We start from the raw sequence: 56,146 nt of genomic DNA on the forward strand, positions 1-56,146 counted from the left end.
CCCCCGCCATGGCCCTCGCCACCCGCAAGGACGCCCGCCGCGAAGACCGTGACCAGGCCAACCGGCGCGACAGCTTCATCGTTCACCGCTTCGAGTCGATCCTCTCCTGGGCCGAAAGCCTCAACCTCAACCGCATGGTCGATGACGATGATCAGGATAATGCCGCCAAGGCCGCCGAAGACCAGGATCACCTGACGCTGAGCCAGAATCTCAAGCGCGCCGCCACCCGGCTGCGCCTCTCGCTCGACCTCTCGCCGCAGGATGCCGAACACGAGCGTCTGGCGGGCACCTTCACCTACCCGGAATGGAACCGCCGCACCGGCGATTACATGCCCGCCCACACCCGCGTGCTGGAAGCAGAGGCAAAGCCGCAGGCCAGCTACGCGCCGGACCCGAAGCTGGTGGCCCGCGTCAAGCGCCAGTTCGCCCCGCTGCACCCGCGCCGGGTGATCCTGCCCCGCCAGATCGACGGTGACGAGCTGGATCTCGACGCGCTGGTGACCTCGCGCACCGACATCGCCTGCGGCCACGAGGGCAGCGACCGCGTGTGGCAGGCCAACCGGCCCATGGCCCGCGATCTCTCGGTGGCGGTGCTGATGGATTGCTCCCGCTCCACCGAGGCCGCCATCGGCGACACCTCGGTGATCGAGGTGGCGCGCCAGGCGGTTGCGGCGCTGGCCGCAGGGATCGACACGGCGGGCGACAGGCTGGGGATCTGGGGCTTCTCCTCGCTGCGGCGCGACCGGGTGTTCCTGCATCGCGCCAAGGGCTTCTCCGAGCCGATGGGGCAGGGGGTGACCGCCCGCATCGGCGGGCTCACCCCGGGGCATTACACCCGCCTCGGTGCTGCCATCCGCCACGTCTCGGCCCAGCTCGCGGAGGAGGGCGCAACCCGCCGCCTGCTGCTGGTTCTGACCGACGGCAAGCCCAACGACCTCGACCACTACGAGGGCCAGCACGGCATCGAAGACAGCCGCATGGCCGTGCGCGAGGCCCGCGCGGCGTGGCAGGCGGTGCACGGCGTCATCGTGGACGAAGACGGGCAGGACTGGTTCGCCCGCATCTTCGGGCGCGGCGGCTTCACCCTGCTGCCCCAGCCCTCGCGCCTGCCGCGCGCCCTGCCCGAAATCTACCAGACCCTGACCATGGAGCGCTGACATGAAACGCCTTCTCGCCCTCGCCCTCGCCACCCTTCCCGCCCCGCTCGCGGCAGCCCCGTTCGAGCGTCCGATCCCGCAGCCACAGACCGAGACGGCGGAGTTCTGGTTCCTCATCGGCTCCGTCGCGCTGGTTCTGTCGCTGGTGGCGGTGCAATGGCTGGTGAGTCGGCGATGAGCCTCCCGCGCCGCCCGCCCTGGAAGCTGCTGGCCGCGCTCTATCCCTTCGCGGCCGGGGCCATGGGCGTCAACCTGTTCTTCGCCGCGCTCATCGGCTCCTGGCTGGGCCTGCCGGTGCTGACGCCGTGGCAGGCCGCCGCGGGCGGGCTGGTGATCGGGCTGCCCGCGACCTATGCCTTCGCCTGCCACATCACGCGACTGATGCAAAAGGCGGAGGGCGAATGACCGGTTGGGCAGAATACGCCCTGGCGCTGGTGGTGTTCATCGCCAGCCACTTCCTGCCGCGCCTCGGCGGGCTGCGCGAGCGGCTGATCGCGGCCCTCGGGCGGCGGGCCTATTTCAGCCTCTACGGCCTGCTCTCAACCGCGCTTCTGGTCTGGCTCGTCTCGGCTGCGGTCCGCGCGCCCTACGTGGAGCTCTGGCCACAGCTGCCATGGGCGCGCTGGGTGCCCAACATCGCGATGCCACTGGCCGTCTGTCTCGTCACCTGCGGCATCGGTCTGCGCCAGCCCTACACCCTCGGCGGGCGGCGCGGCGTGGCTCTGGACCCGGCGCAGCCCGGGTTCGCCGCCATCTCCCGCCACCCGCTGTTTCTCGCCCTCGCGCTCTGGGCCGGGGCGCATCTCTTTCCCAATGGCGACCTCGCCATGGTGCTTCTCTTCGGCAGTTTCACACTGATGGCGCTCCTGGCCATCCCCGCCTTCGACGCCCGCGCCCGCCGTGCACTTGGCGCGGACGCAACACCGTTCTTCGGCAGTACCGCCCTCATGTCCCTGCGCCCCCTGGCACGCGCGGGCTGGCGGCGGCGGAATGGACGGGCCCTTGCCCTCCGTCTCGCCGCGGGGCTCGCGCTGTGGCTCGCCCTGCTGCATCTGCACGCCGCCGTCATCGGAGCCTCGCCCTTTCCGCTGTAACCTGCGCAGCCTTGACGAAGATCAAGGCCAGCATGCGGCGCTTCGCCTAGGGTCGCCCGTGAACAGGGTAAATGTTTACCGAATCTTCACCTTCTGGCTGAACGGTCTCAGGAAACTTCGCCTGTGGCGGGTCACGCCGGGGGCGAGAACCGAGCCAGGTGGTCCATGACGACCGAGCACAGCAGACGGAACTTTCTGCGCGGGCGGCTCTCACAGCCGGAGCCGCCAAGGATGCGACCGCCGGGTGCGCAGCCGAGTTTTGCAAACCTCTGCACCCACTGCGGCGACTGCGCCCGCGCCTGCCCGGAAGCCATCATCATCCGTCACCCCTCGGGCGAACCCGTCGTCGATTTCGCGCGCGGGGCCTGCACCTTCTGCAACGCCTGCGCCGAAGCCTGCGAGGCCGGGGCGCTCAAGCCCGCCGCGCCATCGGATTGGCCGTGGCGCGCCACCATCGACACAAGCTGCTTTTCGCTGAACGGCGTGTTCTGCCGCAGTTGCGAGGACGCCTGCGAGCCGCGTGCCATCCGGTTCCGCCTGATGACGGCAGGCCGTTCTGCGCCCGTCCTTGACCAGGATCAATGCACCGGCTGCGGTGAATGCGCATCAACTTGCCCTGCGGGTGCGATCGCCTTCGAGGTGCCGAGGCCCGCAACGGAGGAGAAAACCGCATGAACATCTGTGGCTGCCTTGTGCACGTCGCGCGCGACGTGGTGCCGGAGGCCCGCGCGGCGATGGAGGCTACGCCGGGCGTCGAGGTGCATGCCCAGTCCGAGGATGGCCGCCTCGTGGTGGTGATCGAGGATACCGAAGTGGCCTACGCCTCCGACACCATCATGGGCCTGCACCAGATCCCGGGCGTGATCTCGCTCACGCTCAATTACCACCACTTCGAAGACACCTCGCCGCGAGCGCCCCTCGCCGCCACCCAGCCGGAGACCTGACGCATGACCATCTCGGAATCCCGCCGCACCTTCCTCAAGGCGACCGCCGCCGCCAGCACCGCTGCCGCCGCCGGGCTGACCCTGCCGAACGAGGGCATCGCCCAGACCCCGGGCAGCGCCGATATCCGCTGGGACAAGGCGCCCTGCCGCTTCTGCGGCACCGGCTGCTCCGTGCTGGTGGGCACCAAGGAGGGCCGCGTGGTCGCCACCCAGGGCGACCCGGAGGCGCCGGTCAATCGGGGGCTGAACTGCATCAAGGGCTACTTCCTCTCCAAGATCATGTATGGCGCCGACCGGCTGACCACACCGCTGCTGCGCAAATCCAACGGCGTCTACGACAAGAACGGCGAGTTCGAGCCGGTCAGCTGGGACGAGGCCTTCGACGTGATGGCGCAGAAGTGGAAGGAGGCGCTCGCCGCCAAGGGCCCCACCTCCGTGGGCATGTTCGGCTCCGGTCAGTGGACGGTCTGGGAAGGCTACGCCGCCGCCAAGCTGATGAAGGCGGGCTTCCGCTCCAACAACATCGACCCCAACGCGCGGCACTGCATGGCCTCTGCCGTGGTGGGCTTCATGCGCGCCTTCGGAATCGACGAGCCGATGGGCTGCTACGACGACCTCGAACACGCCGACACCTTCGTGCTCTGGGGCTCCAACATGGCCGAGATGCACCCGATCCTCTGGTCGCGCCTCACCGACACGAGGCTGACCAAGCCCGGCGCCGAGGTGCATGTGCTCTCGACCTTCGAGCACCGCTCCTTCGAGCTGGCCGACAACGGCATGGTCTTCGCGCCCCAGACGGACCTCGCGATCCTGAACTACATCGCCAATTACATCATCCAGAACGATGCGGTGAACTGGGAGTTTCTGGAAAAGCACGTCAACATCACCAAAACGGCCACAGACATCGGCTATGGCCTGCGTGACACCGACCCGCGCCAGGAAGCTGCCGAGAATCCCAACTCGGGCAAGCTGGAGCCGATCGACTTTGAGGCCTACGCCAAGGCCGTCGAGCCCTACACGGCCGAATACGTGTCCGAGCTGTCCGGCGTGCCGCTGCACCAGCTGGAGAAGCTGGCCCAGCAATATGCCGACCCGAACCGCAAGGTTATGAGCCTCTGGACCATGGGCTTCAACCAGCACACGCGCGGGAGCTGGGCCAATGGCTCTGTCTACAACATCCACCTGCTGACCGGGAAGATCTCGGAGCCGGGCAACTCGCCCTTCTCGCTCACCGGCCAGCCTTCGGCCTGCGGCACGGCGCGCGAGGTGGGCACCTTCGCCCACCGCCTGCCGGCCGACATGGTGGTGGCCAACGACGCGCACCGCGAGATCTGCGAAACCACGTGGAACATCCCCGCAGGCACCATCCCGCCCAAGCCGGGCCTGCACGCGGTGGCGCAGAACCGGGCGCTGAAGGACGGCACGCTCAATGCCTATTGGGTGCAGTGCAACAACAACATGCAGGCCGCCGCCAACATGAACGAAGAGGGGTTCCCGGGCTACCGCAACCCCGAGAACTTCATCACCGTCTCCGACCCTTACCCGACCGTCACCGCCATGAGCGCCGATCTGATCCTGCCCACCGCCATGTGGGTCGAGAAGGAGGGCGCCTATGGCAACGCCGAGCGTCGCACGCAGTTCTGGCGCCAGCAGGTGAGGGCCCCGGGCGAGGCCCAGTCGGACCTCTGGCAGCTGATGGAGTTCGCCAAGCGCTTCACCGTCGAGGAGGCCTGGGGTGAGGAGCTGGTGGCCACCATGCCAGAGCTGGCCGGAAAGACGCTCTACGAAGTGCTCTACGAGAACGGCAATGTAAACAAATACCCGCTGGAAGAGACGGCGGAGGGCTTCGACAACGTCGAATCCGAGCACTTCGGCTTCTACGTGCAGAAGGGGCTGTTCGAGGAATACGCCAGCTTCGGGCGCGGCCACGGGCACGACCTTGCCGACTTTGACGTCTATCACCAGGCCCGCGGGCTGCGCTGGCCGGTGGTCGACGGGCAGGAAACGCTCTACCGCTTCCGCGAGGGCTACGACTCCTATGTGCCCGAGGGCGAGGAAGTCAGCTTCTACGGCCATAAGGACGGCAAGGCGAAGATCATCTTCGCCCCCTATGAGCCTGCCGCCGAGGTGCCGGACGAGGAATACGATCTCTGGCTCTCCACCGGCCGTGTGCTGGAGCATTGGCACTCCGGCTCGATGACCCGCCGCGTGCCCGAGCTGCACCGCGCCTTCCCCAATGCGGTGGTCTTCATGCACCCCGAGGATGCCGAGGCGCGGGGCCTCCGGCGCGGGCAGGAGATCGAGATTTCCACCCGGCGCGGCAAGATGCTGAGCCGGGTCGAAACCCGCGGGCGCAACAAGCCGCCCCGGGGCCTCGTCTTCGTGCCGTGGTTCGACGAGGGGCAGCTCATCAACAAGTTGACGCTCGACGCCACCTGTCCGCTCTCCAAGGAGACCGACTTCAAGAAATGCGCCTGCAAGGTCGAACGCGCCTGACGCAGCGCCGGGGCGCGCGCGGCTGGCCCGTGCGCGCTTCGCCAACCCCGTGAAAGCCCGGTATGTCTGCCGCCAAACCCTCCATGTCCCCCCAGCGCCGACGGTTTCTGACCGATACCGCGCGCATGGCGGCGGGCTGCGTGCTGGCGGGCAGCGGGCTGGCCTGGCTGGCGCGCGATGCCCGCGCTCTGCCCGCCGAGGCGCTGCGCCCGCCCGGTGCCCTTCCGGAAAAGGCGTTTCTCGCCGCCTGCATCCGCTGCGGCCTCTGCGTGCGCGACTGCCCCTATGACACGCTCTCGCTGGCCGAGCTGGGCGAGGACGGCGCCGCCACCGGCACGCCCTTCTTCACCGCCCGTGATGTGCCCTGCGAAATGTGCGATGACATCCCCTGCGTCGCCGCCTGCCCCACCGGCGCGCTCGACAAGGGCCTGACCGACATCGACGACGCCCGCATGGGCACCGCCGTTCTGGTCGATCAGGAAAACTGCCTCAACTTCCTCGGGTTGCGCTGCGACGTCTGCTACCGGGTCTGCCCGGTGATCGACGAGGCGATCACGCTGGAGGTGTCACATAACGACCGCTCTGGCCACCACGCCATTTTCGCCCCCACCGTCCATGCCGATCACTGCACCGGCTGCGGCGTGTGTGAAAAGAGCTGCGTGCTGCCGGAGGCGGCCATAAAGGTGCTGCCCACGCGGCTGGCGCGCGGCACCCCCGCCGAGCACTACCGCAAGGGCTGGGAGGAGATGGAAGAGAAAGGCGCGCCGCTGGTCGATGGTGTCATCGACCTGCCTGATCGTCTGCCCGGCCCCGGCACCGACAATCTCGCCGCCCCCGGTGGCTTCGAACCGGCATTCAAGCTGCCCGAAGGAGCCAGCCAATGAAGGCCAAGACAGCCCTGCCCGTCGGTCAGGAGGCCATCCGCGAGAAAGGCTGGTGGAAGGCCTACCGCTTTCTCATCCTGCGCCGCGCGAGCCAGGCGGTTTTCCTCTCGCTGTTCCTGCTCGGGCCGTGGTTCGGCCTTTGGTTGGTCGAGGGCACGCTGGCAGGCTCCCGCACCCTCGGCGTGCTGCCGCTGACCGATCCGCTGGTTCTGCTCCAAGGCCTCGTCGCGGGGCACTGGCCCGAGCTGACCGCGCTCACCGGCGCGCTGATCGTGCTGGTCGCCTATGCCCTCCTCGGCGGGCGCAGCTATTGCTCCTGGGTCTGCCCGATCAACCCGGTCACCGATGCCGCCCACTGGTTGCACGACAGGCTCGACCTGCCCAAGGGCTGGCAGCCCAAGCGCCACACCCGGCTCTGGCTGCTGGGCGCGGTGCTGGCCACCTCGGCGCTCACAGGCACCATCGCCTGGGAGCTGGTCAACCCGATCACCATGCTGCATCGCGGCCTCGTATTCGGGCTGGGCTTCGCCTGGGCCTTGGTGGCGCTGGTGTTCCTCTTCGATCTCTTCGTGTCGCGCCGGGGCTGGTGCGGCCACCTCTGCCCGGTCGGGGCGTTCTACGGCCTCGTCGGCCACAAGAGCCTGCTCAGGGTCACCGCCTCGAAACGCGCCGCCTGCGACGGCTGCATGGATTGCTTCGCCGTCTGCCCGGAAAACCACGTGATCTCGCCCGCCCTGCGCGGCAAGGGCGCGGAAACCCCGCTGATCCTTTCGCCCGATTGCACCAATTGCGGGCGCTGCATCGACGTGTGCTCCGTCGATGTCTTCGCCTTCACCCACCGCTTCGACCCCCGCATCGAAGCCACCCCAGAACCAAGCCCGGACGCGCCTGACGAAATGGCCGCCTGAACCGCCACGAGGGAGATTGACCATGAAACTGAAAGCCATCGCGGCGATTGCCGCACTCGCTTCGACCCTGATGGTGTCTGGCATCGTCGTTGCCCAGTCCACCGGCGGGGTGAAATCCCTGCGCGGCTCGGAGGTGGATACCGAGCTTCCGGCGCCCGAACTCTACCAGCAGCAGGAGGGCCGCGAGGTGCGCAACTATCGCCAGCAGCCGCCGGTGATCCCCCATTCGATGGATCAATACCAGATCGACCTGCGCACCAACCAGTGCCTCAGCTGTCATGACTGGACCACCGCGGGCGATCGCGGCGCACCCACGCTGTCGATGACCCACTACCTCGATCGCGATGGCACCCAGCTCGATACCGTGGCGGGCACCCGCTGGTTCTGCAACCAGTGCCACGTGCCGCAGGCCAACGCCCCTGCACTCGTCGACAACACCTTCGACGCCAGCGCGTCACAGTGAGCGGGAAGGGAAGGCAAGACATGTCCGACAAAGAGAACACCCCGCGCCCCGGCCTGCTGCGTCGCCTCTGGCGCGCCTTCTGGAGCCCCTCCGGCGTGCTCAGCACAGGCTTCCTGCTGATCGCGGGCTTCATCTGCGGCATCCTCTTCTGGGGCGGCTTCCACTGGTCGCTGGAGCTGACCAACACCGAAGAGTTCTGCACCTCCTGCCACACGATGGAGACCAACCTCGGCGAGTATCGCGAGACGGTGCATTACAACAACCATTCCGGCGTACGGGCGATCTGCTCCGATTGCCACGTGCCGCACGAGTGGCAATACAAGATGAAGGCCAAGATCATGGCCGTGAAGGACGTGTACCACGAGGTGCTGGGCACGATCTCGACACCGGAAAAATACGAGGAGCGGCGGCTGGAGATGGCGGCGGCGGTCTGGAAGAAGATGAAGGCCTCCGACAGTCGCGAGTGCCGCAACTGCCACGCCTTCGAATACATGGATTTCACCATCCAGGAGACCCGCGCCGCCGACAACCACCAGCGCGCCATCGACGAGGGGATGACCTGCATCGACTGCCACCAGGGCATCGCGCATGACCTGCCCCCGGGATACCTCGAAGAATACGAGCACGTTGTCGAAGAGCTTGCCGGAGAGGTCCGCTATCGCGGCGAGGAAGACCTGGCCGGCATCCGAAGCTACCTCGGCACCGCCGCAGACTGACCGCTGGCAAGGAGACCCAAGATGCTCAACATTCTCGACCTTCTCGGCACCATCGGCGGCAGCATCCTCGGCCTGCCCGGCATCCTCGGCACGGGCCTCGGCATGATGACCCGCAACTGGTTCGTCGCGGCCGGGCTGGGCGGGCTCATCGGCCTGCTCTCACCGATGGTTCTCGGCGGCTCGCATTCCACCCATGTGCCGATCACCCTGACAGAATACGCGGTGTCGATCAGCGTGGGGATCATCGCCGGGCTGCTGGGCTGTGCGATCCGCCACAAGGGCGCCACCGTCTGAGCTCAGGCCGCGAGGGCGGCCCTGACCCAGGCCTGAAGCGCGCCGGGCTCTGCCGCGAGCCGGGTTTCCAGCCTGCCCGCGAAGGCCAGGAAGCTTTCGAGGTTGCGGGCATTCACCGCCGTCAGCGCCGGTATGCCCTGCTCCATCGCCTGGGCAAGCACGGGGCAAAAGCCACGGCCCGAGGCCTCCTGCGCCCCGAACTTGTTCAGGATCAGCACATCGGCGCCCGCCGCGAGCCGCGCGGCCACCGCCCCTGCCGCCTCTTCCAGCGAGGCCGTATCCAGCCTGCACCCGCGCGCACCGCCGCCCAGCCGTTGCGATATCTCGATGCCGGGGCCTTCTGGCAGCACCGCAAGCTCCATGTCGCAGGGGTGCGCCCCCTGCGAGGGCGCGCGCGATTGGACGACGCCCGCCACGACGCGCCCCTCGGCCTGAAGCTGCGTGGCCAGCCCCGCGAGCAGCCTGTCAGCCTCGCCGCGAACCTCCGAAAGGATGTAGCCCAACCTCATGCCAACCTCCCCAGGCTGAAGTGGACCGCCTCAGGCACACTCCACCTCCCTGACACCGGCATAGGCCGCCAGAGAGGCCACGTCGTCAACCGTCACCTCCCGCCGCTGCACCCGCACCCCCTGCTCTCGCAACCGCCGGAACGCGCGAGACAGGCTCTCGGGCGAGAGCCCGACCTGCCCGGCAATCAGCGCCTTGTCATAGGGCAACTGCACCTTGCAGGCCCCCCGGCGGCCCTCGGGCACTAGCGACAGGATGAACTGCGCCGCCCGCTGCGCGCCCGTGCACATCTTCAGCGCCTCCACCTGGCCGACCAGCCTCTGCACCTGGTGCAGCGTGTTCGCCATCAGCGCGCCACGGGCCTCCGGGCAGCCATCCATCAACTCGAAGAGTGCGGCGGCGGGGATCTTCAGCAGCGTGCAGTCCGTCACCGCCTCGGCATGGGCAAGGTAGCGCGGGGCCCGCAGGGCCGCCGTGTTCCCGATGCTGCGGGCCGGGCCCAGAACATCGATGATCGCCTCGCCCCCGCCCGCCATCACCCGGTAGAGCTTCACCCACCCCGACAGGACGATGAACAGATCATCCGCCTTGCGGTGTGGGGTGAAGATCGTGGCGCCGCGCGCGTAATGCCGGGTGCTGCCACTGGCAACGGCCTTCTCCGCCATCGGGCGCGGGCAGTTTCTGAGCAGCAGGCTCCGCAGAGCGACGTGGTTCTGTTCGTGTTTCATGGGTCTGTCTGTCTTCCGATAAAGGCTGTTCACGGTCGCCGGGGCGCGCGGGTGTCCCGCACGAGGCGAAAGCCGAGGTGATCGGGCGGCAGGCCAACGGCACAGCCGCCCACGCTGGCGTCGCGCACGAAGTCGATCACCGCCGCGCGATGCCGCCCGCCGGCGATGCGCACGCCGCAATAGGGTTCGGAGGCCTCCACGCTGCCATCGGCGGCAAGGCGGCCCGTGGCCATGCAGCCGTCTGTCCACTCCCAGACGTTGCCGCCAAGGTCGGCCAGCCCAAGGCTGTTCTCGCCAAAGCCGCCCTGAGGCCGCAGGGCCGGGCTGGAGCTGCCGCGCAGCAGCACGCCCCGCTCATACTGCGAGAGCATCCGCGTGCCCGGGTCCAGCTCGCCCTCGTCAGGTGCCGCATCGCCCTGCCGCTCGGCAGCGGCGCGCTGCCACTCTGCCTCGCTGGGCAGCCGCCAGGTCTCGCCGGTCTGGCGCGTGAGCCACGCGGCATAGGCGGTGGCGTCGGCCCAGTTCACCATCGTCTGGGCATAGCGCCCCGTGCCGGTGCCCACGTCTTCGCAGGCCCCATCGGCCACGCAGGCGAGATACTCGGCGCGGGACACCTGAAATTTCATGATCTCGAACCCCGGCACCTCCACCTGCCGCACGCCCGGCGTGCTGGCCTTGCCCGCGCGGCTGAAGTTGCCGAGCGGACGAAAGGCGATCTGCCCGGGGGCGATACGCACCGTTTCGGGCCGCGTCACGCCGTCGCGCTCTGGGCCCGGCACCGTGATGGCCAGCCCTCCAAGCGCAGCCGCCATGACGACACCCGCAAGGATGAAGCTCTTTCGCATGCTCGTTTTCCTCGAAACCAAAACGGGTGGCCGGAGCGTTCCGGCCACCCAGCGCCTTCCCCGCAGGGTGGCCGCCTTATGGCAGCGCGGTCTTGCCTTCGTAGGCGGCGTTGTATTCGACCGGGGCCTGCACCTGCTCCATCAGGTCGTTGTTCCAGTCGCCCTCCACCACCACGTGGGCCGTGGCGCCGAGGTTCACCGCCTCGATGAGGTTGTGGTTCACGTAGGCATAGACGCCGGGCTGGAGAAACTCGTACAGCGCCGCCCCCGCCGAACCGCCGCGGATGAACCAGGTTTCCAGGTCACGCTCCGGCGGGTTGTTGAACTTGCCGGTCTCCCAGACGAGGTCACCATGCCCGCCAATCAGGTGCGGGCGGCTGTCGCGGTTGGCCTGGCTGTGCACGAACAGCACCTTCTCGCCCTGCGCCGCACGCAGCGCATTGTCGCCCGTCAGCGCGCCGACCTTGCCGTTGAACACCACGTGGCTGGGGATCAGCCCGTTCATCACCTCCAGCGTGTCCGGGTAGCTCTCGCCGACATCCTCGAAGCGCTTGTAATCGCCGTTCTCGTCCTTCGGGATGTAGAAGTCGTTCTCGCCGATGTAGTACACGCGGTCATAGCTCACCGGCTTGCCATTGTGGTCGCTCAGCCCGTCGCGCGGCAGCACCATGATCGCACCCGACATGCCACTCACCACGTGCCAGGGGATCATAGGGCCACCCGGGGCGCAGTGATAAACAAAGGTGCCCGGGCGCGTGGCCTTCCAGCGCAGCACGGTTTTCTCGCCGGGGTTCACCAGCGTCAGCGAGCCGCCGCCCAGGGCGCCGGTGGAGGAGTGGAAGTCGATGTTGTGCTGCATCAGGTTCTCGGGGGAGTTGTAAAGCGTCAGCTCCACGTAATCGCCCTCGTGCACCACCATCAGCGGGCCGGGGATCGAGCCGTTGAAGGTCATCGCCTGAAGGTAGGCGCCGCTGTCGACCTCCACCTCCTTCTCGACGATCTGCATCTCGAACTCCACGATGCGCGGCTCACCGGGCGCCACCTGCTCGTGCTCATGCACGAAGGGCGGGCGAACCAGCTTGCGCTTGATGCGCGTGAGGCTCGAAAGATCGGCCGGCGCGGCCATCGAGGTGTTCATGATCTCCTCGGCCTTGGAGGCGCGGGTGAGCATCGGCACCGCGGCCAGTCCCGCGGCAGCCATCATGGCGGCTCTTCTCGTCAGCATGTCGGTTCTCCTTCTGCGACGGATTGCTGTTGCCCTTGAGTCTAGAAGAACCGGCGCAGCCAAACGTTGCTGGAGCGCAAACTTCGGCGCGCCTAAGGCAGCCCACCGACTTCGGGGGCGTCTCGCGGGCGCAAGCTCTCTGGGTTGAAGCAGAACATCCCGCGACGGCCCCACCTGCCAGAAGTCGCACGCTGATTGGACCGAAGCTGTGGGCGCCGGTCGCGGTCAGTCGGAAGGGGGGCTTTGGTAGCGGAGGAGGGACTTGCCCCCCGACCCAGTGCATCGCGCAGCGATGTGCGTCGGTCGGGCTCGGAGTGGCGCCTGCCGGTTGCGGACAGTCGGAAGGGGGGCTTTGGTAGCGGAGGAGGGACTTGCCCCCCCGACCCAGTGCATCGCGCAGCGATGTGCGTCGGTCGGGCTCGGAGTGGTGCGTGCCGGTTGCGGCCAGTCGGAAGGGGGGCTTTGGTAGCGGAGGAGGGACTTGAACCCCCGACACGCGGATTATGATTCCGCTGCTCTAACCACCTGAGCTACTCCGCCAAAAGCGAGGGCCGATGTAGAGGCCGGGCGGCGAGGCGTCAAGGGGGAAAACCCGCAGATATTGTCTCCTCTCGCGCAACAATGGCGCGCGGGCGGCGTCATCCCGCGCCACCCGATGGTCACGGCTCCGTCAACCGCCATTTTCCCGGCGGTCCAAGGCGGCTATCCTGCGCTGGAAACCTCGGGAGACAAAGCACTTGCACGCCGCCCCAAGCCTGACGAAAGACATCGTGCTGGTCGGTGGCGGCCACACCCATGCGCTGGTGCTGCGCCGTTTCGGCATGGCGCCGCTGCCGGGCGCGCGGCTGACGCTCATCAATCCCGGCACCACCGCGCCCTACTCGGGCATGCTGCCGGGCCACATCGCCGGGCACTACCCGATCGAGGCGCTCCAGATCGACCTGCACCGCCTCGCCCGCTTCGCCAACGCCCGGCTGATCGACGGGCGCGCCACCGCGATCGACCGCGAGGCCCGCGAAATCGTGGTGGACACCGCCGCAGGGCCGCGCCGCATCGGCTACGACATCGCCGCACTCGACGTGGGCGTCACCTCCGACATGCCCACGCTGCCCGGCTTCTCCGAGCATGCCTGCCCCGCCAAGCCGCTCGATGCCTTCGCCGCCCGCTGGGAGGCCTTCCTGGCTGCACCGGGCGACGCCCGCGTGGTGGTGATCGGTGCAGGCGTCGCGGGGGTCGAGCTGGCCATGGCCGCCCGCCACCGGCTCGCCAGCGCGGGCCACAGCCCCGCCGTCACCCTCGTCGACGCGGGCGCAGCGCTCTCGGCGCTGGGCGGCGGCGCCCGCGCTCGGCTGTTCGAAACCCTGCGCACCTCCGGCATCACCCTGCTGGAGCAGGCCCGCGTCGCCCGGATCGAGCCCGAGGCCGTCGCCCTTGAAGATGGCCGCCGCCTGCCCGCCGATTTCGTGATCGGCGCAGGCGGCGCGCGCCCGCACGACTGGCTGGCAGAAACCGGCCTCGCCCACCACAACGGCTTCCTGCGCGTCGGAGCCGACTTGCGCACGCTCACCGACGCGGCGATCTTCGCCGTCGGCGACTGCGCCCATTTCGAGCCCGACCCGCGCCCCAAGGCGGGCGTCTACGCCGTGCGCGCCGCCCCGGTGCTGGAAGAAAACCTGCGCCGAACCCTGCGCGGCGAGGCCCGCCTCAAGCCCTTCCGCCCGCAAAAGGATTACCTCAAGCTCATCTCGCTGGGCGAGACGGCGGCGCTGGGCGAAAAGCTGGGCCTCGTCGCCTCCGGCCCCTGGGTCTGGCGTGTGAAGGATTATATCGACCGCGCCTTCATGAAGAAGTTCACCAGCTTCCCCACCATGGGCGCGGATGATCCGCAGGCCGAGCCCATGCTCTGCGCCGGCTGCGGCGCCAAGATAGCCCCCACTGCGCTGAAGGCGGCGCTGGCCGAGCTGCCCGCGCCCGAACGCGACGATGTGGTGAGCCTGCCGGGCGACGACGCGGCGATCCTGGCGATGGACAGCGACTACCAGGTCATCACCACCGACCACCTGCGCGGCTTCACCGAAGATCTCGCGCTGATGGCCCGCATCGCCGCCGTCCACGCGCTTGGCGATGTCTGGGCCATGGGCGCCCGCCCGCAGGCCGCGCTGGCCTCCGTCACCCTGCCGCGCATGGCCCCCGAGATGCAGGCCCGCTCCATGCGCGAGGTGCTCGCCGCCGCATCGGCCGTGTTCCGCGCCGAGGGGGCAGAGCTGGTGGGCGGGCATTCGTCGATGGGGGCCGAGGTACAACTGGGCTTCACCGTGACGGGCCTGCGCACCGCCTTTCCCGTCGGGCTGGAGAATGCACAGCCGGGCGACGCGCTGATCCTCACCAAACCGCTGGGCACCGGCACCGTGCTCGCCGCCGATATGCGCGGGCAGGGCCGGGCCGCGTGGGTACAGGCCGCGCTCGCCTCCATGGCCCGCCCCCAAGGGGATGCAGCGCGGCTGCTCACCACCGCCCACGCCATGACCGACGTCACCGGCTTCGGCCTCGCGGGCCACCTGCTGGCGATCTGCGAGGCCAGCGGCGTCGGCGCCTCCGTCAAGCTACCCGCCATCCCCTTGCTGCCCGGCGCGGCAGACCTCGCCGCCAAGGGCATCCGCTCCACCCTCTGGGACGAAAACCGTGCCGCCGTCGCCGCCCGCCTCGCGCTACCGGCACCCGCCCCGCCCGAGGCCGACCTGCTGTTCGACCCGCAAACAGCCGGTGGCCTCCTCGCCGCCGTACCCGCGGGTCGCGCCGCGAAGCTGCTGGAAGAACTGCGTGCCCTTGGCTACCCGGCGGCGCGCATCGGGCAGGTCATGGCCGGGGAGCCGTTTCTGCGGGTTCAGTAGGTGCCGCCATGAATGCCTGGCGGGGGGGCCGCATCTGCGGCTCCACCAAAAGAGATTCGATGAGTATTTTCAGCAAGAAAATGCAGCCAGTTGCGCCATGATCCGGTCGGCGGCGCGTTCCAGCCCGTCTTCGTCCAGCGAGATCTCCAGCGGCACCTCCGGCGTGTCGGAGCGGCGTGATTTGGCGTAGCGCGGGTCGTAGTGGTGCAGGCAAAGCGCGCCCGCCAGCCGTTCCACCTCTCCTGCCTCGGCCATCGCCTGCCACTGGCCGATCCGCTCGCGCCCATGCAGGCGGGTGAGTTGGCCGAGCAGCCGGTTGAGCTCGGCAGGCTCGGCGGCAAGGTCGGCATAGACCCGGGCGAGATAACGGGCGCGATCCTGCAGCCCCGCCGTCAGCGAAATGCGCGGCGCGGCCAGCATCCGCTTCCATAGCGCGGGTGGCACCAGCAGTTCGCCCACCTTCGAGCTTTCCGCCTCCACCAGCACGGGCCGGGCCGGATCGAGCGCCGCCAGCGCCTGCACCAGCGCGCTTTCGAAGCCCTTCTGCGCCGGTTGCGGGCCGAGATTGCCCAGAAGCGAGCCGCGATGGTTGGCCAGCCCCTCGAGGTCCAGCACCTGCCCGCCGCGCGCCGCCACGCGATGCAGCAGCTCCGTCTTGCCGGTGCCCGTGTTTCCGTCCAGCAGCACCACCCGATGCGGCAACTCGCCCTCGTAGAGCGCCTTCACCACGCCCCGCCGGTAGCTTTGGTAACCGCCCTCCACCTTCTCCACCCGCCAGCCGATCTGCCCAAGGATGGTGGCAAAGCCGCCGCTGCGCTGCCCGCCCCGCCAGCAGTAGACCAGCGGCTTCCACCCCCCGTCCTTCTCCGCCAGCGGCCCCTCCAGATGCGCGGCCACATTCCGCGCCAGGATCGCCGCGCCGATCTTGCGGGCGAGGAAGGGCGATTGCTGCACGTAGATCGTGCCCACCTTCGCCCGCTCCGCGTCGGAGAACACCGGGAGCGAGATCGCGCCCGGCACATGGTCCTCGGCGTATTCCGAGGGCGAGCGCACGTCGATCACCGTGTCGAAGGGCAGGGCGGTGCCTGAAAGCGGGTCGGGCAGGGTATAGGCCATAGGCCCCGTTACCGCAGCCGGCGCGCACAGGGAAGCGTGTCAATTGCCGTCACAAAGGCGCCAGAGCCTTGCCCGGCGCGATTTCCCCAATAGTATCGCCAGCATGACGCTCAGGCACCTCCCCCTCGCCGCGCTCACCGCGCTGGCCTGTGCTGCCCCCGTGGCAGCCGAAACCCGCGCCCTGCTGATCGGCGTGGGCGACTACGAATACCTCGACGCCGACCTGCGCGGCCCGGTCAATGACGTGGCCCTGATGGCCCGCACCCTCATGTCGCGCGGGGTTGCGCCCGAGGCGATCACCGTGCTCACCACCGCGCCCGAGCTTCTGCCCGAGGGCGTTGCCAGCGGCATGCCCCGCCGCGAGGCGATCCTCACCGGGCTGGCCGAGGCCGCCGAAGCCACCGGCGAGGGCGATACCGTCTTCTTCTACTTCTCCGGCCACGGCTCCCAGGCCCCCGACCTCGATGGCGACGATCAGGGCGGCTACGACGAAATCCTTCTGCCCTCCGACGCGAGCGGCTGGAAAGGCACCATCGGCGCGGTCGAAAACGCGATCCTCGATGACGAGCTGCGCGCCGCCGCCGAGGAGATCATGCAGGATGGCGCGGCCCTCGTGGCCGTGCTCGACGCCTGCCACGCCGCCACCGGCTTCCGCGCCATGCCCGGCAAGGGCGCGGCCCGCTACATCGAGCCAACCCTGCTTGGCATCCCAGAGCCGATGGAGGCCGCCGAGAGCCGCCCCGCCCCCGCGCTCCAGGGCGATTTCGCCTTCCTCTATTCCTCCCAATCCGACCAACGCAGCTTCGAGTATCCCCACGGCGACCCGGACGATCCGGCAAGCTGGTATGGCGAGTTCACCCGCGTCCTCACCACCGTCATGGCCTCCACGCCCGACCTCACATGGGATCAGCTCCTCGCCGCCACCATGGACGGCATGCGCAAGGAAACCGCGACGGCCACCCAAACGCCCGATGGCGAGGGCACCCTGATGGCCGCGCCGGTCTTCGGCGGGGCCGAGGCGGGCGCCCGGATGCGGGTGGATGGCGTGCTGAAAGCCGGCACGCTCTCGGGCCTGACCGAGGGCAGCGAAGTCACCTTCTATACGGCAGCCGCAGGCGGCGAGGCCCTGGGCACCGCCACCATCACCGCGCTCACCCCGCTGGAGGCCACCCTTTCCGCCGTGCCAGAGGGTGCCAAATACGCCGAAGTCACCTCCCTCGCGCCCGCAGTGGCCACGCCCCTGCGCCTTTCCGCCCCCGTGGTGGCTGACGGCGAAGACTACACCGAAATCACCGCCGAACTTGCCCGCCTGGAGGCCGAGGGCCTCGTCGATGGCGTCACATGGAACGCCCCCCAGCCCGACCGTGCGCTGGTGCTCACCGGCGGCCAACTCGCCGTGACCGGCCCCGACGGCGTGCTCGACCCGGACGGCCCCGGCTCCTCCCCCCGGTTCGCCGCCCGCGACCTCGCCGAAGCCCTCCCGCGTCTCGCGCAGGTCCAGCGCCTCGAATCCGCCCTCACCCAGGCCGAGGCGGGCGCCAAGAAGGGCTTCACCGTCTCCGGCCCGCCCGTAAAGGTCGAGGCCGAGATGATCCCCGCCACCTGCGAGGGCGAAACCGGCACGCCCCAACGCCCCGCGCCAGAGACCGTGCCCCATTGCGCCCAGCTCTGGCTCCACATCCGCAACACGTCGAGCAAGGCGCAGGACGTCACCGTGCTCTACCGCGACAAGAGCTTCACCATCACCGCCATCTTCCCCGGCTCGGGCACCTCCAACCGGCTCAACTTCAACGAGACGGTGCCGGTGGGCATGCTGATGGTGAACGAGGGCGAGGGCGTGGCGCTGGAGGAGGTGATCGTGCTTGTCACCCCGGCCGAGGATGGCGCCCCACGCACCGCGCTCACCGGGCTCGCCAACGACGGCCAGAGCCGGGGCACCGGCAACCCGATGGAACAGTTCATCGAGGCCGCCGCCGCACCCCCCGGAGAGACCTCACGGAATTTCAGCTTTTCGACCGCACCCGCCCCGCTTACCGTAACGCGGATCCCGGTGCGCATCACACCCAAGGACGATTGAAGGAAGGAAGAACGGACATGAAATTTGCAGCGGTACTCGTGGCGCTCGCGGGGCTTGGCCTCGGCACCGCCACGGCACAGGATTTCTCGGCAGACGGCAGCGCCTCGCCCTTCGCATGGGCCGAAAGCGGCGAGAAGGCCGACTACATGGAAGAAAAGGCCAGCGAGGACTCGGGCAGCCGGGTGATCGGCGGCGAAGTGGCCGACGAGGGCGCATGGCCCTGGCAGGTGGCGCTGATGATCAAGGGCAAGGGCGTGACCCCTCAGGCGCATTTCTGCGGCGGCTCGCTGGTGCTGGACCAGTGGGTGCTGACCGCCGCGCATTGCGTCCACATGCAAGACCCGCAGGGCCAGTATCGTGACATCAACCCGCAGGCGATCCAGGTGCTTGCAGGCACCAACACCATCGCCGAAGGGCAGGGTGATCTGATCGACGTCGCCGCGCTTTACCGCTTCCCCGGCTATGTCGGCGGCGTGTTCGACAATGACATCGCCCTGCTCAAGCTCGCCCGCGCGCCGCAGGTGCCCTACAAGACCATCCAGATCCCCGATGCCGAGTTGGGCGACCTGCTGGAGCAGCCGGGCGTCACCACAACCGTCACCGGCTGGGGCCTGATCGATGGCGGCGAACACCCCGAAGACATGCGTCAGGCCGATATCCAGATGCTGCCCCGCGACGCCTGCAACCAGGCGCTGATGGAGGCCCGCGCCGAAGTGGCCGCCAAGGGCTTCGTCTTTGCCGCCAAAACGTTCGGCCTCACGCCGGAAGACGCGCAGGGCGCCTGGGAAGAGCTTGTCAGCCGCGCGCCGATCCCGATCTCCGAGAACATGATCTGCTCGGGCACCTACGAGGGCGGCAAAACGGCCTGCTCGGGTGACAGCGGCGGCCCGCTGGTGGTGAAGGTCAATGACGAGGGTCTCTACATCCAGGCCGGCGTCGTGAGCTGGGGCCTCTCTGGCGAGGGCGGCAAGAACTGCAACGAACAGGCCAAGTTCTCCGCCTACACCCGCACCGCCAACTACCTCGACTGGCTGAACGGCATCATCGCCGCCAACCCGTAAGGCGCGGAAACTGCAAAGCAAACGGGCGGCCGGGCCAACCCCGCGCCGCCCTTTTTCATGGGTGGGTGGCCGACATCCGCGCGCAAAACGCCTTCAGCGCCGCCACCTCCGCGCTGCCCGGCGCGCAAATGGCCGGGTCGGTGCCATAGAGCGTCACCGCCGCCTCTATCTCGCCCTGCCAGTCCAGCACCGGCGCCGCGATGGCGGCGAGGCCGGGGATCAGCTCTCCGCTCACCGCCGCATAGCCTGCCGCCCGCACGGCCTCGCGCAGCCCCTCGCCGTCGCCGCCTTCCTCGGCCAGCCGCGCCGCAATCACCGCCTCCGGGGCCCACGCGAGGAAGGCCCGCCCCGAAGCCGAGCGTGTCAGCGGCATCACCGTGCCCAGCCCCAGCGTGGTGACCACGAAGCTCGGCGCGCGTTCCCAGCGCACCACCGTCACGCCCGTATTGCCCCACACGCTCAATAGCGCCGTCAGCCCGGTGGCCTCCACCACCTCGGGCAGGGCGTCGGCGGTGCGGTTCACCAACTCCATCCGCGCCATCCCGGCCACACCCAGCGCCACCGCCTCGGGGCCGAGGTCATACTTGCCCGACCGGCCCGCCTGGCTCACCAGCCCGGCGGCGATGAAGCTGGCGAGGTAGCGATGCGCCTTGCTCGCGGGCATGTCGGCGGCGCGGGCGATCTCGCTCAACCCCACCGGCCCGCCCTGCTGCGACAGCACCCGCAAGAGCCCCAGCGCCGCGTCGAGTGAACTGAGACCCTCAGCCACCGATCACCTCCCGCAGCGGCGCCACATCGCCCGCGCGGATCCGCCCGCCGTCGTCGACGAACACCCCGCGCAACTCCTCGCCCTCGATCACCAGCCGCTCCCCCACGCTGCCGCGATAGTCCAGCCGCAGGCTCTTGCGGCCCCAGTCCCCCACGCGCATTTCCAGCCGCAGCACATCACCATCCAGAGCGGGCGAACGGAATCGCGCATCCGCCGAAATCAGCCCAATGCCCCGCGCCCCCAGCCGCTGACACAGCGCCGCATGGCCGCCGTGCCGCTCTTTCAGGAACGTGTGAAAGCACCGGTCGAACCAGCGGAAGTAGTTGGGATAATAGACAATTCCCGCCGCGTCGCAGTGCCCGAAGCTGATGTCCACATCCAGGGTGAAAGGGTTCAAATTTCCGCTCCGTGAAATTGATTGCATAATGCGGAAATAGCGCCTAGCTTCACCCTAAGACAAGACCAAATCGCAGGGGAGGGCGGAATGGCAGAGCTTTCATCCATCGACATCGTCGGCGGCGGCCCCGGCGGGCTGACGGCGGCGATCCTCGCGGCCCGCGCCTTTCCCGCCGCCCGCATCACCGTGCACGAGGCCGCGCCGCGCGGGGTGACATGGGGCTTCGGCGTGGTCTTCTCCGACCGGGCGCTCGACTTCCTCAAGGCCGACGACCCCGAAACCCACGATCTCATCGCGCCCCGCATGGAGCGCTGGCAGAACATGGTGCTCAACCACCCCGACGGCGCGGTGACGCTCGATGGCATCGGCTTCGCCGCCATCGGTCGGCTGGAGCTGCTGACCATCCTCGCAGAGCGCGCCGAGGCGCTGGGCGTCGCCCTGCACTTTGGGGCCGAGGTCGACCCGGCCACGCTCACCGGCGACCTCATCATCGGGGCCGACGGCCTCAACTCCCGCTGCCGCAGCGCAGCCAACGCGCCAAGCCTCACCCATATGTCCAACCGCTTCGCATGGTTCGGCACGCCGCGCCCCTTCTATGCGCTCACCCAAACCTTCCTCCGCCACCCCAAGGGCGCGCTCAACGCCCACCACTACCGCTACGCGCCGGATATGAGCACCTTCATCGTCGAGCTGGAGGAGGACGCCTTTCAGGCCCACGGGTTTGCCGAGATGGGCGAGGAGGAGAGCGCCGCCACTTGCGCCGAGCTGTTCAGCGAGGCGCTCGAAGGCGCGCCGCTGCTCACCAACCGCTCCATCTGGCGGCAATTCCCCAAGCTCTGGTGCGAGACATGGGCCACCGGCACCATGGCCCTGCTGGGCGATGCGGTGCACACCGCGCATTTCTCCATCGGCTCCGGCACGAGGCTGGCGATGGAAGACGCCATCGCGCTCATCGCCGCCGTCTCCGGCGCCTCTTCGCTTGAGGCGGGCCTCGCCGCCTACCAGCAAAGCCGCCCGCCCGTAGCCCGCAAGATCGTGACGGGCGCGAATACCTCCGCCGAATGGTATGAAAGTTTCTCCCGGCACATGGAGCAGCCCCCGCTCGATTTCGCCATGTCCTACGTCACCCGCTCGGGCCGCGTGCCGCCGGAAAAGCTGCGCGCGCTCTCCCCAGCCTTCATGGCTCAATACGAGGCGGCGCAATGATTGATCCGGTAAGCAATCCACCCGGCGCGCAGGAGATCGGCTTTACCAAGGCCGACCACCCCAATTGCTCAGAGATCCTCTGGCAAAACCTCGCCCGCAACCCCAGGGCCCGCGCCCTCACCGGCCCGGCAGGCGATGTCAGCTATGCCGAGCTGATCGGCCTTGCCGCGCAGTGGGGCAATGCCTTCACCGCACAAGGCCTCGCGCCGGGCGACCGGATCGCGCTCTTCCTCGACGATACGCCAAGCTTTGCCGCCGCCTTCTTCGGGGCCACCCGTGCGGGCTTCGTGCCGGTGCTGCTCAACACCATGACCCCGCCCGAGCTGCTCGCCTTCTACCTTGAAGACAGCGCCGCACCCCTCGCCGTGACCGAGCCGCACTATGCCAGCCGCTTTCCCGGAAACACCCGCCTCGTCACCGATCACGCCGCCTATATCGACGGGCAGCCGACCACGCTCGACGCCGCCCCCACCGGCCCCGATGACATGGCCTTCTGGATGTATTCCTCCGGCTCCACCGGCCGCCCCAAGGGCATCGTCCACCTGCACCACGACATGGCCTACACCGCAGAGAGCTTCGCCGCCCATGTCCTGAAGTTGCGGTCCGATGACATCTGCTTTTCCGTGCCCAAGGCCTTCTTCGCCTATGGTTTCGGCAACAGCTTCACCTTCCCCTTCGCCGTGGGGGCCTGCACCCTTCTGATGCCCGGCCAGCCCAAGCCCGAGGCGGTGCTCGACATGATCGACGCCCACGCGCCCACCGTCTTCTACGGCCTGCCCACCCTCTACACCGCGCTCATCAACGCCCCCGGCGTTTCTTCGCTTGAGTTGGGCTCCCTGCGCCAATGCATGTCCGCAGCCGAGATTCTCAGCGAAGACGTGGCCACCCGCTGGAAAGCCCTCACCGGCCTCGCGCCCATCGAGGGGCTGGGCAGCACCGAGATGCTCCACGTCTACCTCTCCAACACCGCCACCGACATGCGCCCCGGCGCGGCGGGCAAGCGGGTGCCGGGCTACGAGATCGAGCTGCGCGAGGGCGGGGTGATGTTCGTGCGCGGCCACTCTTCCGCCCCGCTCTACTGGAACCGCCCTGACAAGAGTGCCGAGACCATGCAGGGCGGTTGGATCAACACCGGCGACCGCTTCGAAGAGCGCGAGGGCTTCTACTACTTCCAGGGCCGCGCCGACGACCTGGTGAAGGTCTCGGGCCAATGGGTCTGGCCGCTGGAGGTGGAGCGGGCGCTGAACGAGCACCCCGAAGTGATCGAAAGCGCCGTCCTCGCTCACGCGCTGCCCGACAAGCGCATCACCCTTTCCGCCCTCGTGTCCCTGCGATCCGGTCCGGCAGACGAAGGCGCGGTGAAGATGTTGCAGGATCACGTGAAAACCACGTTGATGCCCCACAAGTATCCGCGCCAGATCACCTTCATGACCGACCTGCCCAAAACGGGCACTGGAAAAATCGACCGGCAGGCTGTCAAATCAATCCTGCAAGGAAGTGAGAAGAATATTGCCTAAATCGGCAATATATTGCACAAATCGCAAAGCGACCGGCGCGAACCAGGTCGCACTTAAGGGAGGAATGACATGAAAAAGCTGTTCACGGCAGCCGCCATCGCGGGCCTTACCGCCACTGGCGCTTCTGCCGAATCCGTCAAGATCGGTTTCGTCACCACGCTCACCACGCCCGCTGCGGTGATCGGGAAAGACATGGAAAACGCGGTGAACCTCGCCGTCGAGCACCTCGGCGGCAAGGCCGGGCCACTCGATATCGAGGTGATCTTCGGCGATGACCAGTTCGGCCCCGAGGCCGGCAAGCAGGCCACCGACAAGCTGGTGAAGCAGGACGACGTGGATTTCGTCGCCGGTTACATCTGGTCCCATGTGCTTCTGGCGTCGCGCAAGTCGGTGCTCGATGCGGGCAAGATCCTGATCTCCGCCAATGCCGGGCCCTCGCAGATGGCCGGCAAGCTCTGCGATCCCAACTTCTTCTCCACCTCCTGGCAGAACGACCAGACGCCAATGGCGATGGGCGAGGTGCTCAACAAGCAGGGCGTCAAGTCGCTCTACCTCATGGCCCCCAACTATGCTGCGGGCAAGGATATGACGGCGGGCGTGGAGCGCACCTTCACCGGTGAAATCGTGGGCAAGGATCTGACGAAATGGGGGGCCGACGCCCAGCTCGATTTCTCCGCAGAACTGGCCAAGGCCAAGGCGTCCGGGGCCGACGGCCTCTTCGTGTTCTACCCCGGCGCTGCCGCCGGTGCCTTCGTGAAGCAGTATCAGCAGGCAGGCCTGAAGGATGAGCTGCCGCTCTACTCCGTCTTCACCATCGATGGCATCTCGCTGCCCAAGCTCCAGCAGGCGGGCTTCTCCGACGTGCTCGGCTCCAAGGTCACGCAGGAATGGGACCCGTCGCTGGACAACGCCGCCAACCAGAAGTTCGTCAGCGATTTCAAGGAGAAGTTCGGCACCTACCCGTCGTTCTACGCTGCCCAGAGCTACGACGCGATCATGCTGATCGCCTCCGCCGTGGAGGCCGTCGATGGCAACCTCGAAGACAAGGACGCCCTGCGCGCCGCCGTGAAGGCCGCCGACTTCGAAAGCGTGCGCGGCAGCTTCAAGTTTGGCACCAACAACATGCCGGTGCAAAACTTCTACCTCCGCGAAGTCGTGGAAGATGCCGATGGCAACTGGACAACGCAGGTGGCCGAAACCGTCTACACCGACCACGTCGACAGCTTCGCCGCCGAATGCTCGATGGAATGATCTGAAACACCGGGCGGGCAGGGGGCTCCCTTGCCCGCCCGAACGCGCGAAGGCCCCCCTTGGACACCTCCCTCCTCGTCATCCAAACCCTGAACGGGTTGCAGCTCGGGCTGCTGCTGTTCCTCGTCGCCTCCGGGCTGACGCTGGTGTTCGGCATCCTCGACTTCGTCAACCTCGCCCACGCGTCGCTCTACATGCTCGGCGCCTTCATCTGCGCCTCGCTCACCTACGCGGTCGGCAACTTCTTCCTAGCGGTGCTCATCGCCTTGCCGGTAACGGCGCTGCTGGGCTGGGGGGTGGAGCGCTTCATCGCCCGCCCGCTCTATTCCCGCGACCACCTCGACCATGTGCTCGCCACCTTCGGCCTCATCCTCGTGTTCGACACCGCCGCCCACCTGATCTGGGGCCCCGAGGGCATCGCCGTGCCGCTTCCGCAAGCCTTCCGCGGCCAGCTCGAACTGTCCGAAACTCTGGTGATCCCCACCTACCGGCTCGTCATCATCGCCGCCGGGCTTGCGGCGGCGGGCGGGCTCTACTGGATGGTCACGCACACCCGCCTCGGCATGCTGATCCGCGCCGGCGCCTCCAACCGCCGGATGGTTGCCGCGCTGGGCATCAACATCGAACTGCTCTTCGGCCTCGTCTTCGCGCTGGGCGCAGCACTCGCCGGGCTGGCAGGCATGCTCATCGCGCCCATCACCGAAGCCAGCATCGGCATGGGCAACCAGGTGATCATCACCGCCTTCGTCGTCATCATCGTCGGTGGCATCGGCTCGATGAAAGGCGCCTTCATCGCCGCCCTGCTTATCGGGTTGATCGACACCCTGGGCCGCTCCTTCCTCGACGACATCTTCAAGCTCTTCATGTCGCCCGACGCCGCCGAAAACTCCGCCCCCGCGCTCTCTGCGATGCTGATCTACATCATCATGGCCTGCGTCCTCGCGCTGAAACCGCAGGGCCTGTTTCCGCCGAAGGTGCGGTGAGGCTTATGGCGCACCAGAAGAGAGTGGAGGCCTCCGGCGGGGATAGTTATGGAGCTCCGAGAGGAGCAGGGGGGTGCACATGAGCCCCCGCACACTCGCCACCCTTGTCGCCATGGCCCTGCTCGCCGTGCTGCCCCCGGTGTTCTATTACACCGGCAATGCCTTCTGGCTCGATCTCGCCACGCGGCTGACGATCCTTGCCATCGCCGCCACCTCGCTCAACCTGATCCTCGGCTACGGCGGGCTGGTGAGCTTCGGCCATGCCGCCTATGTCGGCCTCGGGGCCTATGCCGTGGGCATCCCGGCCTATCACTGGCTCTACGGCGGGCTGGAGCATCTGGGGCTGGCGACCACCTCCGGCCTGGTGCAGATCCCGCTGGCCATGGCCACCTGCGCGCTCTTCGCCCTCGTCACCGGGGCGATCTGCCTGCGCACCAGGGGCGTCTACTTCATCATGATCACCATGGCCTTCGCCCAGATGGTCTATTACGCGATCGTCTCGATCGAGGAATACGGCGGCGACGACGGGCTGGTGATCGACACGCGCTCCGAGCTGCCGGGGCTCAACCTCGATGACCCGATCCAGCTCTTCGGGCTGGCCTATGTGTCGCTCGTGGCGGCCATGCTCATCGTGCGGATGATTACCCGGAGCCGCTTCGGCATGGTACTGCGTGGGGCCAAGGGCAATGCCGAGCGGGTGCAGATGATGGGCCTCAACACCTACGCCTATCGCCTCACCGCCTATGTCATCTCCGGCGCCATGGCGGGCTACGCGGGCGCGCTGCTGGGCAACTTCACCACCTTCATCTCGCCGGAAATGATGGATTGGACCCGCTCGGGCGAGCTGATGTTCATGGTCATCCTCGGCGGCGGCGGCACCACCGGCGGCCCGATGCTGGGGGCGGCGGCCTTCATCATCCTCGAAGAGCTGCTGAGCCACTTCACCATCTACTGGCACCTGCCCTTCGGCCTGCTGCTGATCGCCGTGGTGCTCTTTACCCGCGGCGGGCTGATGGGCTTCTTCCGGGGGCGCAAATGAGCATTCTGGAAACCCGCAACCTGATGAAGAGCTTCGGCGGAATCCGCGCCACCGATGACCTCACGCTTGCCGTCGAGGAGGGTGAGCTGCACGCCATCATCGGCCCCAACGGTGCGGGCAAGACCACGCTCATCACCCAGCTCTGCGGCACCCAGATGCCCGACGCCGGGCAGGTGCTGTTCAAGGGGCGCGACATTACCGGCCTGGCACCGCACAAGCGGGCGCGGCTCGGGATCACCCGCAGCTTCCAGATCACCTCGCTCATTGCCGACATGACGGTGCTGGAAAACATCGCGCTTGCGGTGCAGGCGCGGGCGGGCTCCTCGTTCCGCTTCTTCCGCGCGGCGTCCTCGGTGGAGGCCATTCAGTCCCGCGCGATGGAGCTGCTCGCCCGCGTCGGCCTCGCGGAGAAGGCGGGCATGGTGACGGCGGCGCTCTCGCACGGCGAGCACCGGCATATGGAGATCGCCATCGCGCTCGCCTCGGAGGCCGAGCTGATGCTGCTCGACGAGCCCATGGCGGGCCTCGGGCCCGAGGAATCTGCCCGCATGGTCGAGCTGCTGCGCGGCCTCAAGGGCAAGCACACCATCGTTCTCATCGAGCATGATATGGATGCCGTCTTCGCCCTGGCCGACCGCATCTCGGTGCTGGTCTACGGCCACATCATCGCCACCGGCCTGCCCGCCGAAATTCGCGCCAACAAGGAGGTTGAGGCGGCCTATCTCGGAGAGGAGGCCTGATGCTCACGGTCGAAAACCTCCAGGCCCATTACGGCCCATCCCAGGCGCTCTTCCGGGTGTCGCTCCAGGTGAAGCCCGGCGAGGTTGTCACCCTGCTGGGCCGCAACGGCATGGGCAAGACAACGACGATCCACACGATCATGGGCATGGTCAAGCCCACCGGCGGCAGGGTGCGGCTGGAGACCCGCGAAATCGCTGGCATGCCCTCGCACCGTATCGCCAACCTCGGCCTCGGGCTGGTGCCCGAAGGCCGCCAGATCTTCCCCAATCTGACCGCGCGTGAAAACCTGGTCGCCACCGCCTCCAACCACCTTGGCCAGGCTGACCCCTGGACCGAAGAGCGCGTCTACGCCCTCTTCCCCGAGCTGGAAAGCCGCACCGGCTCCATGGGAAACCTGCTCTCGGGCGGCGAGCAGCAGATGCTGGCCATCGGCCGCGCGCTGATGACCAACCCGCGCCTGCTCATTCTCGATGAAGCCACCGAGGGGCTGGCGCCGCTGGTGCGCGCCAAGATCTGGCAAGCCCTCGCCGAAATCCGCAGCACCGGCCTCTCCATCCTCGTGGTCGACAAGAACCTGCACGACCTGATGAAGCTGGCCGACCGCCACTACGTCATCCAGCGCGGCGAAACCGTCTGGCAGGGCACCTCGGCGGAGCTGGAGGCGGACGAAGCGGCGCGCGAGCGATTCCTCGGCCTGTAGATCGCGACTTGTCCTGCCGCCCGCCCGATCCCTTAACTTAACCCTAGCCCACGAAACCACGTATGTATGGGATGTGCATCACTTGTGCATGGGTTGTGGCCCCTCGCTGCCGAGGGTTAACGGCTCAGAAGGCCTTGAAGGTTAACGTGGTGAGCGTCCGCTCAACGCCCTTCACGCTGGAGACGTTCTCGTTGATGAACTGGCCGATGTCCACGCCCTCGGGCGGGTAGAGCTTCATCAGCAAGTCCCATTCCCCCGAGGTCGAGTAGAGCTCCGAGTGAATTTCCTGCAATACCAAGGCTTTGGCCACCTCGTATGTGGTGCCGGGGGTGCAGCGGATCTGGACGAAAATGGCGCTCATCTGGGGTCTCCTTGCGGGTCAGGCTAACGCGAAATCACAGCGGCGCAAGCGCCCATCCGGCGCCTTCCAGTCGCGCCCGAACGGCACGCGCAATCGCCAGCGCCTCCGGCCCGTCGCCATGCAGGCAGATGGTGTCGATCTTCGCCGCTATCTCCTTGCCGCTATTGGCAAAAATCGCCTGGCTTTCAATCATCTTAAGCACCCGCGCGGCGGCGTCTTCCGGGTCATGGATCATCGCGCCGGGCTTCTTGCGGTCCACCAGTGTGGCGTCCTCCTCATAGCCCCGGTCGGCGAAGATTTCGCAGGCATACCGGGCGTTTAGCGCCTCCGCCGCCCGCTGCTGCGCGGTCTGGGCGATGACCATCAGTACCAGATCAGGGTTAACGGCCAGCGCCGCCTCATAGCAAACCCTTGCCATCGCTTCATTTTCCGCCGCCATATTGGCCAGCGCGCCATGCAGCTTCAGGTGCCGTACCTTGCCCCCGGCCTTGCCCGCCATCGCCATCGCGGCGCCGAGCTGATAGGCGACGAGGTTGCCAAGCTCCTGATCGGAAAGCGAAATCCGGCGCCGCCCGAAGCCCTGCAAGTCGGCAAACCCCGGATGCGCCCCAATGCCGACGCCGTTTCCCACCGCTGCCGCCATCGTTGCGGCCATCACGTCGGGGTCGCCGGCATGGAAGCCGCAGGCCACGTTGGCAGAGGTAACCACCTGTAATATCTTGGAATCCTGCCCCATCACCCAGGGGCCGAAGCTTTCGCCCATATCGGCGTTCAGGTCGATTGTCCGGCTCATTCACGCTCCAACTCGTCGCCCTTGATGGCGCCGCTCACCAGTTGATAGCGCAGCAGATCGGGGATGTCGCGGGGGTCGCGCACGCGGGGGGCCACAGCCTTGCGAAGCCGCGCCAGCACATCCGCTTCCGCCTCCCAAAGCGCATCCGCCTCTTCCAGCGTAACGCTCTGGAATCGCAGCACATCCCCCACCTGAGCCTGGGCCAGCCGGGGCAAGTCGGCGGCAATCACCGTGCCGATGCGAGGGTATCCGCCCACCGTCTGGCTCTCGGCCAGCAGCACATAGGGCCGCCCATCGCCGGTCATCTGGATGTCGCCGGTCTCGATGAAATCCGAGGCCAGCCCGCCGGTGTCGCTCTCGAAAGGCGCGCCCTCGAAGTCCAGCTTCACCCCCTGCCGGTTGGCCTGCGGCGCGCGCTGAAATTCCGTGCCGAAGAACCGCACCCGCACCGCGTCGGAAAACAGCTCTGTCTGCGGCCCTGGCATCACCCGCAGCACCCCGCCTCCCAGCCTGTCCACCGGCTCCAGCACCAGCGCGCGGGCCTCCGGCTCCGGGTCGTCGCCCAAAGCAAGCTCCGCCCCGGATTCCAGGAATTTGCCAATGCCCGCAAGCAGATGGGCCGACCGGGAGCCAAGCCATTCGTCGCCAAACACGCCGCCCGCACAGCTCAGGTAGCCGTAGCTTCCGGCCTCCGCGCCGCCCACCCGCAGCACCTCTCCCGGGGCCAGCAGCACCGTCTCGCAGTGCCCCACCGGGCGGCCCTCCACGGTGGCCTTCATCCGCGCACCGGTGATGCAGAAGCGCGTCGGCGCGTCGACGGTAAAGCGCCCGCCGGCACCCGCCAACTCCAGCGCCGCGCAGGGCGCGCGCTGCCCCAACAGCGCCGCAGCTTCCAACAGGGCCAGCCGGTCTGCCGCGCCGCCGCGCGCAAGCCCCTTGGCCCCCCATCCGGGGCGGCCCATGTCCTGCACCGTCACGCCCGGGGCCACCTCGTGCAGCGTTAGCCGGGTCACGCCAGCACCTCGTAGCGCGCCCCGCCAAGTGGCTGATCTTCCAGCGCTTCCAGCTCCGCCGCCGAGACTTCTTCAAACCTCAGCGCATCGCCCGGGGCCAGCAGAAACGGCTCTTTTGCATCCTTTACGAAGGGCCGGAAGCTGCTGCGGCCGACCATCCGCCAACCGGTCTTGCTCTCGGTGGTGAACAGCACAAGCTGCCGCACCGCCACCACCAGCGCACCGGCCGGCACCTTCGACGTCAGCTCGGTCTGGCGCGGGATGTTCCAGTGCTCCGGAAGGTAGCCAAGGTAGGGCATTCCCGGCGCGAAGCCGAGCGCGCGCACACGGATTTCACCGCCTGTTAACTCCGCTCTGGTATACTCCACGGAAAGCCCGGCCAATTCGGCGGCCTCCGCCAGTTGTGGCCCGTCCAGCGCCACCGGCACCCGCCACAGCCGCTGTGCCGGTGGGTCTGCCAGCGCGCTCCATTCCCGGGCGTCCAGCAGGCCTTCAACGGCCTCCACCACCTCGGCCCGCCCGCGCTGCGCCGGGTCGAAGCGGAGCAACACCGAGGCGAGGGCAGGGGCCACATCGCAGCCCAGCCCCTCGGCCTCCGCCGCAAAGCGGGCCACCGCTGCGCTTGCCTCGGGGCTCACGCTGCGCGCGAAGCGCACCAGCACGCCTGCCTGCCCCAGCGGCAGCACCTCCGGTCTGATCGCGCGATCCGTCATGGCCCCACTCTCTCCCGCGCACCTCCCGGCGACAATATGCACAAAATTGCACAAACAGCATCGCGCGCTTGATCCGTGTGGTGAGATGTGCACTATAACGCACATACAGGGAGGAGGCGCGATTCTGCGGAGTCGCGCCAGGGAGGACGACGCCATGAACAGCAACGCAGCCCTCTATTTCGTCGATCGCCATGTAACGGAGGGCCGCGCCGAAAAGCCCGCCTTCCGCGAGGCCGACGGGGCAAAACGCACACTCACCTACGGCCAACTGGCTGAAGAAACGGCCAGATTCGCCGGAGCGCTCATCCGCCACGGGGTCCGCCGCGAGGAGCGGGTGGCGATGATCGTGCGCGACCAGATCGAGTTTCCGGTGGTGTTCTGGGGCGCGCTCAAGGCCGGGGCCATCCCGGTGCCGCTGAACACGCTGCTTGCCGCCGCGGTCTACGAGGCCATCCTCGAAGACAGCCGCGCCTCCATCCTCGTCGTCTCCGAGGCGATGTGGGAAACCGTGAAGCCCGCGATAGAAGGCAACCGCTTCCTGCGTGCTGTCCTGGTCATCGGTGATGCACCGGAAGGCACTGAATCCTATCGGCAATTCTGTGAAGGGGCCGAGCCCTGCGAGGCGGTCGAGGCGCATGAGGATGAGCTGGCCTTCTGGCTTTATTCCTCCGGCTCCACCGGCACGCCCAAGGGGGTGCGCCACGTCCATGCCAGCCTCAAGGCCACCGCAGACACCTTCGGCAAGGGCGTGCTGGGCATCAGCGAGGAAGATACCGTGTTTTCCGCCGCAAAGATGTTCTTCGCCTACGGCCTCGGCAATGCCATGTCCTTCCCCATGGCCGTTGGCGCCACCACCGTCATCTTCTCCGGCCGCCCCACGCCCGAGGCCTGTGCCGGCATCCTGGCCGAGGAAAAGCCCACGCTGTTCTGCGGTGTGCCGACCCTGTTTGCCGCCATGGTGGCGGCGCAGGAAAAGGCCGGCGGCGCGCCCACCCACTCCATCCGCCTCTGCACCTCCGCGGGCGAGGCTCTCCCGCGCGAGATCGGCGAGCGCTGGGAGAAGCTCTGGAACGCCGAAATCGTCGATGGTGTCGGCTCCACCGAGATGCTGCACATCTTCCTCTCCAACCGCCCCGGAGAGTGCGTCTATGGCACCTCCGGCACCGCCGTTCCGGGCTATGAGGTGCGGCTGGTGGATGAGCATGACGAGGATGTGGCCGACGGCGAAGTGGGCGAGCTTCTGGTGCGCGGCCCCTCCGCCGCCGAGGGCTACTGGAACCGGCGTGCCAAGAGCATGGCGACCTTTCAGGGCCACTGGACGCGGACCGGCGACAAGTACGAGCGCGATGCCCATGGGCGCTATGTCTACTGCGGGCGCACCGACGACATGTTCAAGGTCTCCGGCATCTGGGTGTCGCCCTTCGAGGTAGAGCAGGCACTGGTCGCGCATCCGGCGGTGCTGGAAGCGGCAGTGGTCGCCCGCGCGGACGAGAAAGGCCTCGACAAGCCCGCCGCCTATATCGTGCTGAAGGAGGGGGCCGACCCTTCCATCGCGGCAGACCTGAAGGACATGGTGAAGGAGAAGATCGGTATGTGGAAATACCCGCGCTGGATCGAGGTGGTGGACGAGCTGCCGAAAACCGCCACCGGCAAGATCCAGCGCTTCAAGCTGCGCGAAGGAGAGCCCGCATGATGGAATTTCCCGGCAAGGGCCGCGTGACGGCGGCAGGAAAATCGCTTGAATGGCAGAGCTGGGGTGGCGATGCCTCCGCGCCCGTGATCGTGCTGCTGCATGAGGGCCTCGGCTGCCTCGCCCTCTGGCGCGACTTCCCCGAGCGGCTGGCCGCGGCCACCGGCCTGCGCGTCTTCGCCTTTTCCCGCGCGGGCTATGGCCAGTCCGACCCTGCCAACCTGCCCCGCCCGCTCGATTACATGACACGCGAGGCGATGGAGGCTCTGCCGGATGTGCTCAATGCCATCGGCGCCGATCACTACATTCTCATGGGTCATTCCGACGGTGCCACCATCGCCGCCGAATACGCCGGCCGCCACGCCGACCATCGCGTGCGCGGGCTGGTGTTGATGGCGCCCCACTTCTTCACCGAGCCTGCCGGGCTGGCGGCCATCGCCGCCGCCCGCGAAAGCTTCGACACCGAGCTGAAGCCGCGCATGGCCAAGTATCACGCCGATCCGGAGGCCAGTTTTCGCGGCTGGAACGACGCCTGGCTCGCGCCGGGGTTCAAGGATTGGCATGTCGGCGAGGTGATCGACTACCTTCGCGTGCCCAGCCTCGTGATCCAGGGCGCAGACGACCAATATGGCACGCTGGCGCAGGTGTCGGAGGTCGAAACACGCAGCTACGCGCCGGTTGATACCGCCATCCTGCCCGACTGCCGCCACAGCCCTCATCTCGATCAGCCCCAGGCCGTTCTCGACGCGGTCGCCGAGTTCGCCGCGCGCCTCGTCCGGATCGAGCGCGAAGAGGTGGTGCCCGCGTGAGTGCTCCGGCCTATGCCTACGTCCCCGGCCGGACCCAGCGCCACCCAGAGGGTGCCTTCGATGCCATCCGCGCCACCGCCGAGCCCGAACCGCTGGCTTCCGAGGCGCTGCGCACCGGGCTCGACTGGATCGACGCGGGCTATTTCTGGGAAGCCCACGAGGTGCTCGAACCGGTCTGGATGGCGCTGCCTGATGGCCCGGCCCGAACCGGCGTGCAGGCCCTGATCCAGCTCGCCAACGCCGGGCTGAAGGCCCGCATGGCCCGCCCCGCCGCCGCCCTGCGCCTCTGCGACATCGCCGCTCGTCTCATCGTCGAAGCCGCCCCCTTCGCGCCCCCCGCCCGGCCCTCCGGCTGGTTCACCCTGCGGCTGGAGGCGATTCGGGAAGGGGCGGTTCAGATGCAAAAAAGTGCAATATAATGCACAAAGGGAGCGCATGCGGTCTGAATTATCCCGCAAGATGTGAAATATCTTGCAAAAACCCGTTTACGTGCGGCGCGTCAGCCGCTAGAACACCGCAACAGGGAGGACACGCGCCATGAGTGACAAGCTGATAGATTTCCGCACCGATCCGTCGAAGTATCGCCACTGGAAAGTCGCCTACGAGGGCGAGGTGGCCCGCGTCACCATGGATGTCGACGAGAACGGCGGCCTCTTCGAGGGCTACCAGCTCAAGCTCAACAGCTACGATCTGGGCGTCGATATCGAGCTGGCCGACGTGGTGCAGCGCATGCGCTTCGAGCATCCCGAGGTGAAGGTGGTTATCATGCAGTCCGGCAAGGACCGGGTGTTCTGCGCCGGGGCCAACATTCGCATGCTCGGCGGCGCCTCCCATGCCCACAAGGTCAACTTCTGCAAGTTCACCAACGAGACCCGCAACACCTTCGAGGCCGCCGAGGCGGACTCCGGGCAAAATTGGATCGCCGCTGTGAAAGGCGCCTGCGCCGGGGGGGGCTACGAGCTGGCGCTGGCCTGCAATCACATCATGCTGACGGATGACTCCAGCTCTTCGGTCGCACTGCCCGAGGTGCCGCTGCTCGCCGTGCTCCCGGGCACCGGTGGACTCACCCGGGTGACCGACAAGCGCAAGGTCCGCCGCGATCTGGCCGACGTGTTCTGCGCCATGGAAGAAGGCGTGCGCGGCAAGCGGGCGAAGGACTGGCGGCTGGTGGATGAGGTGGTGCCGAACAGCAAGTTCGACGAGACGGTGACGGAACGCGCCGCCGAATTCGCCGCCCAAATGCCCAGCCGCGCCGAGAAGGGCATCAGCCTCGGCCCGATCGAGCGCAGCATCACCGACACCGCCGTGACCTACACCCATGTCGAGGTGGAGCTTGATCGCACCGCACGCTCGGCCACCATCACAATCAAGGGCCCCGAAGGCGCCGCCCCGAGCGGCCCCGAAGACCTCGTGGCGCAGGGCGACCAGAGCTATCTTCTCAAGCTGGCCCGCGAGTTGGATGACGCCATTTTGCATCTGCGCCTCAACGAAATGGAGCAAGGCACCTGGACCTTCCGCACCCAGGGCGATCCCGAGGCGCTGCTGGCCCATGAGGCGGTGCTGCTGGCCAACAAGGACAACTGGCTCGCCTCCGAAACCCTCGCCTACTGGAAGCGCATCCTCAAGCGGATCGACGTGACCTCCCGCAGCCTGGTCGCCCTGGTCGAGCACGGCTCCTGCTTTGCCGGCGTCCTGGCCGAGATCCTCTGGGCCTGCGACAGGACCTACATGATGGAAGACGAGTTCGAGGGCGACAATCGCCCGCTCGCCACCATCACGCTGGCCGAAACCAACTTCGGCCAATACCCCATGGGCAACGACCTCACCCGCCTGCAAACCCGCTTCCTCGGCACCCCCGAGGCGGTGGAGGCACTGCGCGAGCACATCGGCGAGCCCATCGAGGCCGAGGAGGCCGACGCGCTGGGCCTCGTCACCTACATCCTCGATGACATCGACTGGGAAGACGAGATCCGCATCTTCATGGAAGAGCGCGCCAGCTTCTCCCCCGACGCGATGACCGGGATGGAAGCGAACCTGCGCTTCGCTGGCCCCGAAACGATGGAAACCCGCATCTTCGGCCGCCTCACCGCCTGGCAAAACTGGATCTTCCAGCGCCCCAACGCCGTCGGCCCCGAGGGTGCCCTGCAACGCTACGGCACCGGTATCCGTGGCGACTACAACATGCAACGCGTCTGACCCGCACCAACCCCGCAGGGTGGGCAGTCTGCCCACCACCCCGAGGAGGAAAAAATGCTCGACCTGATCAACGTCTCCTACGACACCCAGATCCCCAACAACGTCGGCCTGTCGGAAGACAAGCGCGTGCTGAAGGCGCTGGAAAAGTGGCACCCCGGCTACATCAACTGGTGGAACGACCTGATCCCGCAGAACTTTCAGGAAAGCCTCGTTTACCTGCGCACCGCCGTTTCGGTTGACCCGAAGGGCTGGGCCAAGTTCGACTATGTGAAGATGCCAGAATACCGCTGGGGCGTTCTGCTGGCCCCGCAGGGCGACGAGCGCAAGATCCCCTGCGGCGAGCACGCCGGACAGCCTGCATGGCAGGAGGTGCCGGGCGAATACCGGAACATGCTCAAGCGCCTGATCGTCATCCAGGGCGACACCGAGCCGGGCAGCGTGGAGCAACAGCGCTTCCTGGGGCTCACCGCTCCCTCGCTCTACGACCTGCGCAACCTCTTCCAGGTCAACGTGGAGGAGGGCCGCCACCTCTGGGCGATGGTCTACCTGCTGTTCAAGTACTTCGGCAAAGACGGCCGCGAGGAGGCAGATGACCTGCTCCGCCGCTCTTCCGGCTCCGAAGAGGCCCCCCGGATGCTCGGCGCCTTCAACGAGGAAACGCCCGACTGGCTCTCCTTCTTCATGTTCACCTACTTCACAGACCGTGACGGCAAGATGCAGCTGGAGTCCCTCGCCCAGTCCGGCTTCGACCCGCTCTCCCGCACCTGCCGCTTCATGCTCACCGAAGAGGCGCACCACATGTTCGTGGGCGAAACCGGCGTGGGCCGCGTGGTGCAGGCCACCTGCGAGGCGATGAAGAAGGCCGGCATCACCGACCCCTACGACATCAACAAGATCCGCGACCTTGGCGTGATCGACCTGCCGACGATCCAGAAAAAGCTGAACCTGCACTACACCCTCTCGCTCGATCTCTTCGGGCAGGAGGTCTCGACCAATGCCGCAAACGCCTTCAACGCGGGCATCAAGGGCCGTTACATGGAGCACCGGATCGACGACGATCACCAGCTTCGCGGCGATACCTACAAGGTCTGGAACCTCGTCGACGGCAAGGTTGTGCAGCAGGAAGTGCCCGCGCTGACCGCGATCAACATGCGCCTGCGCGACGATTACGTGCGCGACGCCTCGGGTGGTGTGGGCCGCTGGAACAAGGCCATCGAGAAGATGGGCATCGAGTTCGAGCTGACCCTCCCGCACGAGAGCTTCCACCGCCAGATCGGCGTCTTCTCCGCCGCCCGCTTCGACCCGGAGGGCAACCCGCTCAGCCAGGCCGAGTACGACGCCCGCAAGGACGAGTGGCTGCCCACCAAGGCCGATGGCGACTTCATCCAGTCGCTGATGAAGCCCTGCTACGAGCCCGGCAAATACGCCAGCTGGATCGCCGCGCCGAAAGTGGGGATCGACAACAAGCCCGGCGACTTCGAATATGTGAAGCTGCACATGGCCTGAGGCCAACCCGGGCGGCGCCCCGCGTGCCGCCCGCCCACAGGGAGGAACCGCCATGATGACCCAAAGCCAATCCCGCCCCCGCCCGCGCGCGCTGACCGCCGGCAAATGCCTCGGCTGCACCGGCTGCACCGGCGCCTGCCGCGAGGTGCTCGACCTCCTGGCCGTGCCCGAGATGGTGCTGAAGCCGAAGGGCAGGGCGGCATGAACAAGCCCCTCAAGCAGCACCTCATCGACCCCGAGATCTGCATCCGCTGCTACACCTGCGAGATGACCTGCCCGATCCAGGCCATCACCCACGACGACATGAACGTCGTCGTCGATGCCGACAAATGCAACTTCTGCATGGATTGCATCCCGGTCTGCCCCACCGGCTCGATCGACGAGTGGCGGGTGGTCGAAACGCCCTATTCCCTCGACGAGCAGTTCGAGTGGACGGAGCTGCCCGAGCAGGCCGAGATCTCCGGCGGCGACGACAGCACCGAGGCGCTCGACGAGGCCATGGCCGCGCTTCTGGCCGAGGCCCACGCCGGGGCAGGGGGCAAATCTGTCGCCCCCGCCTCCGCCTCCAAGCCCTCGATCAACCTGCACACCATCGGCAAGCCGGTCACCGCCCGCGTGCAGGGCAACTACCGCCTCACCGCCGAGGGCTCCGACAGCGACGTGCGCCACATCATCCTCGACATGGCTGGCGCCCCCTTCCCGGTGCTCGAAGGCCAATCCATCGGCATCATCCCGCCCGGCACCGACGCCGAGGGCAAGCCCCACCTGCCGCGCCTCTACTCGGTCAGCAGCCCCCGCGACGGCGAGCGCCCCGGCTATGCCAACGTCTCGCTCACCGTCAAGCGCGAGCCCCACGGCGTCGGCTCCAACTACGTCTGCGATCTCTCCAAGGGCGACGAAGTGCAGGTTACCGGCCCCTTCGGCGCCACCTTCCTGCTGCCCGATGATCCGGCGGCCCGGCTGCTGATGATCTGCACCGGCACCGGCTCCGCCCCCTTCCGCGCCTTCACAATGCGCCGCCAGCGCATGTCGGCAGGCGCGGCGGGCGACATGGTGCTCTTCTTCGGTGCCCGCACGCCCGACAGCCTGCCCTACTTCGGCCCGCTCAAAAAGGTGCCCGACAGCCTGCTCAAAAAGCACTTCGCCTTCTCGCGCGTCGAGGGCGAAGAGAAGCAATACGTGCAAGACAGGATGCGCGCCCACGAAGACGAGGTGGCCGAGCTTCTGGCCGACCCGAACACCCATATCTATGTCTGCGGCCTGCGCGGCATGGAGGCCGGGGTGGACGAGGCGCTGGCCAATATCGCCGAAAGCATCGGCCTGCCCTGGGTCACGACGCGGGATGCCATGCGCGCCGAAGGCCGCTACCATGTGGAGACCTACTGAGGAGGAGGGGACCCCATGGCAACTTTCGTAATCGTTCACGGCGCATGGCACGAGGGTGCGCTGTTCGAGGAGGTCGCTGCGCCGATCCGCGCCGCCGGCCACACCGTCCACCTGCCCACGCTCGCGGGCAACGGGGCAGGGGGCAACAAGGGGGTAGGGCTGGATGACGCCATTACCTCCGTCACCGACTACTTCGCCGAGCATTCCATCACCGATGCCGTGTTGATCGGCCATTCCTACGGCGGCATGGTCATCACCGGCGCCTATGACCGCCTGCCCGAAGGCTCCGTGCGCCGCCTCGTCTACTGGTCGGCCTTCGTGCCGAACGACGGTGAGGCGCTGGATGATCTCGTCCCGCCCCAATACGTCGACCTCTTCAACCAACTCGAGGCGGAAGACGGCTCGGTTCTGCTGCCCTTCCCGGTCTGGCGCGAGGCCTTCATCAACGATGCCACGCTGGAGCAGGCGCAGGCCGCCTACGACAAGCTCAATCCGCACCCGCACAAGACCTTTCAGGATAAGATCTCGCTGCGCAGCAACCCGGCCGAATGGCAGGTCGGCAAGAGCTATATCCACTGTCAGGAGGATGTGGCCCTGCCCGCCTCGCTCCCGTGGCACCCGCGCCTGTCCGAAAAGCTCGGCCTCTATCGCTACGTCTGGATGCCCGGCTCCCACGAGGTCTGCTTCACCAACCCCGCGCTGCTAGCTCAGAAATTCATGGAAGCGGGCCGGGATTGACCCCCTACACCCACCACATCCAAGTCGGCTGGGGCGATTGCGACCCGGCCCGCATCGCCTACACCGCACGCCTGCCGTGGTTTGCGCTGGAGGCGATCAACGGCTGGTGGGCCGATGCGCTGGGCGAGGTCGCGGGCTGGTATCACATGGAGATGGACCGGGGCACAGGCACGCCTTTCGTCTCGATGAGCATGGATTTTCGCGCGCCGGTCACGCCCCGCCACATCCTTGACTGCGCCTGCTGGCCCACCCGGCTGGGCACCACCTCCATCACCTTCCGCGTCGAGGGGCGGCAGGCGGGCACGCTCTGTTTCGAGGGCGCGTTCACCTGCGTCTTCGTCGACAGCCCGAGTTTCACCAAGACACCACCGCCCGATGACATTCGCGCGCTGGTTGAGGCGCGAATCCCGCGCTGAGACCCTTTGCCGCCTATTTCGGTACATGACACGGCTTCGCGTGAGTTCCGCGCAAATCTCCGCCGAGCGTGGTTGACATCGGCTGTGCAATTGCCACCTTAAGTGTATTGAGGGCCTCTAAGCCGCTGTATTTAAGCGCGAGTCATTTCCATGAGTGCAATCCAGCTCCCGGATTTCTCTGTCGATGTGCCCGATGGCTGGGTCGATCGCTCGGTGCTCGTCTGGTCTGCGCAGGGCAGCCCGTCCTCGGTTCCGCCCAACGTCGCCATCGCCCGCGACGAGATGCGCCCTGACGAAAGCTTCCTCGACTATTGCAACCGGCAGATGCTGAGCCTCAGTTCGGCGCTCGAAGGCTTCCGCCTCATCAAGCAGGATGAAACCAACCTCTCCGGACGCCTCGCGATGGAGCTCGTGTTCACCTGGAAAACCGCCGCGGGGCGGATGAAACAGCGGCAGATTTTCCTGCCGCTCGACGCCCCCCGGATCGCCTCCTTTGCCGGAACCGCCGCCGAGGCGGAATTCGACCACGCCGACGCCACCCATTTTCAACCGATGTATGCCTCGCTCGCAATTACCGCGGGCCAGTAAGTAACCGTTCCTTTCTCCGGCCCCCGGAGGGCCGCAAGTCATGTCAGACGATTCGAAGCCCGCCGCACGGCTGCTCGACCAGATCACCCATACCTCCGCGCTTGCGGGGTTCCTCGGCGGCGCCATCCTCGGGGCCATCGCCGGGGTGGCCATCGTCGCCGCCACCGTGGCCACCGGCGGCGCGGCGCTGGCCGTTGTGGCCGCCGTCGGGGCCGGTGTGGCGGCAACCGGCGGCATGGCACTTGTCGGCGGTGCGCTGGGGGCCACGTTCACAGGGCCACCCTGCGGCACCATCGCGCCGCCCTGCGCGGTGAACGTGCTGGTCAACAACCGGCCCGCCGCCCGCTCGGTGCTCGACGGCGTGCTCTGCTCCATGCATGCGCCCGGCCCGCCCAAACCCATCGCCACCGGGGCCGAACGCGTCCACATCAACATGATGCCCGCCGCGCGGCAGGATGAAACCGCCGTCTGCTCGGCCAAGATCTCGCAGGGTTCGCCCAACGTGAAATACGGCGGCGCCTCGGTGCAGATGCTCGATATCCAGCCCGAGATTCCCGAGTGGATGACGACCACGGCACAGGTCATGGCCATCGGCGGCACCATCGTGGCCATCGGCGCGGGGGCAGCGGCGGCCTTCGTCGCGGGCGGCACCTGCGCGCTTATCGGCTTTGCCGGTGAAACCATCGGCGCGCTGGCCTTCGGCTATGTCGGCGCCGAGGCGGGCGGCGCCATAGGCGAGCAGATCGGCGGCGAGCGCGGGCGGATCATCGGCGAGTTCGTCGGCGGCTTTGCAGGCGGCCTCTTCGGGCAGCGCCTCGGCGGGCGGATCACACGGGGCCACCCGGTGGATGTGGCCACCGGCGAGCTTTTCACCGAGGCCACCGACTTCACCCTTCCCGGCCCGATACCTTTCGCCTTCACCCGCGCCTGGGTGTCCTCCTCCACCGAAACCGGCGCCACGGGCGACCTCGGGGCGAAATGGGCCAACGTGCTGGGCCAGCGGCTTCTGCATGTGCCCACGCTCAATGCCTTTGCCCTTCGGATGGAAGATGGCCGCATCGCCCTCTTCCATGTGCCCGAGCCGGGCAAACCTTCGGCCAACGCCATCGAACGCCTGCTGCTGGAAACCGACGGCAGCCGCCTCTGGGTCCGCGATTACAACGGCATCTCCCGGCACTTCGCCCCCGATCCCTTCACCCCGGGTGGCTTCCTGCTGTCGGGCTTCTCGGACCGGAACGAAAACCGAATCCGCATCGAGCGCGACAGGCTCGGTCTGCTGGCCCGGATGACAGGCTCGGCGGGCCACGTGCTGGAGTTCCACCACGACGACCATGGCCGCCTGACCCGGATCGACGCCCCGCACCCGACAACGGAGGGCGCGCGGATCGCGCTCATGCGGTACGGCTACGATGGCGCAGGCAATCTTGCCCATGCCACCGACGCGGAGGGCAACGCCCTGCGCTACGCTTACCTCGGCGGGCAGATGGTGGGCGAAACCCGCAAGGGCGGGCTGCACTACACCTTCGAATGGGATGAAAGCCACACCCGAGTCACCCGCACATGGGGCCGCTCCGCCTCGGGCGCGATGGACCGGCTCAACTACGCCGCCTTCACCTATGACGAGGGCCACAAGTGCACCATCGTCGCCGATGCCGAGGGGCATGAGACGCGCTATTTCCACGATGGCGCAGGCCACGTCACGCTTGAGATCGACCCGCTGGGTCGCGAGCGGCGGATGAGCTACGACAAGGCGGGCAACCTGCTGCGCTGCGAGGAGCCCTCGGGCGCGGCTGTCGAAAACGCCTTCGACGGGGTCGGGCGGCTGCAGAAGGGCGTTACCGCCGAGGGCGTCAGCTTTTCCCAGGTGCCGCTCGACGTGCCCCCGGATGACCCGCGCTTCGGGCTGATGGCGCGCGTGTCCGAAAGCCAGTCGGGCACCACCACCTTCAGCTACGATGCGCGCGGCAACCTCATGGCCGAAACCGGCCCCACCGGCACCGAAACCCGCTACCTGCGCGACGAGCGCGGCCTGCTGGTGGCCGTCACCGATGAGATCGGCCCGGTCTGGCGCGGGCGCTACTCCGGCAGCGGTCTGCTGGTGGCGGAAGGCCCCGACACCATGCTGCGGGTCTTCGAGCATGACAGGCTGGGCCGCGTGGTGCGGGAGCGGCACGTGGGCGGGCCTGACGTGGCCATCACCCGCGACCTGCTGGGCAACCCCTTGCTGATCGACGAGGGCGAAGGGCGGCAAACCCGGCTTGCCTATGACGCCGAGGGCAATGTGGTGCAGCACGTCACCGCCGAGGGGGCCGAAACCCGCTGGGCCTTCGACGGCATCAAGCACCCGGTCCGCCGGGTCGAGCCGACCGGGGCCACCACAACCTATACCTACGACGCTGAGTTCCTGCCGCTGCGGGTGACCAACCCCGAGGGCGAGCACTTCGTGATGGAGTATGACCCGGCCGGGCAACTCCTGCGCAAGGTCGCCTTCGACGGCCGTGAGACGGTGCTGGAATACACCGACACCGGCGCGCTGGTTGCCTGGACAGAGGCAGGCCGTCGCACCGAGCAAAGCTGTGATCCCTGGGGTCGCCCGCTGGAGCGCCGCCTTGCCGATGGCACACGGCATCGCTTCTCCTGGGCGAAGAATGGTCAGGTCGCCAAGGCCGTCGCGCCCGGGGCGGTGGTGGCCTTCTCTTACGATGCCGCCGGGCGTGTGGTGGAAGAGGCGATCAACGGCGAGGCCACCACCCGGCGCTACGACGCCCGCGGGCGGCTCACCGCGCTGGGCCTGCCCGATGGCCGCGAGATCACCTATGAGATCACCGCCGACAACACCCCCGCCGCGCTCTCGCTCGACGGGCGCGAACTCGCCAGCTTCTCCCATGATCCGCAGGGCCGTCTCACCGGGCTTGTCGCCGGGCCGCTGCACCTGCGCCACAGCCATGATGCATCCGGCCGACTGGCCGCGCAGGAGGTGCTGCGCCACACCGGCTCGGGCAGTTTCCGCCAGCTTCTGCGGCGTGACTACACGTGGTCGGCGGGCGGCACCCTCGCCGAGATGACAGACAGCCGCTTCGGCACCCGCACCTATGGCTATGACAGCGCCCTGCGGCTGACCTCCACAACAGGCTGGGCGCCGGAGCGCTTCATTTTCGACCAGGCCGACCACCTCGTGGCGGCCACCACGCCCGAAAGCCCCGCCGCCACCGTGGCCCTGCGCCAGTCCGCCGGACAGGTGCGGGTGATGGGCGACCACCACTTCAGCTACGACCCGCAGGGCAACATGGTGGAAGACTGGTCGGGCGCGCGGCAGAACACCCGCCGGACCTATGCTTATGACGGCGCGGGCATGCTCTCGGAGGCCCGCGTTACCACATGGGACAGCGAGCTCACCGCCCGCTACACCTACGATGCCTTCAACCGCCGCATCTCCAAAACAGTGCGCACCCGGCAGGATGCGGCCAATGACCGGGCCGATCTGGAGGGCCGCGAAACCGTCACCCGGTTCTACTGGGCGGGCGATGACCTGATCGGTGAAAGCACCGGACCCGATGCCGCGCCCTGCGAGCGGCTCTACATCTACCGCCCGGGCCAGTGGGTGCCTCTCTTCCTCGTCGAACATGGCAAACCCTACCTCTACGACACCGACCACCTCGGTACGCCGCAGGCGCTTTTCGATGCCTCGGGGGCGATGGTCTGGTCGGCCCAGTACCGCGCCTTCGGGCGCGCGCAGGTGATGGAGCCGGGCGGCCTCGTGCAGCCGCTCCGCGCGCCGGGCCAGTATCACGACGCCGAGACGGGCCTTCACTACAACCGCAACCGCTACCTGCACCCCGAGCTTGGCCGCTATACCCAGCCAGACCCGATCGGCCTGCTGGGCGGCGAAAACCTCTATGGCTACCCGCCCAACCCGGCCAATTTCATCGACTTCTTCGGCCTCACCCCGCTCAACCAGGGGGGCTACTCGCTCTACCACATCACCAACCGCGCGGGGGAGGTCGTCTACGTCGGCATCACCAACGATCCGGCTGTCCGCCGCTCGGGCCACACCGGCACCGGGCGGTTGGGCCGGGGCTACCAGTTGAACGTGGTCGAGCGGAATTTGACATACGCGCAGGCCCGTGGTTACGAACAGGCCGATATCAGGCACTACGGCACCCGCGACACCAGCCGCATCGGCCAGCCCTACCGCGCCGGCGATCCCAACCGGGTCTGGTCCTACGCCGAAGACAGAACAGACGCCCGCGCCCGGGCGTTTCAGGAACACGAGAGGCAGCGCACAGCCGGCTACGGCGGCTGCGGATGAGGAGTGCAGATGGCAAGGATGCCCAAGATCAAACCCGGCCAGTATTTCTCGGCCCCGCTGCTGGGCGGCGGTTACGGCTATGGTTACTTCACCCACGTCTATGACGGGTTCATCTTCTTCTGCGATGTCTTCGACCGCATGGGCGACAGCGCCGATCTTCCGGCAGACATCGACGACAGCCCCCTGCTGCTGACCGACATGGCCATCGGCGGCGAGGAGTTTACCCTCAAGCCTGAAGAGGCCGAGGAATTCGGAGGCAAATGGGTGCTCCACAAGGCGCCGCTGCGCGAGGGCGCGGCGCTGCACCAGCCGCTGCGGATCATGGGCACCAAGGTGGTCGATCTCAGTGAGGCCGCCCCCGACAGGCCGGCCACCCCCGCCGAACTGGACAGCCTCGGCAAGCTCGGCCACCCCTTCCCGCCGACCACGCACAACATGATCGAGGTCGCCCTGCGCCGGCTCGATGTTGACCCGAACGACTTTTATCCCAAGGACTTCCCCAAGGATTAATCGGCGCTGCGGGAACCCGCGCGCCCGCTGAGCCGTTAGGGCGCGACACCGGAGGCCCCATGCAGATATTCCACTGCCCGTCCTGCGCCGAGCAGGTCTGGTTCAACAACCACCTTTGCCCCAACGGCCACGCACTCCACTTCGACCCGGATGCGCAGGTCATGGTGCAGGGCACCGATTGCGAGCGGCGCGCCGCCATCGGCTGCAACTGGACCGCAGGCACCGAGGCAGGGCCGCTCTGCCGCTCCTGCGCAATGACCGAGGTGATCCCCGATCCCGAGGTCGAGGGCGCCGAAAGCCGCCTGGCGCGCACCGAGGCCGCCAAACGCTGGGTGCTGGCCGGGTTGCACCGCTGGGGCTGGTTCGGCCCTGCCGATCCCGGCCCGGCACCGCGCTTCGAGCTGGTGGCCGACCGCACCCGCCACGGGCCGGAAGAGATCGTGATGGGCCATGCAGACGGCCTCATCACGCTCGACGTGGCAGAGGCCAGCCGCGCGGTGCAGGAAGAGCGCCGCGAGCGACTGGCCGAAGATTACCGCACCATGATCGGCCACCTCCGGCATGAACTGGCGCATTACCTCTTCCTGCGCCTCAGCCAGGATGATCCGTCGTTTCTTGGGGCATTCCGCCCGCTCTTTGGCGATGAGCGCGCGGATTACGGCGAGGCGCTGAAGGCGCATTACGACAACCCAAGGCCCGCCGGGGGCACCCATATCACCAGCTACGCCACCGCCCATCCGCATGAGGACTGGGCCGAAACCGTGGCCCACCTGCTGCACCTGACCGACCTTGTCGACAGCGGCTACGCCGTTGCGCTTGCGCCCGGCGGCGATGCCTACGCCGAACCCGATGCGCTGGCCCTGATCGAGCGCGCCGCGAATTTCGCCATGCGGGTCAACCACGTCAACCGTGCTCTCGACCTGCCGGATCTCTACCCCTTCGTGCTCTCCGATCCGGTGCGCGAGAAGCTGGCCTTCGCTCATCGCGCGCTGCGCCGGGCGGGGTAGGGGCGAATTTCATTGAAGCGCCAGGGCGGATCGTCCATCTTGTGCACTATAATTCACAAGATGCGAGACGCGGCGCAGGATGAGCGAAATCACCAACTTTCAGGGCGAAACAACCGATGCCCTCGGCGCGGATGACATGGAGGCCGCAGTCGACCGGCTGATTGGTCGCGTCGGTGAGCGGGTGCGCAAGGCGCGCGAACTGCGCGGGCTGCCACGCCGCGTCGTTTCCGAGCTTTCCGGCGTGTCTCCGCGCTATCTCGCCCAGCTCGAGGCGGGGGAGGGCAACATTTCCATCGGCCTCCTGAAGCGGGTCGCCATCGCGCTCGATCACCGCATCGAGTGGCTCGTGGGCGAGGATGACCCATGGACCTCGGAGGCCATGCGCGTGGCCGATCTCTTCGCCTCCGCCACCGCCGAAACACGCGCCCGCGTGCTCGATATGCTCAGCCCCGAGCCGCCTGCGCGGCTGCGCGGCCAGCGGATCTGCCTCATCGGGCTGCGCGGCGCCGGAAAGTCCACCCTCGGCGAGGCACTTGGCGCCCGGCTCGGGCTGCCCTTCATCGAGCTGAACCGCGAGATCGAGGAGCAATCCGGCATGCCGGTGAATGAGGTGATGGCACTCTACGGACAAGAGGGCTACCGCAAGCTGGAGGCGCAGGCGGTGAGCCGCATCACCGCCACCCACGAGGCGCTGATCCTCGCCGTCGCGGGCGGCATCGTCGCCGAGCCCGACACCTACAAGAGCCTGCTGGCGCAGTTTCACACCGTCTGGCTCAAGGCCTCGCCCGAGGAGCACATGGGCCGGGTGCGGGCGCAGGGCGATACCCGGCCCATGGCCGGCAACCCCGAGGCGATGGAACAGCTCAAGAGCATTCTGCGCAGCCGCGAAGCGCTCTACGAGCGCGCCGAGGCCCAGCTCGACACATCGGGCCGAACCTTCGAGACGACGCTCGATGCGTTGGAGGCGCTGGTGCACGAGCGCGGCTTTCTGACCGGCGAATGAGCAGCACTATAGTTCATGAGGCCACCGCCCGGCTGTTGGCCCGCAGCCATGCCGAGGTGGAGGCGCTGCTGCTTGAAGGCTCCAACCCCTGGGAACTCGACGAGGCGCTGGAGGCAGGCGGCATGGCGCAGGGCCCCTGCGCCATGCAGGATCAGATCGGCCTCGACGTGATCGCCGCCGCCCGCACCGAGCCCTTCCTCGTGGCCGACCGGATGGTGGCCGAAGGCCGCCTGGGCCGAAAGGTTGGCGTCGGCTGGTTCCGTTACCCCGGCGGCGGCGGTGCCGTGGTGGACCCGCTGGTGGAAGACCTGATCCGCGAGGAGGCGCATTTTGCCGGACGGGTCTGGCGCGAGCTGAGCGCCGATGCGCTGCGCGCACGGTATTTCGGCGCGATGAACGAGGCCGCGCTTGGCCTGCCGCCCGAGGCCCGCGCCGCGCTGGGCCTCCCCGGCTGAGCCGCTCTTCGCCCCCCTTCGGGGCCTCATCGCTTCAGCCGGGGCGAAGACGCCTCGAAGGGCGGATGAGCCCCCCTCACAACCGCCGGAACACCTCCTGCATCACCCGCTCCGCCGCCCGGTGCATCTGCTGGCTGCGGTTGTGGATCACGAAATAGGGGGCCACCGCCAGGGCGTCGGCCAGTTCGAGCGTCGCAAAGCTGTCTCCGATCCGGTTGCGCGTGATCACATCCGCCACCTCCTGGCTCTGCGGCGCAATCGCATCTGTGCCACCAAGGATCGACAGCACCACCAGCAGCGACGACGAATTGGTGATCCGCTCCGGCGCGGCCAGCCCGGCGGCGTGAAAGCCCCCGTCCATCGCCACCCGGATCGGCGTGCCCAGATCCTGGATCACCCACTCGTACGCCCGCAGCTCGCGCAGCCGCCGCGGCGCCCCCAGCGCCGGGTGGCCAGCGCGCACCACAAGTGAAACCACCTCGTTGCGCGCCGGGTAGATGGCAAACTGCCGGCTGTCGTATTCTGGCGGCAGGCGGGCGATGACAAAGTCGAACCGCCCTTCCTCCAGCCCCCGCACCAGCTGCCCCGACGGCCCCACCTCGATGGTGGCCTGAATGTCGGGCGCGGCCTCGCGCACCGCCTGAATGGCGGGCACCAGTACCCCCACCGTCGGCCCCGTGACCGAACCCACGCGAACCTCGCCCGTCTCACCGGCGCGCAGCCCCGCCACCTCGCTCTGAAGGCTTTCCAGCTCGCTCAGGATCACCCGGGTATGGCGCAGAAAGGTCTCGCCCAGCAGCGTCGGCTCCATGCCCTTGGGGTGGCGCGTGAACAGCGGCGCGCCCACCTCCGCCTCGATCTCGGCCAGCACCCTGGAGGCCGCAGGCTGGCTCATCGCCAGCATATGCGCGGCGCTCTGCAACTGCCGCGTCTCCCCGATCCGCTGGATCAGCCGCAACTGCCTCGGCTTCAGCCGCCCTGCCAGCTCCATGGCGCTTCCTCATAACAAAAGTGATATGCAGATTGGCAGTATTCGCATTTTACAGTCATGTAAACGCCGCGCTACCTGACAGGCACGGGCGCCTCACGGCCCCGCAACAGGGAGAAGTGCGCATGCAGGGGCTGGGAGGCCCGCCAAGCGCACGCATTTGGAGGATACAAATGAAACTCAAGACCCTTCTCGCCTCGGCGGCTGCCGTGGTGTCGCTGGCCGCTGGCGCCTATGCCGAAGGCACCGTCGGCATCGCCATGCCCACCAAGTCGTCGGCCCGCTGGATCTCGGATGGCGAATCCATGGTCAAGCAATTCGAAGAGGCCGGCTACGAGACCGACCTGCAATACGCCGAAGATGACATCCCCAACCAGCTCGCCCAGATCGAGAACATGATCACCAAGGGCGTCGACGTGTTGGTCATCGCCGCCATCGACGGCACCACCCTGTCCAACGCGCTGGAAAACGCCGCCGCCTCGGGCATCAAGGTCATCGCCTATGACCGGCTGATCCGCGACTCCGGCAACGTCGACTATTACGCCACCTTCGACAACTTCAAGGTCGGCGTGCAGCAGGCAACCAGCCTCGTGAACGGCCTCAAGGAGCGCTTTCCCGACGCCGAAAGCTACAACGTCGAACTCTTCGGCGGCAGCCCGGACGACAACAACGCCTACTTCTTCTACGATGGCGCCATGTCGGTGCTTCAGCCGCTGATCGACGACGGCACCATCAACATCGTCTCCGGCCAGATGGGCATGGATACCGTCGGCACCCTGCGTTGGGACGGCGCCGTGGCCCAGGCCCGGATGGATAACCTCCTCTCCGCCCATTACACCGACAAGCAGGTGCATGGCGTGCTCTCGCCCTACGACGGCCTCTCCATCGGCATCCTGTCGTCCCTCAAGGGCGTTGGCTACGGCTCGGGCGACCTTGCCATGCCCATCGTCTCCGGGCAGGACGCCGAGGTGCCTTCGGTCAAGTCGATCCTCGCGGGCGAGCAGTATTCCACCGTCTTCAAAGACACCCGTGAACTGGCCCGCGTCACCGTGGGCATGGTCGATGCGGTGCTCGGCGGTGGCGAGCCTGAGATCAACGACACCGAAACCTATGACAACGGCGTCAAGGTTGTGCCCTCCTACCTGCTCGAGCCCGTCTCCGTCGACGCGAGCAACTGGGAAGAGATCCTGATCGGCTCCGGCTACTACACCGAAGACCAGATCAAGTAATCCCTTCGGGGGTTCTCCCGGGGCCTGCGTTCGCGCGGGCCCCAACAAAGGCGGAGGCAAGAGCATGACCGCGCTGCTCGAAATGCGCTCGATCACCAAGGAATTCCCCGGCGTGAAAGCCCTCGACACGGTGAACCTCACCGTGAAGGAAGGCGAAATTCATGCGCTGGTGGGAGAGAACGGGGCGGGCAAATCCACCCTGATGAAGGTGCTCTCCGGGGTCTATCCCGTCGGCACCTACGAGGGCGAAATCCATTACGAAGGCGCGCTGGCGGAGTTTCGCGACATCTCCGACAGCGAGGCGCGTGGCGTCATCATCATCCACCAGGAGCTGGCGCTTGTGCCGCTGCTCTCGATTGCCGAAAACCTTTTTCTGGGCAACGAGCGCAGCAAGGGCGGCGTGATCGACTGGCGCGAAACCAATGCCCGCACAGAGGCGCTTCTGCGCAAGGTTGGCCTCAAGGAGCCGCCGACCACGCAGGTCGATTCAATCGGCGTCGGCAAACAGCAGCTTGTCGAGATCGCCAAGGCGCTCTCCAAAGAGGTGAAGCTGCTCATCCTCGACGAGCCCACCGCCGCGCTTTCGGAGTCCGACAGCCAGGCCCTGCTCGATCTGATGCTGGAACTCAAGCAACAGGGCGTCACCCAGATCATCATCAGCCACAAGCTGAACGAGGTGCGCCGGGTGGCCGATACCGTCACCGTCATCCGCGACGGCACGACCGTCTCCACCATGGATGCCCGCGAAGGCGGCATCACCGAAGACCGCATCGTGCGCGACATGGTGGGCCGCGACATGGCCAACCGCTACCCGGCCCGTGAGCGCCGTTCCGGCGACATGCTGATGGAGGTGAAAGACTGGAACGTCTGGCACCCCGAGCACGCCGAACGCCAGGTAATCAAGAACGCCAATTTCACCGTCCGCGCTGGGGAAGTCGTCGGCATCGCGGGCCTTATGGGCTCCGGGCGCACAGAGCTGGCGATGAGCATCTTCGGGCAGAGCTACGGGCGCAACATCTCCGGCAGCGTCGAGATCGGCGGAAAGCCGGTGGATACGTCAAACGTGCCCCGCGCCATTCAGGCCGGGCTGGCCTATGTCACCGAAGATCGCAAATCGCTCGGCCTGATCCTCGAAGAGACGATCCAGCGCAACATCACCCTCACAAATCTTCCCGAGGTGGCCAACGGGGGCGTGCTGAATGAGGCCGAGGAAACCAAGGTTGCCGAAAAATACCGCCGCGCGATGAACATCCGCACGCCCTCGGTGTTCCAGAAGGTGATGAACCTCTCGGGCGGCAACCAGCAAAAGGTGGCGCTCTCCAAGTGGCTCTTCGCCGAGCCGGAGGTGCTCATTCTCGACGAGCCCACGCGCGGCATCGACGTGGGCGCCAAGTTCGAGATCTACGGCATCATCAACGAACTGTCCGAGCAGGGCAAAGGGGTCATCATGATCTCTTCCGAAATGCCCGAACTGCTCGGCATGTGTGACCGCATCTACGTGATGAACGAAGGGGCCCTGGTGGGAGAGCTTTCCGCCGAAGAGGCCAGCCAGGAGCGCATCATGTCGCTCATCGTGACCGATTGAGGAAGACCCATGGCAATCGCTGAAGACACAGAAACCCACGCCCCCAAGAGCATCGGCTCCTACCTGAAGAGCCACCTGCGCGAATATGGCCTGCTCTTCGCGCTGATCTTCATCATGGTCTTCTTCCAGATCGTGACGGATGGCACCCTGTTCCGGGCTGTGAACATCACCAACCTGATGCTGCAAAACAGCTACATCATCATCATGGCGCTCGGCATGCTGGTGGTGATCGTCTCGGGCAACATCGACCTTTCGGTTGGCTCCGTCATGGGCTTCATCGGCGCGCTGGCGGCGGTGATGATCGTCAACTGGGGCTGGAACATCTATGCCACCGGCCTGATCTGCCTCGTCGCGGGCGGGCTGATCGGGGCGGCGCAGGGCTATTGGGTCGCCTATTGGAAGGTGCCCAGCTTCATCGTCACCCTTGCGGGCATGCTGGTGTTTCGCGGTGCCTCGCTCTGGCTGCTCGAAGGCCAGTCCGTCGGCCCGTTTCCGCGCGAGTTTCAAGTCATCGCCAACGGCTTCATCCCCGATCTCTTTCCGGCGGGCTTGGGCGACAGCCTCGCGGGCCTCTTCGGCGCGCGGCAGGTCAACGTGCTGGCGCTGCTCACCGGGCTGGTGGCCGCGGGCATCATCACATGGCTCGGCATGCGCACCCGCGCCCGCAACAAGGCCTATGGCATCGAGGATGAGCCGCGCGCCTTCTTCATCGCCCGCAACGTGATCGTTTCGGCGGCGCTGATCTTCATCTGCTACAAGCTCGCCACCTTCCGGGGCCTGCCCAACGTGCTCATCACCATGGGCGTGCTGACGATCATCTACGCCTTCGTCACCGAGCAAACCACCATCGGGCGCCGGGTCTATGCCCTTGGCGGCAACGAGAAGGCGGCCAAGCTCTCGGGCATCAAGACCGAGCGGCTCACCTTCCTCGCCTTCGCCAACATGGGCGTGCTGGCCGCCGTCGCGGGCCTCGTCTACGCCGCCCGCCTCAACACCGCCACGCCCAAGGCCGGCTTCGCGCTGGAGCTTGACGTGATCGCGGCTGTCTTCATCGGCGGGGCGTCGATGTCGGGCGGGGTCGGCAAGATCGTTGGCGCGGTGGTGGGCGCCTTCCTGATGGGCGTGCTGAACAACGGCATGTCGATCATGGGCATCGGCATCGACTACCAGCAGGTCATCAAGGGCCTCGTCCTTTTGGCCGCCGTGCTCTTCGACGTCTACAACAAGTCCAAACAGGGGTGAGGGTGCGCTGTGAACGCGCACCCTACGGGGGCGCGCAACACGTAGGGTGCGCATTCATGGCGCACCGCCCCGCCCGGAGGTAACGAGATGACATTCAAACCCGCCGAATGGCCCCGCAAGCTCCGCAGTCAGGAATGGTACGGCGGCAACTCCCGCGACACGATCTATCATCGCGGCTGGCTGAAAAATCAGGGCTACCCGCATGATCTCTTCGATGGTCGCCCGATCATCGGCATCCTCAACACCTGGTCCGAGCTGACCCCCTGCAACGGCAGCCACGTCAAGGAACTGGTCGAGAAGGTGAAGGCCGGGATCTGGGAGGCCGGGGGCTTTCCCGTCGAGGTTCCGGTGTTCTCGGCATCTGAAAACACCTACCGCCCCACCGCGATGATGTTCCGCAACCTCGCTGCGCTGGCAGTGGAAGAGACCATCCGCGGCCAACCCATCGACGGCTGCGTGCTCATGGTCGGCTGCGACAAGACAACGCCTTCCCTGATGATGGGCGCCGCCTCCGTCGACCTGCCCGCCATCGTCGTCACCGGCGGCCCCATGCTCAACGGCTATTTCCAGGGCGAGCGCGTCGGCTCCGGCACCCACCTCTGGAAGTTCTCGGAGGACGTGAAGGCCGGGAAGATGACCCAAGAGGAATTCCTCGAGGCTGAGCAGTCCATGTCCCGCTCCACCGGCACCTGCAATACAATGGGCACCGCCTCGTCGATGGCGAGCATGGCCGAAGCCCTCGGCATGGCGCTCTCCGGCAACGCAGCGATCCCGGCGGTGGACTCCCGTCGCCGCGTCATGGCCCAGCTCTCGGGCCGCCGCATCGTTCAGATGGTGAAGGATGATCTGAAGCCGTCGGACGTGATGACCAAACAGGCCTTCGAAAACGCCATCCGCACCAACGCCGCCATCGGCGGCAGCACCAACGCGGTGATCCACCTCCTCGCCATGGCGGGCCGCTGCGGCGTTGATCTGACGCTGGAAGACTGGGACCGTTGCGGCCGCGATATCCCGACAATCGTCAACCTCATGCCCTCCGGCAAATACCTTATGGAAGAGTTCTTCTACGCCGGTGGCCTGCCGGTCGTGCTCAAACGCCTTGGCGAAGCGGATGTGCTCCACAAAGAGGCCCTCACCGTCTCCGGCGGCGCGATCTGGGACGAGGTGAAGGACGCCGTCAACCACAACGACGACGTGATCCTCCCCGCTGAAAAGGCCCTCACCCAATCGGGCGGCATCGTCGTGCTCAAGGGCAACCTCGCCCCCGGCGGCGCGGTGCTGAAACCCTCGGCCGCCACGCCTGCGCTGCTCCAGCACCGGGGCCGGGCGGTCGTCTTCGAGGACATCGACGACTACAAGGCCCGCATCAACGACGATGCGCTGGATATCGACGAAACCTGCATCATGGTGATGAAGAACTGCGGCCCCAAGGGCTACCCGGGCATGGCCGAAGTCGGCAACATGGGCCTGCCGCCCAAGGTGCTGAAGAAGGGCATCACCGACATGGTGCGCATCTCCGATGCCCGCATGTCGGGCACAGCCTATGGCACCGTGATCCTGCACACCTCGCCCGAAGCCGCTGCCGGTGGCCCGCTCGCCGTGGTGAAATCCGGCGACATCATCGAGGTCGACGTTGCAAACCGCCGCCTCCATCTCGACATCCCCGAGGAAGAGCTGGCCTCCCGCCTCGCCGCCTGGCAGCCCACCCACGAGCAGCCCGCCTCCGGCTACGCCTGGCTGCACCAGCAGCACGTCATGGGCGCCGACACCGGGGCCGATCTCGACTTCCTCAAGGGCTGCCGGGGCAATGACGTGGGCCGCGATAGTCACTGAGGCCAGACCCAATCTGTAGGGTGGGTGAAACCCACTAATCGAACCGGAGACCAACATGGAAATCGCCCTCGTCGGCATCGGCAAGATCGCGGTGGACCAGCACGTGCCCTCCATCGCCAACTCCCCCGATTGGGAGCTCACCGCCACCGTCTCCCGCCACGGCACGGTCGAGGGCGTGTCCGCCTATACCGATTTGGCCACGATGCTGGCCGAACACCCCGAAATCCGCGTCGTCTCGCTCTGTGTCCCGCCCGTCCCGCGCTTTGAGATGGCGGCGCAGGCGATCCGCGCAGGCCGCCACGTGATGCTCGAAAAGCCCCCCGGCGCGACCCTCTCGGAATGCCACACGCTGGAGGCGCTGGCCCGTGAGCACCGCGTCACCCTCTACGCCTCATGGCACAGCCGCGAGGCCGCAATGGTCGCCCCCGCCAAGGCCTGGCTCGCGGACAAGCAGCTCACGAAGTTCACCGTGACCTGGAAGGAAGACGTGCGCCGCTGGCATCCGGGGCAAGAGTGGATCTGGCAGCCCGGCGGGCTTGGCGTGTTCGATCCGGGCATCAACGCCCTCTCCATCGTCACCGAGATCCTGCCCGAGCCGGTCCACCTCACCTCCGCCAAGCTGGAGGTGCCTGAAAACTGCCAGGCCCCCATCGGTGCAACTCTCGCCTTCGCCCACCCTACGGCATCCGTGGATATGGTCTTCGACTGGCGCCAGACCGGCGACCAGACCTGGGAGATCGAGGCCGAAACCACCCAAGGCACCCTCAAGCTGCTCGACGGCGGCGCACGCATGCAGATCGACGGCAGCGAGCAGGGCGAGGACGGCGACGCGCTCAAGGGCGAGTACCCGCGCCTCTACGCCAACCTCGCCCGCCTCGTCGCCGCCGGCGAGATCTCCATGGACCTCTCCCCCATGCGCCACGTCGCCGATGCCTTCACCCTCGGCCACCGCACCCTGACGGAGCCTTTCCACGAATGACCGACACCCGCGAAATCTTCGCCACCACCCCCGAGGGCGACACCGTCGAGATCGTCACGCTCCGCGGCGGCCCGGCCACCGCCCGTGTGATGACATGGGGCGCAACGCTGCAGGATTTCCGCCTCGGGGGCATCGAGCACAGCCTCGTCCTCGGCTCTCCCGTGTTCGAGCCCTATCGCGCCGGGATGAAGAATTACGGTGCCATCGTTGGACGCGCCGCCAACCGCATCGCGGGTGGCAGGGCCCCGCTCAATGGCCAGACCGTCCAGCTTGAAACCAACGAAGCGGGCCGCACCGCCATCCACGGCGGCTCCGACGGCTGCGGCTACGTCAACTGGGCCCTCGCTGGCCACTCCGACACCACCGCCACCTTCACCCTGACGCTGGCCGACGGGCAGGCGGGCTACCCCGGCAACCTCACCCTGACGGCCACCTATTCGCTCGACGACGAAGGCGCGCTGACGCTGGAGATCACCGGCGAAACCGACGCGCCCACCTTCTGCAACATAGCCCACCACAGCTACTGGAACCTCGACGGCACTCCCACGCTCGATGGTCACACCCTACACGTCGATGCCGACAGCTACCTTGCCATTGATGCCGACAAGATCCCGCTCAACGGCCCCGAGCCGGTGGCGGGGACGCGCTTCGATTTCCGCAAGCCCCGCACCATCACCACGCCAGAAGACACGCCGAAGCTCGATCACAATTTCTGCCTGCGGCTCCCCGGCACGCCGATGCACCCGGCCTGCACCCTGCGCGCCGGGGGCCTCCAGCTGGAGATCGAC

55 protein-coding genes and 1 tRNA gene (1 of these 56 cut by a window edge) are annotated in these 56,146 nt (G+C 67.3%); 43 read left to right on the plus strand and 13 right to left on the minus strand.

From position 1 onward, the window contains the following. The 12 genes from DYI42_RS09455 to DYI42_RS09510 form a co-directional block, all read left to right on the plus strand. On the plus strand, window positions 1-1,157 hold a 1,157-nt coding region (locus DYI42_RS09455), incomplete at its 5' end, for a nitric oxide reductase activation protein NorD (protein WP_213545690.1). A gap of 1 nt (window position 1,158) precedes the next feature. Next, a complete protein-coding gene (locus DYI42_RS09460; RefSeq protein WP_213545691.1) occupies window positions 1,159-1,335 on the plus strand; it encodes a hypothetical protein in 177 nt (58 codons plus the stop codon). Further along, complete coding sequence (locus tag DYI42_RS09465) at window positions 1,332-1,562, plus strand: NnrT protein (RefSeq protein ID WP_244867776.1); 231 nt, start codon at window positions 1,332-1,334, stop codon at window positions 1,560-1,562. Before DYI42_RS09460 ends, DYI42_RS09465 begins: the two co-directional genes overlap by 4 nt. Continuing rightward, complete coding sequence (locus DYI42_RS09470; protein WP_213545693.1) at window positions 1,559-2,251, plus strand: NnrU family protein; 693 nt, start codon at window positions 1,559-1,561, stop codon at window positions 2,249-2,251. Before DYI42_RS09465 ends, DYI42_RS09470 begins: the two co-directional genes overlap by 4 nt. Window positions 2,252-2,416: 165 nt before the next feature. Continuing rightward, on the plus strand, window positions 2,417-2,926 hold the full coding sequence (napF, locus tag DYI42_RS09475; RefSeq protein ID WP_213545694.1) for a ferredoxin-type protein NapF: 510 nt from the start codon (window positions 2,417-2,419) through the stop codon (window positions 2,924-2,926). Continuing rightward, a complete protein-coding gene (locus DYI42_RS09480; protein ID WP_213545695.1) occupies window positions 2,923-3,195 on the plus strand; it encodes a chaperone NapD in 273 nt (90 codons plus the stop codon). Before napF ends, DYI42_RS09480 begins: the two co-directional genes overlap by 4 nt. A gap of 3 nt (window positions 3,196-3,198) precedes the next feature. Next, window positions 3,199-5,691: a nitrate reductase catalytic subunit NapA gene (gene napA / locus DYI42_RS09485; protein ID WP_213545696.1), complete on the plus strand. Its 2,493-nt coding sequence runs from the start codon at window positions 3,199-3,201 to the stop codon at window positions 5,689-5,691. Between the two features lie 62 nt (window positions 5,692-5,753). After that, entirely contained in the window at window positions 5,754-6,575 is an 822-nt protein-coding gene (napG, locus tag DYI42_RS09490) for a ferredoxin-type protein NapG (protein WP_213545697.1), read from the plus strand. Next, window positions 6,572-7,483, plus strand: a complete 912-nt coding sequence (napH, locus tag DYI42_RS09495) for a quinol dehydrogenase ferredoxin subunit NapH (protein WP_213545698.1) — start codon at window positions 6,572-6,574, stop codon at window positions 7,481-7,483. The genes napG and napH overlap by 4 nt, the downstream gene beginning before the upstream one ends. Before the next feature lie 22 nt (window positions 7,484-7,505). Continuing rightward, on the plus strand, window positions 7,506-7,946 hold the full coding sequence (locus DYI42_RS09500; RefSeq protein WP_213545699.1) for a nitrate reductase cytochrome c-type subunit: 441 nt from the start codon (window positions 7,506-7,508) through the stop codon (window positions 7,944-7,946). Window positions 7,947-7,966: 20 nt separating this feature from the next. Continuing rightward, window positions 7,967-8,662, plus strand: a complete 696-nt coding sequence (locus DYI42_RS09505) for a NapC/NirT family cytochrome c (RefSeq protein ID WP_213545700.1) — start codon at window positions 7,967-7,969, stop codon at window positions 8,660-8,662. Between the two features lie 21 nt (window positions 8,663-8,683). Continuing rightward, entirely contained in the window at window positions 8,684-8,956 is a 273-nt protein-coding gene (locus DYI42_RS09510; protein ID WP_244867778.1) for a hypothetical protein, read from the plus strand. Between the two features lie 2 nt (window positions 8,957-8,958). Here the strand turns inward: DYI42_RS09510 and DYI42_RS09515 are convergent, their stop codons facing one another. From DYI42_RS09515 to DYI42_RS09535, 5 genes are all read right to left on the minus strand, one after another. Further along, on the minus strand, window positions 8,959-9,465 hold the full coding sequence (locus DYI42_RS09515) for a DUF2478 domain-containing protein (protein ID WP_213545701.1): 507 nt from the start codon (window positions 9,463-9,465) through the stop codon (window positions 8,959-8,961). A gap of 30 nt (window positions 9,466-9,495) precedes the next feature. Next, window positions 9,496-10,191, minus strand: coding sequence for a Crp/Fnr family transcriptional regulator (locus DYI42_RS09520; protein ID WP_213545702.1), 696 nt, complete (start codon window positions 10,189-10,191; stop codon window positions 9,496-9,498). A gap of 29 nt (window positions 10,192-10,220) precedes the next feature. Continuing rightward, complete coding sequence (locus DYI42_RS09525) at window positions 10,221-11,036, minus strand: formylglycine-generating enzyme family protein (RefSeq protein WP_213545703.1); 816 nt, start codon at window positions 11,034-11,036, stop codon at window positions 10,221-10,223. Window positions 11,037-11,112: 76 nt separating this feature from the next. Beyond that, window positions 11,113-12,261, minus strand: coding sequence for a copper-containing nitrite reductase (gene nirK, locus DYI42_RS09530; protein ID WP_213545704.1), 1,149 nt, complete (start codon window positions 12,259-12,261; stop codon window positions 11,113-11,115). Between the two features lie 463 nt (window positions 12,262-12,724). After that, window positions 12,725-12,801 (minus strand) — tRNA-Met (locus tag DYI42_RS09535). A 197-nt stretch (window positions 12,802-12,998) separates the two neighbouring features. Here DYI42_RS09535 and selD point away from each other — a divergent pair. Beyond that, window positions 12,999-15,152 carry a selenide, water dikinase SelD gene (gene selD / locus DYI42_RS09540; protein WP_213545705.1) on the plus strand — a complete coding sequence of 718 codons (2,154 nt, stop codon included), beginning with the start codon at window positions 12,999-13,001 and terminating at the stop codon, window positions 15,150-15,152. A 69-nt stretch (window positions 15,153-15,221) separates the two neighbouring features. Here selD and mnmH read toward each other — a convergent pair whose 3' ends face one another. Continuing rightward, window positions 15,222-16,268 carry a tRNA 2-selenouridine(34) synthase MnmH gene (gene mnmH, locus DYI42_RS09545; RefSeq protein WP_213545706.1) on the minus strand — a complete coding sequence of 349 codons (1,047 nt, stop codon included), beginning with the start codon at window positions 16,266-16,268 and terminating at the stop codon, window positions 15,222-15,224. Window positions 16,269-16,371: 103 nt separating this feature from the next. On the opposite strand from mnmH, the gene DYI42_RS09550 reads away from it, so the two are divergent. Both DYI42_RS09550 and DYI42_RS09555 read left to right on the plus strand, forming a co-directional pair. Continuing rightward, a complete protein-coding gene (locus DYI42_RS09550) occupies window positions 16,372-18,345 on the plus strand; it encodes a caspase family protein (RefSeq protein ID WP_213545707.1) in 1,974 nt (657 codons plus the stop codon). A gap of 17 nt (window positions 18,346-18,362) precedes the next feature. Further along, window positions 18,363-19,406 carry a serine protease gene (locus tag DYI42_RS09555; protein WP_213545708.1) on the plus strand — a complete coding sequence of 348 codons (1,044 nt, stop codon included), beginning with the start codon at window positions 18,363-18,365 and terminating at the stop codon, window positions 19,404-19,406. 55 nt (window positions 19,407-19,461) lie between these two features. Here DYI42_RS09555 and DYI42_RS24580 read toward each other — a convergent pair whose 3' ends face one another. Continuing rightward, the gene (locus tag DYI42_RS24580; protein ID WP_213545709.1) at window positions 19,462-20,175 is read right to left on the minus strand and encodes an IclR family transcriptional regulator; all 714 of its coding nucleotides are present in this window, start codon (window positions 20,173-20,175) and stop codon (window positions 19,462-19,464) included. Continuing rightward, on the minus strand, window positions 20,168-20,572 hold the full coding sequence (locus DYI42_RS09565; RefSeq protein WP_213545710.1) for an acyl-CoA thioesterase: 405 nt from the start codon (window positions 20,570-20,572) through the stop codon (window positions 20,168-20,170). Before DYI42_RS09565 ends, DYI42_RS24580 begins: the two co-directional genes overlap by 8 nt. 87 nt (window positions 20,573-20,659) lie before the next feature. On the opposite strand from DYI42_RS09565, the gene DYI42_RS24240 reads away from it, so the two are divergent. The 7 genes from DYI42_RS24240 to DYI42_RS09595 all read left to right on the plus strand — a co-directional run bounded on the left by DYI42_RS24240 (window position 20,660) and on the right by DYI42_RS09595 (window position 28,009). Then, complete coding sequence (locus DYI42_RS24240) at window positions 20,660-21,778, plus strand: FAD-dependent monooxygenase (RefSeq protein ID WP_244867779.1); 1,119 nt, start codon at window positions 20,660-20,662, stop codon at window positions 21,776-21,778. After that, window positions 21,775-23,295 carry a benzoate-CoA ligase family protein gene (locus DYI42_RS24245; protein ID WP_244867780.1) on the plus strand — a complete coding sequence of 507 codons (1,521 nt, stop codon included), beginning with the start codon at window positions 21,775-21,777 and terminating at the stop codon, window positions 23,293-23,295. The genes DYI42_RS24240 and DYI42_RS24245 overlap by 4 nt, the downstream gene beginning before the upstream one ends. A gap of 69 nt (window positions 23,296-23,364) precedes the next feature. Then, window positions 23,365-24,546 carry an ABC transporter substrate-binding protein gene (locus DYI42_RS09575; RefSeq protein ID WP_213545711.1) on the plus strand — a complete coding sequence of 394 codons (1,182 nt, stop codon included), beginning with the start codon at window positions 23,365-23,367 and terminating at the stop codon, window positions 24,544-24,546. A gap of 59 nt (window positions 24,547-24,605) precedes the next feature. After that, window positions 24,606-25,529 (plus strand): branched-chain amino acid ABC transporter permease, encoded by a 924-nt coding sequence (locus DYI42_RS09580; protein WP_213545712.1) that lies wholly within the window; start codon window positions 24,606-24,608, stop codon window positions 25,527-25,529. Between the two features lie 79 nt (window positions 25,530-25,608). Then, on the plus strand, window positions 25,609-26,568 hold the full coding sequence (locus DYI42_RS09585) for a branched-chain amino acid ABC transporter permease (RefSeq protein WP_213545713.1): 960 nt from the start codon (window positions 25,609-25,611) through the stop codon (window positions 26,566-26,568). Further along, window positions 26,565-27,308 (plus strand): ABC transporter ATP-binding protein, encoded by a 744-nt coding sequence (locus DYI42_RS09590; protein ID WP_213545714.1) that lies wholly within the window; start codon window positions 26,565-26,567, stop codon window positions 27,306-27,308. Before DYI42_RS09585 ends, DYI42_RS09590 begins: the two co-directional genes overlap by 4 nt. Then, the gene (locus DYI42_RS09595) at window positions 27,308-28,009 is read left to right on the plus strand and encodes an ABC transporter ATP-binding protein (RefSeq protein ID WP_213545715.1); all 702 of its coding nucleotides are present in this window, start codon (window positions 27,308-27,310) and stop codon (window positions 28,007-28,009) included. The genes DYI42_RS09590 and DYI42_RS09595 overlap by 1 nt, the downstream gene beginning before the upstream one ends. 124 nt (window positions 28,010-28,133) lie before the next feature. On the opposite strand, the gene DYI42_RS09600 is transcribed toward DYI42_RS09595, so the two are convergent. Genes DYI42_RS09600 through DYI42_RS09615 form a run of 4 tightly spaced genes read right to left on the minus strand, consistent with a single transcriptional unit; the run spans window position 28,134 to window position 30,889 of the window. Beyond that, the gene (locus DYI42_RS09600) at window positions 28,134-28,370 is read right to left on the minus strand and encodes an Lrp/AsnC ligand binding domain-containing protein (RefSeq protein ID WP_213545716.1); all 237 of its coding nucleotides are present in this window, start codon (window positions 28,368-28,370) and stop codon (window positions 28,134-28,136) included. A gap of 34 nt (window positions 28,371-28,404) precedes the next feature. Beyond that, window positions 28,405-29,163, minus strand: coding sequence for a LamB/YcsF family protein (locus DYI42_RS09605; RefSeq protein ID WP_213545717.1), 759 nt, complete (start codon window positions 29,161-29,163; stop codon window positions 28,405-28,407). Next, entirely contained in the window at window positions 29,160-30,176 is a 1,017-nt protein-coding gene (locus tag DYI42_RS09610; protein WP_342344635.1) for a biotin-dependent carboxyltransferase family protein, read from the minus strand. Before DYI42_RS09610 ends, DYI42_RS09605 begins: the two co-directional genes overlap by 4 nt. Further along, the gene (locus DYI42_RS09615; protein ID WP_213545718.1) at window positions 30,173-30,889 is read right to left on the minus strand and encodes a 5-oxoprolinase subunit B family protein; all 717 of its coding nucleotides are present in this window, start codon (window positions 30,887-30,889) and stop codon (window positions 30,173-30,175) included. Before DYI42_RS09615 ends, DYI42_RS09610 begins: the two co-directional genes overlap by 4 nt. Before the next feature lie 154 nt (window positions 30,890-31,043). Here DYI42_RS09615 and DYI42_RS09620 point away from each other — a divergent pair, with 154 nt between their 5' ends. The 15 genes from DYI42_RS09620 (at window position 31,044) to DYI42_RS09690 (ending at window position 47,502) form a co-directional block, all read left to right on the plus strand. Beyond that, on the plus strand, window positions 31,044-32,582 hold the full coding sequence (locus tag DYI42_RS09620; RefSeq protein ID WP_213545719.1) for a benzoate-CoA ligase family protein: 1,539 nt from the start codon (window positions 31,044-31,046) through the stop codon (window positions 32,580-32,582). Next, window positions 32,579-33,388, plus strand: coding sequence for an alpha/beta fold hydrolase (locus DYI42_RS09625; protein WP_244867781.1), 810 nt, complete (start codon window positions 32,579-32,581; stop codon window positions 33,386-33,388). The genes DYI42_RS09620 and DYI42_RS09625 overlap by 4 nt, the downstream gene beginning before the upstream one ends. Continuing rightward, complete coding sequence (locus tag DYI42_RS09630; protein WP_213545720.1) at window positions 33,385-33,807, plus strand: DUF309 domain-containing protein; 423 nt, start codon at window positions 33,385-33,387, stop codon at window positions 33,805-33,807. Before DYI42_RS09625 ends, DYI42_RS09630 begins: the two co-directional genes overlap by 4 nt. A gap of 118 nt (window positions 33,808-33,925) precedes the next feature. Then, window positions 33,926-35,584 carry a 2,3-epoxybenzoyl-CoA dihydrolase gene (gene boxC / locus DYI42_RS09635; RefSeq protein WP_213545721.1) on the plus strand — a complete coding sequence of 553 codons (1,659 nt, stop codon included), beginning with the start codon at window positions 33,926-33,928 and terminating at the stop codon, window positions 35,582-35,584. 54 nt (window positions 35,585-35,638) lie between these two features. Beyond that, the gene (gene boxB, locus DYI42_RS09640) at window positions 35,639-37,090 is read left to right on the plus strand and encodes a benzoyl-CoA 2,3-epoxidase subunit BoxB (RefSeq protein ID WP_213545722.1); all 1,452 of its coding nucleotides are present in this window, start codon (window positions 35,639-35,641) and stop codon (window positions 37,088-37,090) included. A 52-nt stretch (window positions 37,091-37,142) separates the two neighbouring features. Then, window positions 37,143-37,295 carry a hypothetical protein gene (locus DYI42_RS09645; RefSeq protein ID WP_213545723.1) on the plus strand — a complete coding sequence of 51 codons (153 nt, stop codon included), beginning with the start codon at window positions 37,143-37,145 and terminating at the stop codon, window positions 37,293-37,295. Further along, on the plus strand, window positions 37,292-38,476 hold the full coding sequence (gene boxA / locus DYI42_RS09650; RefSeq protein ID WP_213545724.1) for a benzoyl-CoA 2,3-epoxidase subunit BoxA: 1,185 nt from the start codon (window positions 37,292-37,294) through the stop codon (window positions 38,474-38,476). Before DYI42_RS09645 ends, boxA begins: the two co-directional genes overlap by 4 nt. 15 nt (window positions 38,477-38,491) lie before the next feature. Next, entirely contained in the window at window positions 38,492-39,214 is a 723-nt protein-coding gene (locus DYI42_RS09655; protein WP_213545725.1) for an alpha/beta fold hydrolase, read from the plus strand. Next, window positions 39,211-39,630 carry an acyl-CoA thioesterase gene (locus DYI42_RS09660; RefSeq protein ID WP_244867782.1) on the plus strand — a complete coding sequence of 140 codons (420 nt, stop codon included), beginning with the start codon at window positions 39,211-39,213 and terminating at the stop codon, window positions 39,628-39,630. The genes DYI42_RS09655 and DYI42_RS09660 overlap by 4 nt, the downstream gene beginning before the upstream one ends. A 150-nt stretch (window positions 39,631-39,780) precedes the next feature. Further along, entirely contained in the window at window positions 39,781-40,218 is a 438-nt protein-coding gene (locus tag DYI42_RS09665) for a DcrB-related protein (protein ID WP_213545726.1), read from the plus strand. 40 nt (window positions 40,219-40,258) lie between these two features. After that, window positions 40,259-44,527, plus strand: a complete 4,269-nt coding sequence (locus DYI42_RS09670) for an RHS repeat-associated core domain-containing protein (protein WP_213545727.1) — start codon at window positions 40,259-40,261, stop codon at window positions 44,525-44,527. A gap of 18 nt (window positions 44,528-44,545) precedes the next feature. Continuing rightward, window positions 44,546-45,037, plus strand: coding sequence for a hypothetical protein (locus tag DYI42_RS09675; protein WP_213545728.1), 492 nt, complete (start codon window positions 44,546-44,548; stop codon window positions 45,035-45,037). A 59-nt stretch (window positions 45,038-45,096) separates the two neighbouring features. Continuing rightward, on the plus strand, window positions 45,097-46,044 hold the full coding sequence (locus DYI42_RS09680; RefSeq protein ID WP_213545729.1) for a zinc-binding metallopeptidase family protein: 948 nt from the start codon (window positions 45,097-45,099) through the stop codon (window positions 46,042-46,044). A gap of 79 nt (window positions 46,045-46,123) precedes the next feature. Then, window positions 46,124-47,047: a helix-turn-helix transcriptional regulator gene (locus DYI42_RS09685; protein ID WP_213545730.1), complete on the plus strand. Its 924-nt coding sequence runs from the start codon at window positions 46,124-46,126 to the stop codon at window positions 47,045-47,047. Further along, window positions 47,044-47,502, plus strand: a complete 459-nt coding sequence (locus DYI42_RS09690; RefSeq protein WP_213545731.1) for a 3-hydroxyacyl-CoA dehydrogenase family protein — start codon at window positions 47,044-47,046, stop codon at window positions 47,500-47,502. The genes DYI42_RS09685 and DYI42_RS09690 overlap by 4 nt, the downstream gene beginning before the upstream one ends. A 76-nt stretch (window positions 47,503-47,578) precedes the next feature. Here the strand turns inward: DYI42_RS09690 and DYI42_RS09695 are convergent, their stop codons facing one another. Continuing rightward, window positions 47,579-48,493 carry a LysR family transcriptional regulator gene (locus DYI42_RS09695; RefSeq protein ID WP_213545732.1) on the minus strand — a complete coding sequence of 305 codons (915 nt, stop codon included), beginning with the start codon at window positions 48,491-48,493 and terminating at the stop codon, window positions 47,579-47,581. Between the two features lie 170 nt (window positions 48,494-48,663). On the opposite strand from DYI42_RS09695, the gene chvE reads away from it, so the two are divergent. The 6 genes from chvE to DYI42_RS09725 all read left to right on the plus strand — a co-directional run. Then, window positions 48,664-49,719, plus strand: a complete 1,056-nt coding sequence (gene chvE / locus DYI42_RS09700) for a multiple monosaccharide ABC transporter substrate-binding protein (protein ID WP_213545733.1) — start codon at window positions 48,664-48,666, stop codon at window positions 49,717-49,719. Window positions 49,720-49,783: 64 nt separating this feature from the next. Continuing rightward, on the plus strand, window positions 49,784-51,304 hold the full coding sequence (mmsA, locus tag DYI42_RS09705) for a multiple monosaccharide ABC transporter ATP-binding protein (protein WP_213545734.1): 1,521 nt from the start codon (window positions 49,784-49,786) through the stop codon (window positions 51,302-51,304). A gap of 9 nt (window positions 51,305-51,313) precedes the next feature. Further along, window positions 51,314-52,546, plus strand: coding sequence for a multiple monosaccharide ABC transporter permease (gene mmsB, locus DYI42_RS09710; RefSeq protein WP_213545735.1), 1,233 nt, complete (start codon window positions 51,314-51,316; stop codon window positions 52,544-52,546). 87 nt (window positions 52,547-52,633) lie between these two features. Further along, a complete protein-coding gene (gene araD / locus DYI42_RS09715) occupies window positions 52,634-54,379 on the plus strand; it encodes an L-arabinonate dehydratase (protein ID WP_213545736.1) in 1,746 nt (581 codons plus the stop codon). Between the two features lie 55 nt (window positions 54,380-54,434). Further along, window positions 54,435-55,358, plus strand: coding sequence for a Gfo/Idh/MocA family protein (locus DYI42_RS09720; RefSeq protein ID WP_213545737.1), 924 nt, complete (start codon window positions 54,435-54,437; stop codon window positions 55,356-55,358). After that, on the plus strand, window positions 55,355-56,146 hold the 5' portion of the coding sequence (locus DYI42_RS09725) for an aldose epimerase family protein (RefSeq protein ID WP_213545738.1). Its footprint extends 213 nt past the window's final position; the window shows 792 of its 1,005 coding nt (coding positions 1-792); the start codon lies at window positions 55,355-55,357; its stop codon lies beyond the right edge, outside the window. The genes DYI42_RS09720 and DYI42_RS09725 overlap by 4 nt, the downstream gene beginning before the upstream one ends.

It is taken from the genome of Vannielia litorea, assembly GCF_018424695.1.
Classification (GTDB): domain Bacteria; phylum Pseudomonadota; class Alphaproteobacteria; order Rhodobacterales; family Rhodobacteraceae; genus Vannielia; species Vannielia litorea_A.

What these genes read in the sequence shown, in the direction of transcription:
- DYI42_RS09460 (WP_213545691.1), top strand. Translation starts at nt 1,159, where the DNA reads ATGAAACGCCTTCTCGCCCTCGCCCTCGCCACCCTTCCCGCCCCGCTC.
- DYI42_RS09465 (WP_244867776.1), top strand. Translation starts at nt 1,332, where the DNA reads ATGAGCCTCCCGCGCCGCCCGCCCTGGAAGCTGCTGGCCGCGCTCTAT.
- DYI42_RS09470 (WP_213545693.1), top strand. Translation starts at nt 1,559, where the DNA reads ATGACCGGTTGGGCAGAATACGCCCTGGCGCTGGTGGTGTTCATCGCC.
- napF (WP_213545694.1), top strand. Translation starts at nt 2,417, where the DNA reads ATGACGACCGAGCACAGCAGACGGAACTTTCTGCGCGGGCGGCTCTCA.
- DYI42_RS09480 (WP_213545695.1), top strand. Translation starts at nt 2,923, where the DNA reads ATGAACATCTGTGGCTGCCTTGTGCACGTCGCGCGCGACGTGGTGCCG.
- napA (WP_213545696.1), top strand. Translation starts at nt 3,199, where the DNA reads ATGACCATCTCGGAATCCCGCCGCACCTTCCTCAAGGCGACCGCCGCC.
- napG (WP_213545697.1), top strand. Translation starts at nt 5,754, where the DNA reads ATGTCTGCCGCCAAACCCTCCATGTCCCCCCAGCGCCGACGGTTTCTG.
- napH (WP_213545698.1), top strand. Translation starts at nt 6,572, where the DNA reads ATGAAGGCCAAGACAGCCCTGCCCGTCGGTCAGGAGGCCATCCGCGAG.
- DYI42_RS09500 (WP_213545699.1), top strand. Translation starts at nt 7,506, where the DNA reads ATGAAACTGAAAGCCATCGCGGCGATTGCCGCACTCGCTTCGACCCTG.
- DYI42_RS09505 (WP_213545700.1), top strand. Translation starts at nt 7,967, where the DNA reads ATGTCCGACAAAGAGAACACCCCGCGCCCCGGCCTGCTGCGTCGCCTC.
- DYI42_RS09510 (WP_244867778.1), top strand. Translation starts at nt 8,684, where the DNA reads ATGCTCAACATTCTCGACCTTCTCGGCACCATCGGCGGCAGCATCCTC.
- DYI42_RS09515 (WP_213545701.1), bottom strand. Translation starts at nt 9,465, where the DNA reads ATGAGGTTGGGCTACATCCTTTCGGAGGTTCGCGGCGAGGCTGACAGG.
- DYI42_RS09520 (WP_213545702.1), bottom strand. Translation starts at nt 10,191, where the DNA reads ATGAAACACGAACAGAACCACGTCGCTCTGCGGAGCCTGCTGCTCAGA.
- DYI42_RS09525 (WP_213545703.1), bottom strand. Translation starts at nt 11,036, where the DNA reads ATGCGAAAGAGCTTCATCCTTGCGGGTGTCGTCATGGCGGCTGCGCTT.
- nirK (WP_213545704.1), bottom strand. Translation starts at nt 12,261, where the DNA reads ATGCTGACGAGAAGAGCCGCCATGATGGCTGCCGCGGGACTGGCCGCG.
- mnmH (WP_213545706.1), bottom strand. Translation starts at nt 16,268, where the DNA reads ATGGCCTATACCCTGCCCGACCCGCTTTCAGGCACCGCCCTGCCCTTC.
- DYI42_RS09550 (WP_213545707.1), top strand. Translation starts at nt 16,372, where the DNA reads ATGACGCTCAGGCACCTCCCCCTCGCCGCGCTCACCGCGCTGGCCTGT.
- DYI42_RS09555 (WP_213545708.1), top strand. Translation starts at nt 18,363, where the DNA reads ATGAAATTTGCAGCGGTACTCGTGGCGCTCGCGGGGCTTGGCCTCGGC.
- DYI42_RS24240 (WP_244867779.1), top strand. Translation starts at nt 20,660, where the DNA reads ATGGCAGAGCTTTCATCCATCGACATCGTCGGCGGCGGCCCCGGCGGG.
- DYI42_RS24245 (WP_244867780.1), top strand. Translation starts at nt 21,775, where the DNA reads ATGATTGATCCGGTAAGCAATCCACCCGGCGCGCAGGAGATCGGCTTT.
- DYI42_RS09575 (WP_213545711.1), top strand. Translation starts at nt 23,365, where the DNA reads ATGAAAAAGCTGTTCACGGCAGCCGCCATCGCGGGCCTTACCGCCACT.
- DYI42_RS09585 (WP_213545713.1), top strand. Translation starts at nt 25,609, where the DNA reads ATGAGCCCCCGCACACTCGCCACCCTTGTCGCCATGGCCCTGCTCGCC.
- DYI42_RS09590 (WP_213545714.1), top strand. Translation starts at nt 26,565, where the DNA reads ATGAGCATTCTGGAAACCCGCAACCTGATGAAGAGCTTCGGCGGAATC.
- DYI42_RS09595 (WP_213545715.1), top strand. Translation starts at nt 27,308, where the DNA reads ATGCTCACGGTCGAAAACCTCCAGGCCCATTACGGCCCATCCCAGGCG.
- DYI42_RS09600 (WP_213545716.1), bottom strand. Translation starts at nt 28,370, where the DNA reads ATGAGCGCCATTTTCGTCCAGATCCGCTGCACCCCCGGCACCACATAC.
- DYI42_RS09605 (WP_213545717.1), bottom strand. Translation starts at nt 29,163, where the DNA reads ATGAGCCGGACAATCGACCTGAACGCCGATATGGGCGAAAGCTTCGGC.
- DYI42_RS09615 (WP_213545718.1), bottom strand. Translation starts at nt 30,889, where the DNA reads ATGACGGATCGCGCGATCAGACCGGAGGTGCTGCCGCTGGGGCAGGCA.
- DYI42_RS09620 (WP_213545719.1), top strand. Translation starts at nt 31,044, where the DNA reads ATGAACAGCAACGCAGCCCTCTATTTCGTCGATCGCCATGTAACGGAG.
- DYI42_RS09625 (WP_244867781.1), top strand. Translation starts at nt 32,579, where the DNA reads ATGATGGAATTTCCCGGCAAGGGCCGCGTGACGGCGGCAGGAAAATCG.
- boxC (WP_213545721.1), top strand. Translation starts at nt 33,926, where the DNA reads ATGAGTGACAAGCTGATAGATTTCCGCACCGATCCGTCGAAGTATCGC.
- boxB (WP_213545722.1), top strand. Translation starts at nt 35,639, where the DNA reads ATGCTCGACCTGATCAACGTCTCCTACGACACCCAGATCCCCAACAAC.
- DYI42_RS09645 (WP_213545723.1), top strand. Translation starts at nt 37,143, where the DNA reads ATGATGACCCAAAGCCAATCCCGCCCCCGCCCGCGCGCGCTGACCGCC.
- boxA (WP_213545724.1), top strand. Translation starts at nt 37,292, where the DNA reads ATGAACAAGCCCCTCAAGCAGCACCTCATCGACCCCGAGATCTGCATC.
- DYI42_RS09655 (WP_213545725.1), top strand. Translation starts at nt 38,492, where the DNA reads ATGGCAACTTTCGTAATCGTTCACGGCGCATGGCACGAGGGTGCGCTG.
- DYI42_RS09665 (WP_213545726.1), top strand. Translation starts at nt 39,781, where the DNA reads ATGAGTGCAATCCAGCTCCCGGATTTCTCTGTCGATGTGCCCGATGGC.
- DYI42_RS09670 (WP_213545727.1), top strand. Translation starts at nt 40,259, where the DNA reads ATGTCAGACGATTCGAAGCCCGCCGCACGGCTGCTCGACCAGATCACC.
- DYI42_RS09675 (WP_213545728.1), top strand. Translation starts at nt 44,546, where the DNA reads ATGCCCAAGATCAAACCCGGCCAGTATTTCTCGGCCCCGCTGCTGGGC.
- DYI42_RS09680 (WP_213545729.1), top strand. Translation starts at nt 45,097, where the DNA reads ATGCAGATATTCCACTGCCCGTCCTGCGCCGAGCAGGTCTGGTTCAAC.
- DYI42_RS09685 (WP_213545730.1), top strand. Translation starts at nt 46,124, where the DNA reads ATGAGCGAAATCACCAACTTTCAGGGCGAAACAACCGATGCCCTCGGC.
- DYI42_RS09690 (WP_213545731.1), top strand. Translation starts at nt 47,044, where the DNA reads ATGAGCAGCACTATAGTTCATGAGGCCACCGCCCGGCTGTTGGCCCGC.
- DYI42_RS09695 (WP_213545732.1), bottom strand. Translation starts at nt 48,493, where the DNA reads ATGGAGCTGGCAGGGCGGCTGAAGCCGAGGCAGTTGCGGCTGATCCAG.
- chvE (WP_213545733.1), top strand. Translation starts at nt 48,664, where the DNA reads ATGAAACTCAAGACCCTTCTCGCCTCGGCGGCTGCCGTGGTGTCGCTG.
- mmsA (WP_213545734.1), top strand. Translation starts at nt 49,784, where the DNA reads ATGACCGCGCTGCTCGAAATGCGCTCGATCACCAAGGAATTCCCCGGC.
- mmsB (WP_213545735.1), top strand. Translation starts at nt 51,314, where the DNA reads ATGGCAATCGCTGAAGACACAGAAACCCACGCCCCCAAGAGCATCGGC.
- araD (WP_213545736.1), top strand. Translation starts at nt 52,634, where the DNA reads ATGACATTCAAACCCGCCGAATGGCCCCGCAAGCTCCGCAGTCAGGAA.
- DYI42_RS09720 (WP_213545737.1), top strand. Translation starts at nt 54,435, where the DNA reads ATGGAAATCGCCCTCGTCGGCATCGGCAAGATCGCGGTGGACCAGCAC.